Annotated in this window: 60 protein-coding genes (2 of these 60 only partly in view); 24 read left to right on the top strand and 36 right to left on the bottom strand. The window is 60.4% G+C overall.

Going from position 1 to position 54764, the window contains the following annotated elements; all coding sequences use genetic code 11:
* The 3 genes from J4E42_RS06930 to J4E42_RS06920 all read left to right on the top strand — a co-directional run.
* A protein-coding gene (locus tag J4E42_RS06930) for a TIGR03364 family FAD-dependent oxidoreductase (RefSeq protein WP_207284889.1) crosses the window boundary here: on the top strand, positions 1–509 show its final stretch. 625 nt of this gene lie to the left of the window's left edge; 509 of the gene's 1134 nt are visible here — the last part of the coding sequence; its start codon lies off the left edge, out of view; it ends in the stop codon at positions 507–509.
* Positions 509–1072, top strand: coding sequence for a phosphonate degradation HD-domain oxygenase (locus J4E42_RS06925; RefSeq protein WP_207284888.1), 564 nt, complete (start codon positions 509–511; stop codon positions 1070–1072). Before J4E42_RS06930 ends, J4E42_RS06925 begins: the two co-directional genes overlap by 1 nt.
* A 108-nt stretch (positions 1073–1180) precedes the next feature.
* Positions 1181–1711: a hypothetical protein gene (locus J4E42_RS06920; RefSeq protein WP_207284887.1), complete on the top strand. Its 531-nt coding sequence runs from the start codon at positions 1181–1183 to the stop codon at positions 1709–1711.
* A gap of 9 nt (positions 1712–1720) precedes the next feature.
* Here J4E42_RS06920 and J4E42_RS06915 read toward each other — a convergent pair whose 3' ends face one another.
* Complete coding sequence (locus J4E42_RS06915) at positions 1721–3097, bottom strand: GTPase/DUF3482 domain-containing protein (RefSeq protein ID WP_192227532.1); 1377 nt, start codon at positions 3095–3097, stop codon at positions 1721–1723.
* On the bottom strand, positions 3090–4460 hold the full coding sequence (locus tag J4E42_RS06910; protein ID WP_207284886.1) for a DUF2868 domain-containing protein: 1371 nt from the start codon (positions 4458–4460) through the stop codon (positions 3090–3092). Before J4E42_RS06910 ends, J4E42_RS06915 begins: the two co-directional genes overlap by 8 nt.
* Before the next feature lie 99 nt (positions 4461–4559).
* On the opposite strand from J4E42_RS06910, the gene J4E42_RS06905 reads away from it, so the two are divergent.
* Positions 4560–5072, top strand: coding sequence for a dihydrofolate reductase (locus J4E42_RS06905; RefSeq protein ID WP_207284885.1), 513 nt, complete (start codon positions 4560–4562; stop codon positions 5070–5072).
* A 122-nt stretch (positions 5073–5194) separates the two neighbouring features.
* On the opposite strand, the gene J4E42_RS06900 is transcribed toward J4E42_RS06905, so the two are convergent.
* Positions 5195–6586: an L-cystine transporter gene (locus J4E42_RS06900; protein ID WP_008040781.1), complete on the bottom strand. Its 1392-nt coding sequence runs from the start codon at positions 6584–6586 to the stop codon at positions 5195–5197.
* 240 nt (positions 6587–6826) lie between these two features.
* On the opposite strand from J4E42_RS06900, the gene J4E42_RS06895 reads away from it, so the two are divergent.
* Entirely contained in the window at positions 6827–7882 is a 1056-nt protein-coding gene (locus J4E42_RS06895) for a hypothetical protein (protein WP_008026105.1), read from the top strand.
* Between the two features lie 205 nt (positions 7883–8087).
* On the opposite strand, the gene ilvD is transcribed toward J4E42_RS06895, so the two are convergent.
* From ilvD to J4E42_RS06880, 3 genes are all read right to left on the bottom strand, one after another.
* Positions 8088–9929 (bottom strand): dihydroxy-acid dehydratase, encoded by a 1842-nt coding sequence (ilvD, locus tag J4E42_RS06890; RefSeq protein WP_008040782.1) that lies wholly within the window; start codon positions 9927–9929, stop codon positions 8088–8090.
* A gap of 258 nt (positions 9930–10187) precedes the next feature.
* A complete protein-coding gene (locus J4E42_RS06885) occupies positions 10188–11387 on the bottom strand; it encodes an MFS transporter (protein ID WP_207284884.1) in 1200 nt (399 codons plus the stop codon).
* Positions 11388–11594: 207 nt separating this feature from the next.
* Complete coding sequence (locus J4E42_RS06880; protein ID WP_008026111.1) at positions 11595–12791, bottom strand: class I SAM-dependent rRNA methyltransferase; 1197 nt, start codon at positions 12789–12791, stop codon at positions 11595–11597.
* 316 nt (positions 12792–13107) lie between these two features.
* Here J4E42_RS06880 and J4E42_RS06875 point away from each other — a divergent pair, with 316 nt between their 5' ends.
* Genes J4E42_RS06875 through J4E42_RS06865 form a run of 3 tightly spaced genes read left to right on the top strand, consistent with a single transcriptional unit; the run spans position 13108 to position 15142 of the window.
* Complete coding sequence (locus J4E42_RS06875; protein ID WP_207284943.1) at positions 13108–13923, top strand: HDOD domain-containing protein; 816 nt, start codon at positions 13108–13110, stop codon at positions 13921–13923.
* Positions 13924–13952: 29 nt separating this feature from the next.
* Complete coding sequence (gene mutM, locus J4E42_RS06870; protein ID WP_008026119.1) at positions 13953–14765, top strand: bifunctional DNA-formamidopyrimidine glycosylase/DNA-(apurinic or apyrimidinic site) lyase; 813 nt, start codon at positions 13953–13955, stop codon at positions 14763–14765.
* Between the two features lie 53 nt (positions 14766–14818).
* Positions 14819–15142, top strand: coding sequence for a hypothetical protein (locus tag J4E42_RS06865; protein WP_008026125.1), 324 nt, complete (start codon positions 14819–14821; stop codon positions 15140–15142).
* A gap of 102 nt (positions 15143–15244) precedes the next feature.
* Here the strand turns inward: J4E42_RS06865 and J4E42_RS06860 are convergent, their stop codons facing one another.
* The 5 genes from J4E42_RS06860 to J4E42_RS06840 all read right to left on the bottom strand — a co-directional run bounded on the left by J4E42_RS06860 (position 15245) and on the right by J4E42_RS06840 (position 20013).
* Entirely contained in the window at positions 15245–15496 is a 252-nt protein-coding gene (locus J4E42_RS06860; RefSeq protein WP_003195146.1) for a YfhL family 4Fe-4S dicluster ferredoxin, read from the bottom strand.
* A 187-nt stretch (positions 15497–15683) separates the two neighbouring features.
* Positions 15684–16163 carry a pantetheine-phosphate adenylyltransferase gene (gene coaD, locus J4E42_RS06855; protein WP_003177462.1) on the bottom strand — a complete coding sequence of 160 codons (480 nt, stop codon included), beginning with the start codon at positions 16161–16163 and terminating at the stop codon, positions 15684–15686.
* 115 nt (positions 16164–16278) lie between these two features.
* Entirely contained in the window at positions 16279–17874 is a 1596-nt protein-coding gene (locus tag J4E42_RS06850; protein ID WP_207284883.1) for a GMC family oxidoreductase, read from the bottom strand.
* A gap of 134 nt (positions 17875–18008) precedes the next feature.
* Positions 18009–18554, bottom strand: a complete 546-nt coding sequence (locus tag J4E42_RS06845) for a twin-arginine translocation pathway signal protein (RefSeq protein ID WP_192227538.1) — start codon at positions 18552–18554, stop codon at positions 18009–18011.
* A 28-nt stretch (positions 18555–18582) separates the two neighbouring features.
* The gene (locus J4E42_RS06840; protein WP_207284882.1) at positions 18583–20013 is read right to left on the bottom strand and encodes a coniferyl aldehyde dehydrogenase; all 1431 of its coding nucleotides are present in this window, start codon (positions 20011–20013) and stop codon (positions 18583–18585) included.
* Positions 20014–20159: 146 nt separating this feature from the next.
* Here J4E42_RS06840 and J4E42_RS06835 point away from each other — a divergent pair, with 146 nt between their 5' ends.
* Together J4E42_RS06835 and J4E42_RS06830 are read left to right on the top strand one after the other, a co-directional pair.
* A complete protein-coding gene (locus J4E42_RS06835; RefSeq protein WP_008026133.1) occupies positions 20160–20831 on the top strand; it encodes a TetR/AcrR family transcriptional regulator in 672 nt (223 codons plus the stop codon).
* A 33-nt stretch (positions 20832–20864) separates the two neighbouring features.
* Positions 20865–21719: a sulfurtransferase gene (locus J4E42_RS06830; RefSeq protein ID WP_008026135.1), complete on the top strand. Its 855-nt coding sequence runs from the start codon at positions 20865–20867 to the stop codon at positions 21717–21719.
* 93 nt (positions 21720–21812) lie between these two features.
* On the opposite strand, the gene J4E42_RS06825 is transcribed toward J4E42_RS06830, so the two are convergent.
* The 6 genes from J4E42_RS06825 to J4E42_RS06800 form a co-directional block, all read right to left on the bottom strand.
* Positions 21813–22640: an AraC family transcriptional regulator gene (locus tag J4E42_RS06825; protein ID WP_192416707.1), complete on the bottom strand. Its 828-nt coding sequence runs from the start codon at positions 22638–22640 to the stop codon at positions 21813–21815.
* 4 nt (positions 22641–22644) lie between these two features.
* The gene (locus tag J4E42_RS06820; RefSeq protein ID WP_207284881.1) at positions 22645–23643 is read right to left on the bottom strand and encodes a hydrolase; all 999 of its coding nucleotides are present in this window, start codon (positions 23641–23643) and stop codon (positions 22645–22647) included.
* Between the two features lie 186 nt (positions 23644–23829).
* Positions 23830–25062, bottom strand: a complete 1233-nt coding sequence (locus J4E42_RS06815) for a pitrilysin family protein (RefSeq protein WP_207284880.1) — start codon at positions 25060–25062, stop codon at positions 23830–23832.
* 148 nt (positions 25063–25210) lie between these two features.
* Positions 25211–25825, bottom strand: a complete 615-nt coding sequence (gene rsmD, locus J4E42_RS06810; RefSeq protein ID WP_008040791.1) for a 16S rRNA (guanine(966)-N(2))-methyltransferase RsmD — start codon at positions 25823–25825, stop codon at positions 25211–25213.
* Positions 25825–27315: a pitrilysin family protein gene (locus tag J4E42_RS06805; RefSeq protein WP_207284879.1), complete on the bottom strand. Its 1491-nt coding sequence runs from the start codon at positions 27313–27315 to the stop codon at positions 25825–25827. Before J4E42_RS06805 ends, rsmD begins: the two co-directional genes overlap by 1 nt.
* Positions 27308–28663, bottom strand: a complete 1356-nt coding sequence (locus J4E42_RS06800) for a pitrilysin family protein (RefSeq protein WP_008040793.1) — start codon at positions 28661–28663, stop codon at positions 27308–27310. The genes J4E42_RS06805 and J4E42_RS06800 overlap by 8 nt, the downstream gene beginning before the upstream one ends.
* A gap of 343 nt (positions 28664–29006) precedes the next feature.
* Between J4E42_RS06800 and ftsY the strand changes: the two genes are divergently transcribed.
* The 4 genes from ftsY (at position 29007) to rpoH (ending at position 33157) form a co-directional block, all read left to right on the top strand.
* Positions 29007–30503: a signal recognition particle-docking protein FtsY gene (gene ftsY / locus J4E42_RS06795; RefSeq protein WP_207284878.1), complete on the top strand. Its 1497-nt coding sequence runs from the start codon at positions 29007–29009 to the stop codon at positions 30501–30503.
* Positions 30500–31171 carry a cell division ATP-binding protein FtsE gene (ftsE, locus tag J4E42_RS06790; RefSeq protein WP_008026149.1) on the top strand — a complete coding sequence of 224 codons (672 nt, stop codon included), beginning with the start codon at positions 30500–30502 and terminating at the stop codon, positions 31169–31171. The genes ftsY and ftsE overlap by 4 nt, the downstream gene beginning before the upstream one ends.
* A complete protein-coding gene (ftsX, locus tag J4E42_RS06785; RefSeq protein ID WP_008026150.1) occupies positions 31168–32190 on the top strand; it encodes a permease-like cell division protein FtsX in 1023 nt (340 codons plus the stop codon). Before ftsE ends, ftsX begins: the two co-directional genes overlap by 4 nt.
* Before the next feature lie 112 nt (positions 32191–32302).
* Positions 32303–33157, top strand: a complete 855-nt coding sequence (rpoH, locus tag J4E42_RS06780; RefSeq protein ID WP_007897890.1) for an RNA polymerase sigma factor RpoH — start codon at positions 32303–32305, stop codon at positions 33155–33157.
* 204 nt (positions 33158–33361) lie between these two features.
* Here rpoH and mtgA read toward each other — a convergent pair whose 3' ends face one another.
* Positions 33362–34084, bottom strand: coding sequence for a monofunctional biosynthetic peptidoglycan transglycosylase (gene mtgA / locus J4E42_RS06775; protein ID WP_008026152.1), 723 nt, complete (start codon positions 34082–34084; stop codon positions 33362–33364).
* Between the two features lie 74 nt (positions 34085–34158).
* Here mtgA and J4E42_RS06770 point away from each other — a divergent pair, with 74 nt between their 5' ends.
* From J4E42_RS06770 to trmB, 4 genes are all read left to right on the top strand, one after another.
* Positions 34159–34527: a DUF423 domain-containing protein gene (locus J4E42_RS06770; protein WP_207284877.1), complete on the top strand. Its 369-nt coding sequence runs from the start codon at positions 34159–34161 to the stop codon at positions 34525–34527.
* 172 nt (positions 34528–34699) lie between these two features.
* The gene (gene thiS / locus J4E42_RS06765; RefSeq protein ID WP_008026157.1) at positions 34700–34900 is read left to right on the top strand and encodes a sulfur carrier protein ThiS; all 201 of its coding nucleotides are present in this window, start codon (positions 34700–34702) and stop codon (positions 34898–34900) included.
* 60 nt (positions 34901–34960) lie between these two features.
* Positions 34961–35755, top strand: coding sequence for a thiazole synthase (locus tag J4E42_RS06760; protein WP_008036703.1), 795 nt, complete (start codon positions 34961–34963; stop codon positions 35753–35755).
* Positions 35756–35764: 9 nt separating this feature from the next.
* Complete coding sequence (gene trmB, locus J4E42_RS06755) at positions 35765–36490, top strand: tRNA (guanosine(46)-N7)-methyltransferase TrmB (protein ID WP_008026161.1); 726 nt, start codon at positions 35765–35767, stop codon at positions 36488–36490.
* 129 nt (positions 36491–36619) lie between these two features.
* Here trmB and J4E42_RS06750 read toward each other — a convergent pair whose 3' ends face one another.
* The 9 genes from J4E42_RS06750 to J4E42_RS06710 form a co-directional block, all read right to left on the bottom strand.
* The gene (locus J4E42_RS06750) at positions 36620–36943 is read right to left on the bottom strand and encodes a DUF3392 domain-containing protein (protein ID WP_008026163.1); all 324 of its coding nucleotides are present in this window, start codon (positions 36941–36943) and stop codon (positions 36620–36622) included.
* A 22-nt stretch (positions 36944–36965) separates the two neighbouring features.
* Positions 36966–38171, bottom strand: coding sequence for a radical SAM family heme chaperone HemW (gene hemW, locus J4E42_RS06745; protein ID WP_259331665.1), 1206 nt, complete (start codon positions 38169–38171; stop codon positions 36966–36968).
* Positions 38168–38764 (bottom strand): RdgB/HAM1 family non-canonical purine NTP pyrophosphatase, encoded by a 597-nt coding sequence (rdgB, locus tag J4E42_RS06740; RefSeq protein WP_008036695.1) that lies wholly within the window; start codon positions 38762–38764, stop codon positions 38168–38170. The genes hemW and rdgB overlap by 4 nt, the downstream gene beginning before the upstream one ends.
* A complete protein-coding gene (locus J4E42_RS06735) occupies positions 38761–39195 on the bottom strand; it encodes a DUF4426 domain-containing protein (RefSeq protein ID WP_207284876.1) in 435 nt (144 codons plus the stop codon). Before J4E42_RS06735 ends, rdgB begins: the two co-directional genes overlap by 4 nt.
* A 26-nt stretch (positions 39196–39221) precedes the next feature.
* Positions 39222–39842, bottom strand: coding sequence for a methionine biosynthesis protein MetW (gene metW / locus J4E42_RS06730; RefSeq protein ID WP_008036692.1), 621 nt, complete (start codon positions 39840–39842; stop codon positions 39222–39224).
* Between the two features lie 7 nt (positions 39843–39849).
* Positions 39850–40989 (bottom strand): homoserine O-acetyltransferase, encoded by a 1140-nt coding sequence (locus J4E42_RS06725; RefSeq protein WP_008036684.1) that lies wholly within the window; start codon positions 40987–40989, stop codon positions 39850–39852.
* Between the two features lie 210 nt (positions 40990–41199).
* A complete protein-coding gene (locus J4E42_RS06720; protein ID WP_192227547.1) occupies positions 41200–41787 on the bottom strand; it encodes a YggT family protein in 588 nt (195 codons plus the stop codon).
* A 24-nt stretch (positions 41788–41811) separates the two neighbouring features.
* A complete protein-coding gene (proC, locus tag J4E42_RS06715; RefSeq protein ID WP_207284875.1) occupies positions 41812–42630 on the bottom strand; it encodes a pyrroline-5-carboxylate reductase in 819 nt (272 codons plus the stop codon).
* A 36-nt stretch (positions 42631–42666) separates the two neighbouring features.
* Positions 42667–43353, bottom strand: a complete 687-nt coding sequence (locus J4E42_RS06710) for a YggS family pyridoxal phosphate-dependent enzyme (RefSeq protein WP_008036679.1) — start codon at positions 43351–43353, stop codon at positions 42667–42669.
* A gap of 57 nt (positions 43354–43410) precedes the next feature.
* Between J4E42_RS06710 and J4E42_RS06705 the strand changes: the two genes are divergently transcribed.
* A complete protein-coding gene (locus tag J4E42_RS06705; protein ID WP_008036678.1) occupies positions 43411–44445 on the top strand; it encodes a type IV pilus twitching motility protein PilT in 1035 nt (344 codons plus the stop codon).
* Positions 44446–44576: 131 nt separating this feature from the next.
* Here the strand turns inward: J4E42_RS06705 and J4E42_RS06700 are convergent, their stop codons facing one another.
* On the bottom strand, positions 44577–45197 hold the full coding sequence (locus J4E42_RS06700) for a C40 family peptidase (RefSeq protein ID WP_008036675.1): 621 nt from the start codon (positions 45195–45197) through the stop codon (positions 44577–44579).
* A 250-nt stretch (positions 45198–45447) separates the two neighbouring features.
* Between J4E42_RS06700 and J4E42_RS06695 the strand changes: the two genes are divergently transcribed.
* Entirely contained in the window at positions 45448–45879 is a 432-nt protein-coding gene (locus J4E42_RS06695) for a TM2 domain-containing protein (RefSeq protein WP_008026184.1), read from the top strand.
* A 94-nt stretch (positions 45880–45973) separates the two neighbouring features.
* Here the strand turns inward: J4E42_RS06695 and J4E42_RS06690 are convergent, their stop codons facing one another.
* The 8 genes from J4E42_RS06690 to J4E42_RS06655 form a co-directional block, all read right to left on the bottom strand.
* Positions 45974–47245, bottom strand: a complete 1272-nt coding sequence (locus tag J4E42_RS06690) for a dihydroorotase (protein WP_008026186.1) — start codon at positions 47243–47245, stop codon at positions 45974–45976.
* Complete coding sequence (locus J4E42_RS06685) at positions 47242–48246, bottom strand: aspartate carbamoyltransferase catalytic subunit (RefSeq protein ID WP_008026189.1); 1005 nt, start codon at positions 48244–48246, stop codon at positions 47242–47244. The genes J4E42_RS06690 and J4E42_RS06685 overlap by 4 nt, the downstream gene beginning before the upstream one ends.
* Positions 48247–48273: 27 nt before the next feature.
* Positions 48274–48777 carry a bifunctional pyr operon transcriptional regulator/uracil phosphoribosyltransferase PyrR gene (gene pyrR / locus J4E42_RS06680; RefSeq protein WP_008026190.1) on the bottom strand — a complete coding sequence of 168 codons (504 nt, stop codon included), beginning with the start codon at positions 48775–48777 and terminating at the stop codon, positions 48274–48276.
* A gap of 82 nt (positions 48778–48859) precedes the next feature.
* A complete protein-coding gene (gene ruvX / locus J4E42_RS06675) occupies positions 48860–49297 on the bottom strand; it encodes a Holliday junction resolvase RuvX (RefSeq protein ID WP_007945492.1) in 438 nt (145 codons plus the stop codon).
* Positions 49297–49869 carry a YqgE/AlgH family protein gene (locus tag J4E42_RS06670; protein WP_032832312.1) on the bottom strand — a complete coding sequence of 191 codons (573 nt, stop codon included), beginning with the start codon at positions 49867–49869 and terminating at the stop codon, positions 49297–49299. The genes ruvX and J4E42_RS06670 overlap by 1 nt, the downstream gene beginning before the upstream one ends.
* A gap of 180 nt (positions 49870–50049) precedes the next feature.
* Positions 50050–50949 carry an energy transducer TonB gene (locus tag J4E42_RS06665; RefSeq protein WP_008026197.1) on the bottom strand — a complete coding sequence of 300 codons (900 nt, stop codon included), beginning with the start codon at positions 50947–50949 and terminating at the stop codon, positions 50050–50052.
* A gap of 77 nt (positions 50950–51026) precedes the next feature.
* On the bottom strand, positions 51027–51980 hold the full coding sequence (gene gshB, locus J4E42_RS06660; RefSeq protein WP_008026199.1) for a glutathione synthase: 954 nt from the start codon (positions 51978–51980) through the stop codon (positions 51027–51029).
* A 201-nt stretch (positions 51981–52181) separates the two neighbouring features.
* Positions 52182–52352, bottom strand: coding sequence for a hypothetical protein (locus tag J4E42_RS06655; protein ID WP_157214348.1), 171 nt, complete (start codon positions 52350–52352; stop codon positions 52182–52184).
* On the opposite strand from J4E42_RS06655, the gene pilG reads away from it, so the two are divergent.
* The 4 genes from pilG to J4E42_RS06635 all read left to right on the top strand — a co-directional run.
* A complete protein-coding gene (gene pilG, locus J4E42_RS06650) occupies positions 52341–52745 on the top strand; it encodes a twitching motility response regulator PilG (RefSeq protein ID WP_008026200.1) in 405 nt (134 codons plus the stop codon). The genes J4E42_RS06655 and pilG overlap by 12 nt on opposite strands.
* Before the next feature lie 57 nt (positions 52746–52802).
* Complete coding sequence (pilH, locus tag J4E42_RS06645) at positions 52803–53168, top strand: twitching motility response regulator PilH (RefSeq protein ID WP_007897961.1); 366 nt, start codon at positions 52803–52805, stop codon at positions 53166–53168.
* Positions 53169–53178: 10 nt separating this feature from the next.
* The gene (locus J4E42_RS06640; protein WP_008026202.1) at positions 53179–53712 is read left to right on the top strand and encodes a chemotaxis protein CheW; all 534 of its coding nucleotides are present in this window, start codon (positions 53179–53181) and stop codon (positions 53710–53712) included.
* Positions 53713–53860: 148 nt separating this feature from the next.
* A protein-coding gene (locus tag J4E42_RS06635; RefSeq protein ID WP_008026203.1) for a methyl-accepting chemotaxis protein crosses the window boundary here: on the top strand, positions 53861–54764 show its start. 1154 nt of this gene lie beyond the right edge of the window; the window shows 904 of its 2058 coding nt (coding positions 1–904); its start codon is at positions 53861–53863; its stop codon lies off the right edge, out of view.

The following is a 54764-nucleotide window of genomic DNA, read 5'->3' as shown; positions in this document are numbered from 1 at the left end:
TTGCCGCGCTCAACCCGCAAATCTGCCGCCTGCAAATGCTCCGCGCCCGCCCGCAGATCAACCTCAACCTGCAACACGCGCTGCTCACCGGTTTGAGTTGCGTGCATTACGGCGCCTTCGCCGATCTGCCGGAAGCGGCGGCGGTGCAGGCGCAAATCCTGCGCGAAGAACCGCACCTGCACGAAAACGGCATTCACCTGCTGATCAGTCCGACACCTCACGGCGAGCTGATCATCGGCGATTCCCACCACTACGGCAGTGATCCGTCACCGTTCAATGCCGAGCAGGTGGATGACTGGATGATCGAACTGGCCGAGCAGACGCTGGGCTGCAAAGTGCAAGTGGTCGAGCGCTGGCAGGGGGTCTATGGTTCCCGAGGGCCAGGGCCGTTTTCGTTCCTGCGGCCGATGCCGGGCGTGAGCGTGGCACTGATGCACACCGGCGTCGGCATGAGTGTCGGGCCGGCAATGGCCGAACGTAATGTCGCGACGTTATTGGGAGAGCGTTGATGGACCGCAAGGCGCAAGTGATCGACGAGGTGTTTGGGCTGTATGAGCGCTTCGGCGACAGCGATTACATCGGCGAGCCGGTGTCGCAGATCGAGCACATGTCCCAGGCCGCACAACTGGCCATGGCGGAAGGCTTCGATGATGAAGTGGTGCTGGCGGCATTCTTCCACGACATCGGGCACATCTGTGCTGACAGCGCGCCGAACATGGGCGGCTTCGGCGTGGTCAGCCACGAGCGGCTGGGCGCCGATTACCTGCGTCGCGCAGGTTTCAGTGAACGCATGGCGCGGTTGGTGGAATACCACGTTCAGGCCAAGCGCTACCTGACACTCAAGGAGCCCGGGTATTACGAACGATTGAGCGAGGCCAGCCGTCGGACCCTGGAGTATCAGGGCGGGGTGATGACCCCGGCCGAGGCTGAAGCCTTCGAGCAGGACCCGTTGTGCGCGGTGAGTTTGCGCATGCGCCAGTGGGATGAGTTGGCGAAGGAGATGAACGTGCCTCTTCTGGATCTCGACGTTCTGAAGCGCAAGGCTTTGGGCCTTCTGCCCAGGGCGGCTTGAACCACAACTACTGGTGAGACCTCCTACAGGATGAAGAGATTGTTCGCGCAGAGCGTTTTACGAGGATGGGATAGCTTGATCGACCCTAAATTGATTTGAGCTAGCCACATGCGTTATTTGAAAGTTACAGCCCAGGACCGAAGTGCTTACGGCAGGGCTGACAACCTGATCCTGCATTTTTTCGAAGAGATTGACGGTGCCGAAGATCGGCTCGTTCACGAAGCCTATGCACTGGATAACACTGCCGATGGCAAAGTTGATTTTCAGTATGGCGACGTGAACAACGACGGTAAGGAAAACATTAAGGATGAGGAGCTAATCAACTTGTTTGCAGAAGCGTTCCTGCAGCTTAGCTGGTTCAATAATGGAGATACTTGGGATCGCTATGTCAAGATATATGTAGAGGATTTTGCTTACGACGGTAGTCTAGACCCCGTGGAACTGCACTTTCATGATAGTTCCCGCAGACCTTCAGGCCGAAGCCTCGTTTCCACCGCCACTGTTTTAGACTCCCTTGAGGGCTACATGGTTGACATGGTGTTCGGTCTCGATATGGATGGTGATGGCGATTTGGATAAAGTGGACAAACAGCTTGCCTGGACATTGAGATCCACGTTTCTGAGGTTCAACTGGCGCTGATCAACCGTATCAAAGCTGCTGCGCCAACACCTCGATCTGCTCCTGCCGTTCCGCCTGATTCAACTTCGCATGGGGATTCAGCGACGACCACTGCGGATGCGCCCGAGCCTTGTTCAGGGCTTCGGGCAGTTTGCCTTCGCGCCAGCTCTTGTCCTGTGGCGTGGCGACCTGGATGCTGTCCATCGCCGCATGCCCACGCGCATTCAGCGCTTGCAGCAACTGCCGCTGCCGCAATGCCAACAACCGCAACACGCTGTCATCGACCGTCAATTCACGCTGACCTTTGATCTTGCCCAGCAACCGGCTGCCGTAGCTGCGCGCGGTTTGCAGGGCACCGCCGGCAATCGCGCCGGCCAGTGCTGCCGCGCCGAGGGTCAAGCCGCCGACCAGCAGATCCACCCCGGCCCCGGCGGCCGCACCCGCGGCGATGCCGCCGCCGACGCGCACGCCCAGTTGCTTGAGGGTTTCCGGGTTGAACAGGTCATCGCCCCAGCGGCCGTCGAGCAACGGCAGATCACTGGCCGCCGCGTCTTGCGGGCGGAAGGCGTAGAGCGTGAGCAGTGCCTCGACACAACGTTGTTCCCGTTGGCGAACGGCTTTGCGCAGTTCGCTGATCGCCTGTTGTTCCTGCTCGGCGTCGCTGACCACGCTGCGCCGACACGCCGCACAGTCGATCAACAATTCGGCAATCAACCGCGCCGCGCTTTGTTGCCGGGCCAGACGCTGGGCCTGCTGATCGGCGATCAAACGTTCCAGTTGCTCGCGAGAATTTTCCAGCAGCAGCGCGAGGCTTTCATACAGCCGCCGCTCGCCATCTTCCGGCGGCGCCACGCTGTCGAAACGCACCAAGGCATGCAAGCCCAGACGCGCCAACGCTTCACGCCAATCCGGTTCGCGGTGGTTGGCGCTGCTGACGAAATTCAGCACCGGCAGCAGCGGTTTGCCGCAACTGGCCAGCACTTCCAGTTCGTCGCGGTACTTGGAAAGCACCGGTTCGCGGGCGTCGATCACATAGAGGCCGGCGTCGCAGGTGAGCAATTGCCGCAGCACCTTGGCTTCCTGTTCGAACCGCTGCCGCGCCTCGCTGCCTTCAAGAAAGCGCGCCAGTCGCGCCGGACCGTCGAGGCGTTCGCCGGGGCGTTCCAGGCGTTCGAGGTAGTCGAGCAGGGCGATGGCGTCTTCCAGGCCCGGCGTGTCGAACAGGTCGAGCAAGGGCTCGCCGTCCACCGACAACCGCGCACCTTCGACGTGCCGCGTGGTGCTGGGGCGATGGGAGACTTCGCCGAAACCGACATCACGGGTCAACGTGCGCAGCAACGAGGTTTTGCCGACGTTGGTGTGACCGACCACGGCGAGCTTCAGCGGCGCTTTCCACGGATTAGTCATGACCGGTCTCCAGCCAGTTCAGCGGTGCGCAATCGGCGAAGGGCAGTTCCAACTGTTGCAGCGCCACGTGCCAGTCGCCGAGGCGCTCGGCATCCAGCGCTTCGCCGGGCGGTGCTTGCAGCAACCAGACGCGGGTGGCGCTGGCGTTGCGGGCCAGTTCGGCGATCAGCGCGAGGCTGCCGCGGTCCGGCGAACGCCGTGGATCGCAGGCGATGGCCAGGCGGGCCGGGGGGAAACGGCTGAGTTGTTCCAAGAGTTTGTGGCGCGATTCGCGACTGTCGAGGATGCCTGCGTCGTTCACGGTTTTCGGCAGCGGTGGTGGCCATGGCCGTTGATCGTCCAGCTCGATGGCCACCAGCAGCGCGCCGTCGCTTTGCAGTTCGCTGACGCCGCTTTCCACGTGATGAAGCTGCGCAGGTGCCGCATCGCTGATGCCCAGGCGTTCGCTGGTCGGCATCAGGCGTTCGCGCAGTTGCGCGTAGCCGGGCAGGTTCAGGTCCAGACGTAATCTTGCGCGACCCCTTTTCCAGCGCCACAGGCACAACAGCGCCAACAACAACCTCGGCAAAACCCCGTAGACCAGCAACACGCCCACCAGCCACGCGGCCCAGGCCTGACGAGCGCTTTCAATGTTCAGTGCGGCATCGCCGCTGGCGCGGATCATTTCCACGGTGGGCACGCTGAAACCCAACAGAGCCGGCAGGGCGCCCAGAGCCTGAGTCATGACCACGAACGTGTCGCCGCCAAGGATGGTGGTTTCCCAGACGAAGCCGTAGCGCCGGGTCGCCATCAGCATCAGCAGAATCACCAACGCACTGAGCATCGCCAGCAACCACAAACCATTGACCAGCACACCGAGCGCCCAGCGATTGAGTTTCTGTCGTTGCAGCAGCAACAGCAGGGCGGGCGCCAGTTGCGCGGCTTTGGCGTCGCGGGCGAGTTTTTCACTGAGCCACAACCACAAGCGTCCCAGCGTCGCGCCGTGCTCACCGGCAAACACCAGGCCCAGCGCCCAGCTCAGCAGCAGAATCAGGTTCAGCCCGAGCAAGCTGCCCAAGGCCCAGAACACATTGACCGGCGTTTGTCCGTCGCCCAGCGCGGCAAACGCCAGGCCGGCGCCGCTGACCACGGCCAGCACGGCCAACACCAACAGCGCCAGTCGTGCGCCTTGCAGCCAATGCCTGAGGGCTTCGGTCAGTCCATCGCGTTGGGCCAGCCATAAGGCGCGGCGCGAAATCCGTGTCGGCAGATCGCCGCCCGCCGTGCGAGCCACTCGGTTGGCTTCCAGATCATCCAGAGGGCCGGCGTGTTCTTCGCGCAGGCGAATGGTTTCCGTCAGCCAGAGGGTATTCAGTTCAGTCACGCGGCATCCCGTCGCTCAATTGAGTTGTGAGCATAACCGCTGTGGCGCTTGTCGGGGGGCTACGTTGCGAGAAGCCGAGCCTCTGGTATCCTCGCCGGCATGACTAAATCACTCCCCTTCAGCCTGATCGCAGCCCTCGGTGAAAACCGTGTGATCGGCGTCGACAACAGCATGCCCTGGCACTTGCCGGGGGACTTCAAATACTTCAAGGCCACCACCCTGGGCAAGCCGATCATCATGGGTCGAAAGACCTGGGATTCCCTCGGTCGCCCGCTGCCGGGCCGGTTGAACATCGTGGTCAGCCGTCAGGCGGATCTGGTGCTGGAAGGCGCGGAGGTTTATCCGTCGCTGGAGGCTGCCGTGGTTCGCGCAGAGGAATGGGCGAAAGAGCAGGGCGTCGATGAGTTGATGCTGATTGGCGGGGCGCAGTTGTATGCGCAGGGGTTGGCGCAGGCTGATCGGTTGTATTTGACGCGCGTGGCGCTGAGCCCGGAAGGGGATGCGTGGTTTCCGGAGTTTGATTTGAAGCAGTGGAAGCTGGTGTCGAATGTGCCGAATCCGGCTGAAGGCGACAAACCGGCGTACAACTTCGAGGTTTGGGAAAAAATCTAAAAGCATCGCCAGCAGGCTGGCTCCCACAGTGGGTTTGAGGTGAAACACAGATTGTGTGAACACCCAAAATCCCTGTGGGAGCCAGCCTGCTGGCGATGAGGCCAGATCAGGCGCTAAAGAACTTAAGCGTGAGCCAACTCCGCATGCTCATCCGCATCCAGCAAATCTTTATCGGTCTGCTGCATGATCTGGCTGGTAATCGCCCCGGCCGTGATCGAACCACTCACGTTCAACGCCGTACGCCCCATATCAATCAGCGGCTCAACCGAAATCAGCAACGCCACCAGTGACACCGGCAAACCCATCGCCGGCAGCACGATCAGCGCCGCAAACGTCGCACCACCGCCCACGCCGGCCACACCGGCCGAACTCAAGGTCACAATCGCCACCAGCGTTGCGATCCACAGCGGGTCGAGCGGGTTGATGCCCACGGTCGGCGCAACCATCACTGCCAACATCGCCGGATACAAACCCGCACAGCCGTTCTGGCCAATGGTCGCGCCGAACGAAGCGGCGAAGCTGGCGATGGATTGCGGAATGCCCAGACGGCTGGTCTGCGCTTCGATGCTCAGCGGAATCGTCGCCGCACTGGAGCGGCTGGTGAAAGCAAACGTCAGCACCGGCCAGATTTTGCGGAAGAACCGCAGCGGGTTGATCCCGGCCACCGACACCAGCACGCCATGGACTACAAACATCAGGCCCAGGCCGATGTAGGACACCACGACAAAACTGCCGAGCTTAATGATGTCTTGCAGGTTGGAACCGGCGACCACTTTGGTCATCAGCGCCAGTACGCCGTACGGAGTCAGCTTCATCACCAGACGCACCAGACGCATCACCCAGGCTTGCAGGGTGTCGATGGCGTTGATCACTTTCTGACCTTTTTCGACGTCATCCTTCAGCAGTTGCAGCGCGGCGACCCCGAGGAACGCGGCGAATATCACCACGCTGATGATCGATGTCGGCTTGGCGCGCGCCAGGTCAGCGAACGGATTTTGCGGGATGAACGACAGCAGCAGTTGCGGCACATTCAGGTCCGCAACCTTGCCTGCGTAGTCGGTCTGAATGGTTTGCAGGCGGGCCATTTCCTGTGTGCCGGCGACCAGGCCTTCAGCGGTCAGGCCGAACAGGTTGGTCAAACCGATACCGATCAGCGCCGCGATGGCGGTGGTGAACAGCAGCGTGCCGATGGTCAGGAAACTGATTTTGCCCAGCGATGAAGCGTTGTGCAGACGGGCCACGGCGCTGAGGATCGAGGCGAACACCAGCGGGATCACGATCATTTGCAGTAGCTGCACGTAACCGTTGCCCACCAGATCGAACCAGCCGATCGAGGCTTTCAGCACCGGGTTTCCGGCACCGTAAACGGTGTGCAAGGCGACACCGAACACCACGCCCAACACCAGGGCGAGCAGGACTTTTTTCGCCAGACTAAATGTGGTGTGGCGGGTTTGCGCCAGTGCGACGAGCAGGGCGAGGAACACCAGCAGATTGAGAATCAGCGGCAGATTCATTGGAACTCCCATTAGACATGTGCCAACTGCCTTCCGGGGCAGCTGCGAACCGGCAAGCCTAACAGCTTGATTTTCAATGAATTAATATCAAAAAAGTCTGATGACTGTCGTTTTTGGAATAAGCGGGTGTCGCTTACAGGAATGCAGCTGGCGCGATAGGTGCGTTGGCCGTCGCTGACAGACGGGGACTGTCACACTTATTTGTTAGCGTCGATGTCTTTAAATCAGGGAGATCTATCGATGAAGTTCGCACCGAAATTTCTGCTCGCTGCACTGTGCATTGGCCTCGCCGGCCAGGCTTTCGCTACGGATTTGAAGCACTGGCCAGCCGATCAGGCCAAGGCACTGGATGCGATGATCGCGGCCAACGCCAACAAAGGTAACTACGCGGTGTTCGACATGGACAACACCAGTTACCGCTACGACCTCGAAGAATCGCTGCTGCCGTTCATGGAAAACAAGGGCCTGATTACCCGCGAGAAACTCGATCCCTCCCTGAAACTGATTCCGTTCAAGGACACCGCCGACCATAAGGAAAGCCTGTTCAGCTACTACTACCGCCTCTGCGAACTCGACGACATGGTTTGCTACCCATGGGTCGCCCAGGTGTTCTCCGGTTTCACCCTGCAAGAGCTCAAAGGTTATGTCGACGAGTTGATGGCGTCCGGCAAACCGGTGCCGGCCACCTATTACGAAGGCGACGTGGTCAAGAAGCTCGACGTCAACCCGCCGAAAGTCTTCACCGGCCAAACCGAGCTGTACAACAAGCTGATGGAGAACGGCATCGAGGTCTACGTGATGACCGCCGCTTCTGAAGAGTTGGTGCGCATGGTCGCCTCCGATCCGAAGTACGGCTACAACGTCAAACCGCAAAACGTGATCGGCGTGAGCCTGCTGCTCAAGGATCAAAAGTCCGGCGAGTTGACCACGGCCCGCAAGCAGATCACCGCTGGCAAGTATGACGAGAAGGCCAACCTCGGCCTCGAACTGACCCCGTACCTGTGGACCCCGGCGACCTGGATGGCCGGTAAACACGCGGCGATCCTGACCTACATCGATGAATGGAAAAAACCGGTACTGGTCGGCGGCGACACCCCGAGCAGCGACGGTTACATGCTGTTCCACGATGTTGACGTGGCCAAGGGCGGCATCCACTTGTGGGTCAACCGCAAGGACAAATACATGACCCAGATTAACGGCATGATGGCGAAACACGCTGCGGCCCAAGCCAAGGAAGGGTTGCCGGTGACGGCGGACAAGAACTGGGTGATCGTGACGCCGGCAGAAATCCAGTAACCGCAACACCGATCAACTGTAGGAGCCGGCTTGCTGCGGGCGGCGTTCCGACGATAGCGGACTTTCAGACGAAGAATTTGCCGGCTGACACACCGCTATCGCCAGCAAGCCGGCTCCTACAGGGGTTTGCGTATAACGCAGATCAAACGACCGGCAAAAAAATGCCCCGCACTTGGCGGGGCATTTTTATTTCTGCGACTGACGCTTACAGCCCGTCAAGCATCGCCTTGTTACGCACGGCACCCTTGTCGGCGCTGGTCGCCAGCAGGGCGTAGGCTTTCAGTGCGGTGGTCACTTTACGTGGACGTTTCTCCACCGGCTTCCAGCCTTTCTGATCCTGCTCGGCACGGCGGCCGGCCAGTTCTTCATCGCTGACCAACAGGTTGATCGAGCGGTTCGGAATGTCGATCAGCACTTTGTCGCCGTCCTGCACCAGACCAATCGCGCCACCGGCAGCGGCTTCCGGCGAAGCGTGGCCGATGGACAGGCCCGAAGTGCCGCCGGAGAAACGGCCGTCGGTGAGCAGGGCGCAGGCTTTGCCCAGGCCTTTGGATTTCAGGTACGACGTCGGGTACAGCATTTCCTGCATGCCCGGGCCGCCTTTCGGGCCTTCGTAACGGATGATCACGATGTCGCCGGCCTTCACTTCGTCAGCGAGGATGCCGCGTACGGCGCTGTCCTGGCTTTCGAAGATTTTTGCGTTGCCTTCGAACACGTGGATCGACTCGTCGACGCCCGCGGTTTTCACCACACAGCCGTCCAGCGCGATGTTGCCGTAGAGAACGGCCAGGCCGCCTTCTTTCGAGTAAGCGTGTTCGACACTGCGGATGCAGCCGTTTTCACGGTCGTCGTCCAGAGTTTCCCAACGGGTCGACTGGCTGAATGCGGTTTGCGTCGGGATGCCCGCCGGGCCGGCCTTGAAGAAGTGATGCACCGCTTCGTCGTCGGTCTGGGTGATGTCCCACTTGGCGATGCCTTCGGCCAGGGTCTTGCTGTGCACGGTCGGCAGGTCGGTGTGCAGCAGGCCGCCACGGGCCAGCGAACCGAGGATGCTGAAGATCCCGCCGGCGCGGTGCACGTCTTCCATGTGGTACTTCTGGATGTTCGGCGCGACTTTGCACAGTTGCGGCACGTGGCGGGAAAGACGGTCGATGTCGCGCAGGTCGAAATCGATCTCGGCTTCCTGGGCGGCGGCCAGCAAGTGCAGGATAGTGTTGGTGGAACCGCCCATGGCGATGTCCAGGGTCATGGCGTTTTCGAACGCCTTGAAGTTGGCGATGTTGCGCGGCAATACCGACTCGTCGTTCTCGCCGTAGTAACGCTTGCACAGCTCGACGATGGTGCGGCCGGCCTGCAGGAACAGTTGCTCGCGGTCGCTGTGGGTGGCCAGGGTCGAACCGTTGCCCGGCAAGGCCAGGCCCAGGGCTTCAACCAGGCAGTTCATCGAGTTGGCGGTGAACATGCCGGAGCACGAACCGCAAGTCGGGCAGGCGCTACGCTCGTACTCGGCAACCTTCTCGTCAGAAGCGCTGGAGTCGGCGGCGATCACCATGGCGTCGACGAGGTCGAGACCGTGGCTGGCCAGTTTGGTCTTGCCGGCTTCCATCGGGCCGCCGGACACGAAGATCACCGGGATGTTCAGGCGCAGGGCGGCCATCAGCATGCCTGGGGTGATCTTGTCGCAGTTGGAGATGCAGACGATGGCGTCGGCGCAGTGGGCGTTGACCATGTACTCGACGGAGTCGGCGATGATCTCGCGGCTCGGCAGCGAATACAGCATGCCGTCGTGGCCCATGGCGATGCCGTCATCCACGGCGATGGTGTTGAATTCTTTCGCTACACCGCCAGCGCGTTCGATTTCGCGGGCGACCAGTTGGCCCAGGTCCTTGAGGTGGACGTGGCCCGGTACGAACTGGGTGAACGAGTTGGCAATGGCGATGATCGGCTTTTTGAAGTCGTCATCTTTCATCCCCGTGGCGCGCCACAATGCGCGGGCACCGGCCATGTTGCGGCCGTGGGTGGATGTTTTCGAGCGGTAATCAGGCATGAAGCACTCCGGGCGGCTAATCAGGTATCAAAAGGGAAGTGAGCTTCTATTGACGTCTGGAACACTCAGAAATGGCCGTGTGTCCGGAAGTTGCCGATAACTTTGCGGGATCGCCGCGCGCTTCAGCTTGAGCTCATAAACCCGCCGGGGGATGACTGGCGATGAATGTCGCGATTCTACACGGCTGGCGGCTGGAGGGAATGCCGGGAAGCGCTGATCCGGCGCCGGTGGCGTGCGCCGGATGACGACCGGCGTAAATCAACTCGCGTTCAGTGCCAGATTGCGCTGCATGATCAGCGCGTTCAAACCCAGGCCCGCGACGCTAAGGATCAGGAAACACAAGGCGAGCGCCGTGGTGAGGTCTTCGGACGCGAGATTGATCATCACGCTGATCACGCCGCCGCACATGAAGATCATCACGCCGCCGACCGAGGAGGACGTACCGGCATCCTGTGGATAGAGGGTCATGGCTTTGGAATTGGCGATAGGCCGGGCAATGGTGGTGCCGGCCGTGCAGATGAGCATGGGGATCAGCACCGCAGCGGCCGTCAGCCCGAACTGATTTGCCAGCCACAGCATGACCAACCCCGACAATGCGATCAGGCCGAGGCCGATCACTATCTGTGAATTGGCCGGCAGACGCCGATGCAAGGCGCTGGCGACTATCCCGCCGAACACATACGCCACGCCATACAGCAACAATGTCCAGGCGAATTCGTAGGGCGTGAGTGCCAGGCGCTCCATGAAAATGATCGGCGACATGACGATGAATGAAAAATGGCAGGCGAAGGCCAGGGCCGAAATCAACCAGTAACCCATGAAGCGAAAATCCGCGCATAGCCGCCAATAGGCACTGAAAAAGCGAGCGGGCGCCGCATTGCGACTGCGCGGGGTTTCCTTGAGGAGCACGCCAGCCCTTATCCAGACGAAGACCGCCAGTGCGATAAAGACATAGAAGCTGCCCTGCCAATCCAGATGCATCTGCAACCAGGTTCCAAGCAGCGGCGATATGGAAATGAACACGCCGCCGCCGGTGGTCATCCAGATCCTCATCCGTTCCTGTTCCTTACCGACGAACAGATCCTGAATCAGTGCCTGCGACAGTACGAAAGCGCCACAACCCACAGCCTGAATGACGCGAAACACCAGAAACCAGCCGTATTCGCTGGAAACCAGGCAACCCGTTGCACCGATGATCGAGATGGCGATGCCAGTCAGCAAAAGGGTTTTGCGCCCCCACAAGTCCGACAGCGGTCCGACCAGCACCACGGATAGCCCAAGGCCAATGGCGAACAGGCTGACGGATAACGCTATGTCGGAGGCTGAGGTCAGGAAGTAATCAGAGAGCGCGGGAAAGGACGGGAGCACGACGTCCAGCGGGAAAACACCCAGTAGCGTCATCGTCATCAATAGCAGGATGAGCGACGATTTTTTCGCGGTATGCAGGGAAGGGTTCATCAACAACGCTCTCGATCCGTGAGGGGTAGCCGAGAGTCGACTTGATGAATAGGGAAGTCAATGCAGGAGGTGTGGGACTGTTCTCAGACCGTTGTAGGAGCGAGCCTGCTCGCGAAAAACGAACAGGCTACGCGGGGTGTCAGGCAGCCAGCGTTATCGTTGACGACCATCGCGAGCAGGGCTCGCTCCTACATTCGTTCCGAGCGGTTAGCTGTTTGGCAGCAACCGGCAGGTGATGCTCTTGATGTAGCGGGTTTCAGCAATCGCCGGGTGTACCGGATGATCCGGACCCTGACCGCCACGTTCCAGCATCTGGATGTTGCGATCCAGGTGGCGGGCGCTGGTCAGCAGGATGTTCTGCAGGTCATCTTCCGGCAGGTGCATCGAGCACGAAGCGCTGACCAGGATGCCGTCCTTGCTGAGCAGGCGCATGGCTTGCTCGTTCAGGCGACGGTAAGCGCCTTCACCGTTTTTCATGTCTTTCTTGCGTTTGATGAACGCCGGCGGGTCGGCCACGATCACGTCGAAGCGTTCTTCGCTGGCTTTCAGTTCTTTCAGCGCTTCGAAGACGTCGCCTTCGAGGCAGGTTATTTTTTCAGCGAAACCGTTCAGCGCGGCGTTGCGCTCGACGCCGTCGAGGGCGAAGGCGGAAGCATCGACGCAGAACACTTCACTGGCGCCGAATGCTGCGGCTTGCACGCCCCAACCGCCGATGTAGCTGTACAGGTCGAGGACGCGTTTGCCTTTGGCGTACGGGGCCAGGCGTGCGCGGTTCATGCGGTGGTCGTAGAACCAGCCGGTTTTCTGGCCCTGAATGACCGGCGCTTCGAATTTCACGCCGTTCTCTTCCAGCGCGACCCACTCCGGCACCAGGCCGAACACGGTTTCGACGTAGCGGTTGAGGCCTTCGGCGTCGCGGGCGGCGGAGTCGTTCTTGAACAGAATGCCGCTTGGCTTGAGCACTTGGGTCAGCGCCGCGATCACGTCGTCTTTATGCGCTTCCATGGTCGCCGAAGCGATCTGCACCACGAGGATGTCGCCGAAACGGTCGACCACCAGGCCTGGCAGCAGGTCGGAATCGCCGTAGACCAGGCGATAGAACGGCTTGTCGAACAGGCGATCGCGCAGGGACAGGGCGACGTTCAAGCGATGCACCAGCAGCGATTTGTCCAGCGGCAACTTGACGTCGCGCGATAGCAGACGGGCGCAGATCAGGTTGTTCGGGCTCATGGCAACGATGCCCAGCAGCTTGCCGCCGGCAGCTTCGAGGATCGCCTGATCGCCGGCCTTGAAGCCGTGCAACGGGGTGGCGGCCACGTCGATTTCGTTGCTGTAGACCCACAAGTGGCCGTTTCGCAGGCGACGGTCGGCGTTGGCTTTGAGGCGCAGGCTAGGCAGGGACATGACGTCGCTCCGGAAAAAAGAGCGGGAGTATAGCGTGTTGAGGGTCGTGACGGGCCGGGTGGGCGATGAAACGCTGATGACGCCTTCGTGGGCAAGCCTCGCTCCTACAGGGGGACGCATTCCAAATGTAGGAGCGAGGCTTGCCCGCGAAGGCAATTTCAAATGCTCCACGGAAATGAAACTTTGGCCGATGTTGCCCGCCGACCTGTCGGATCCAACTTTATAAAGGTTAGAATCGGCGCCTGTCCCAGAGTGTGTACTTATGTCCCAAGAGCTGACCACCGAACAGATCCAACAGTCCCTGCAAGGCATCAGCGTGCCGGCCCAGCCGCAGATCATGGTGGATCTGCAGATGGAGCAGTACATGCCCGACCCGGATCTGGAAGTGATCGCCAAGCTGATCTCCCAGGACCCGGGCCTCTCTGGTTCCCTGCTGAAAATCGTCAACTCACCGTATTACGGCTTGAGCAACAAGATCGCCTCGATCCAGCGTGCGGTGAATCTGCTGGGCAGCCGTTCGATCATCAACCTGATCAACGCGCAGTCGATCAAGGGTGAAATGAACGATGACACCATCGTCACCCTGAACCGTTTCTGGGACACCGCTCAAGATGTGGCGATGACCTGCCTGACCCTGGCCAAGCGCATTGGCGTCCAGGCCGGCGATGAGGCATACGCCCTGGGCCTGTTCCACGACTGCGGCGTGCCGCTGATGCTGCAACGCTTCCCGGACTACATGACCACGCTGGAAGAAGCCTACGCCAGCGCCAGTGCCGAATGCCGTGTGGTGGACACGGAAAATCGGGTGTTCAATACCAACCATGCGGTGGTGGGTTATTACACGGCCAAATCCTGGCGCCTGCCGGAGCATGTGAGCACGGCGATCGCCAATCACCACAATGCGCTGGCGATTTTCAGCGATGAGTCTTCGCGCAACAGCCAGCTGAAAAACCTGTTGGCGATCCTGAAAATGGCCGAGCACATTTGTGCGTCTTACCGGGTACTGGGCAACCAGAACGAGGACCATGAATGGAACACCATCGCGCCGCTGGTACTCGATTACGTGGGCCTCTCGGACTACGACTTCGAAACCCTCAAACAAACGATTCGCGACCTCGGCACTCACCGCTGAGTGCCGTCAGAGCCTGATTCGAGAGCACCATGCCTGAACTGCCGGAAGTCGAAACCACCCGCCGCGGTATTGCTCCGTACCTGGAAGGCCAACGCGTCAGCCGGGTGATCGTGCGTGACCGTCGCCTGCGCTGGCCGATCCCTGAAGACCTGGATGTGCGGCTCTCCGGTCAGCGTATCGTGCTGGTGGAGCGGCGCGCCAAGTACCTGCTGATCAACGCCGAAGTCGGCACGCTGATCAGCCACTTGGGCATGTCGGGCAATCTGCGCCTGGTGGAAGTCGGCCTGCCGGCCGCCAAGCATGAGCATGTGGATATCGAGCTGGAATCGGGCCTGGCCCTGCGTTACACGGACCCGCGACGGTTCGGCGCGATGCTCTGGAGCCTCGATCCGCTCAACCATGAATTGCTGATTCGCCTGGGGCCGGAACCGTTGACCGACCTGTTCGACGGCGAGCGCTTGTTCCAGCAGTCTCGCGGGCGTTCGATGGCGGTCAAACCGTTCATCATGGACAACGCAGTGGTGGTCGGCGTGGGCAATATCTATGCGACCGAAGCGCTGTTTGCGGCCGGTATCGACCCGCGTCGCGAGGCCAAGAGCATTTCCCGGGCGCGCTATTTGAAATTGGCGATCGAGATCAAACGCATCCTGGCCGCTGCCATCGAGCGCGGTGGTACGACGTTGCGCGACTTTATCGGCGGCGACGGTCAGCCCGGTTATTTCCAGCAGGAATTGTTCGTGTACGGCCGTGGCAGTCAGCCGTGCAAGGTCTGCGGAACAGAGCTGCGGGAAGTCAAACTCGGGCAGCGCGCCAGCGTCTTTTGCCCGCGCTGCCAGAGCTGATATTCCTGCGGTCTATAGTCAGTGTTCTCACTGCCTAGTCGAAGGACCGTGCCATGAACCTGTTCCGAACCCTTGCCGTCGTATGGCTGCTGAGTGCCGGTGCACCAGCGCTGGCAGCCAATACCGGCAGCGGCGACCCGCGCTACACCATCCAGAATCCCCCGGCGTACGCCATGCTCGGCGACTTGCTGATTGCCCGACCCTTGCTGGTCGTGGCAACGGTGATTGGCGCGGGGGCGTTTGTGGTGTCGTTGCCGTTTACCGCGCTGGGCGGCAATGTCGGCGACGCGGGACAGGCGTTGGTGGTCGACCCGGCGAAAGCGGCGTTCGTGCGGTGTCTGGGATGTATCGGGGAGGGGTTTGAGCAGCGGGAGTGAAGTCTAAAAGCTTCGCGGGCAAGCCTCGCTCCTACAGGATCTACACGACCCCTGTAGGAGCGAGGCTTGCCCGCGAAGGCGTCCTCACAGACGCCTCATGGCTCACGCCTTACCGGTAATCTTCCGGTACTTCTCCATCAACTGCTCTTCAGTCTCCGGATGCGCTTCGTCCAGTGGAATGCAATCCACCGGGCACACTTGCTGGCACTGAGGTTCGTCGTAGTGGCCGACACACTGGGTGCACAGGTTCGGGTCGATCACGTAGATCTCTTCGCCTTGGGAAATGGCGGCGTTCGGGCACTCGGGTTCGCAGACGTCGCAGTTGATGCAATCGTCGGTGATGATCAGGGACATGCTAACTCCAGCCGGGGCGGCAGGCCCGGGCGCTAAAAACCAATGCGCAATTGTGCCGCATTGGAGAGCGCAGTGCACGCGGGCGCGACGTTCTGTAGGAGCCGGCTTGCTGGCGATAGCAACACCGCGGTCAGTCTGAGACATCGCAGCGGTCCTATCGCCAGCAAGCCGGCTCCTACAGTCGGTGTTATTTTTTAAATCGAAGTGTCAGGGCATCCGCCACCGCAGGGTGGACGAATTTGGTGATATCGCCGCCCAACGCCGCGATTTCACGGACCAGCGTCGAGGAAATGAACGAATAGCGCTCGGACGGTGTAAGAAACAGGCTTTCCACATCCGGCGCCAACTGACGGTTCATGTTGGCCAGCTGAAATTCGTATTCGAAGTCCGAGACCGCGCGCAAACCACGCAGGAACACGTTGGCATTCTTCTCTTTGGCGAAATGCGCCAACAGCGTCGAAAAGCCGACGACTTCTACGTTCGGCAGATGTTTAGTGACCTCGCGGGCCAGCTCCACACGCTGTTCCAGGGGAAACAACGGGTTTTTCTTCGGGCTGGCGGCGACGGCGATGATCACATGATCGAACAGGCGCGCGGCGCGTTCGACCAGATCGCCATGGCCCTTGGTAATAGGGTCGAAGGTACCTGGGTACAACACTCGGTTCATCGCGTCGTCCTGGCGGGAGTCCGTTGGGGAGTCGGATGGTATCGCAGCCTTCCCGGTCGGCCAAGTCGCCTGTTGGGTAAGAAAGCACTATAGACGATAGGAATATTCGCTCTTTTCATGGGTTTTTCAAACGTTCGGCCAACGAAGTCGCCAGTTGCGCCGTCAGCCCGTAGACCGACAATTGCGGGTTTGCGCCAATGCTGGTGGGGAACAGCGAGCCGTCGTGGATCGACAGGTTGCTGAGCTGATGATGCCGGCCGAGGCTGTCGGTCACGGCGTTTTTCGGGTCTTCGCCCATGGCGCAACCGCCCATCACATGGGCACTGCCCAAGCGTGTGCGATACAACTCAAGGCTCAGGCCGTCGATCAGCGTGCGCGCCTCGGCCAGGGTTTTCACATAGCGCGCATCGGCGTGCATCGGCATCACGGCGTTGGCGCCGCCGGCGAACTGGATCTCGGCCATGCTGTGGAAGGCGCGGCGCAAACCGTCCCAGGCGTAGGGTGAAACCTGATAATCGAGCACGGGCGTGTTGTCGCTGCGCAATTCGACGCTGCCACCGGGGCTGTCCGGGTGAAAGCCATCGCGCAGCAACGCCAGCATGGCGTGGGTATGCGGCAGGTTTTCCATGTGTCGGGCGCTTTCCTGGCCAAAACCGCCGAGCAATGTGGCCGCCAGCGCCGGGTGCAGAGGCGGCACTTCGAGTTTGTAGGCCATCGGACCGGTGGTGCCGTCCTTCCATTGGAAATGGTCGGAATAGATCGACTGCGGCGCCCCGTAGAATGGGTTGATCACCTCGTCGAACAGCCCGGCGGACATGTTCACTAAATGCAAGAAGGTGCGCTTGCCCAGACGTTTGTGCGGATCGGGCGCGTCGGAACGCAACAGCAACGCGGGACTGTTGATGCCGCCGCCGGCCAGCACGTAATGCCGCGCCTTGACCGTAATCGTCTTGCCCGTGGGCGCAACGCAACGATCATCCATCGCCACGCATTGCAGGCCGGTGACCTTGCCGTCCTTGATCATCAGTTTCTCGGCGCGGGCCAGGTAAAGCAGCTCGCCACCCTTTTCCAGGGTCGCCGGGATCGTCGTGACCATCATCGATTGCTTGGCGTTGGTCGGGCAGCCCATGCCGCAGTAGCCAAGGTTCCAGCAACCGCGCACGTTGCGCGGGATCACGTGCCAGCTGTAGCCGAGCTGCTCGCAGCCTTTGCGAATTACATCGTTGTTGGCATTCGGCGGGACCATCCAGGGTGCGACGCCCAGACGTTGCTCCATTTTCTCGAACCATGGCGCCATCTCGGCCGGGCTGTGGCCTTTGACGTTGTGCTCCCGGGCCCAGTGTTCGAGTGTCGGCTCCGGCGTGCGGAAACTCGAGGTCCAGTTGATCAGCGTGGTGCCGCCCACCGCGCGACCCTGAAGGATGGTGATCGCGCCGTCCTTGCTCATGCGGCCGATGCCTTCCTGATAGAGGCTGGTGTAGGCCTGGTCTTCAAGCATCTTGAAATCGCTGCTGGTCTTGAGCGGGCCTTCTTCGATCAACAGCACCTTGTAGCCGGCGGCGCTGAGGATTTCAGCGGTGGTGCCGCCGCCCGCGCCGCTGCCGATGATCGCCACGTCCGCTTCGAGGGTCAGGTCCTGGGTCAGTTGCGAGCCGTTGCGGGTTTTCCAGCCACGGGCCATGCCTTCGCGGAACGGATCGGGTACGGGCATATTCGGGTTCTCTTATTATTTTTTCGATTCTGTGGTGAAGCGGCTGACGTCTTCGCGGGCAAGCCTCGCTCCTACAGGGGGGGCGCGCGATCCCTGTAGGAGCGAGGCTTGCCCGCGAAGGGGCCAACTCGGTCTTAAACCGTAGGCGGCCCGGGATACCCACAATGCGCCCATGACTCAGCCCGGCTGTACCACGCCATCATCACCAGTTGCAGCAACGAGCTATGCCCCATGCGCAACAGACTCAACGAGCTGTTTTCCCAGCGATCAAGAAAGTGCCGGATCTCATCGGCGCTGGCGTTTTCCCAACTGCCCCAGATCCCGGTCAGCGGCCCGCGAGTCACGGCCATCCCCAGCACGTCGAACAATTGCTGAGTGAGCTTGAGCATTTCCGGCGACAGGTGATTCAGGCCGTTATCCAGGCAGTGCAAGGTCTGGTCGAGTGCCATCGGCATTTTCCCGGCGACCACGGCGCCATCGAGCATCACCGGAATCAGCGCCCGCAAAAACAACAGATCGCCGCTGCGCAGGATCGCGAAACCGCTGGCCGGGATGCTCGACGAACACCCGCTGAGGCTCGCGCCGAGTCCGGCGGTGGCAAGAAACGCGCTCGCGCCAAGGCTGAATTTAAGCAGGCCGCGCCGTGACAGCGCGGGTGTATCGGACAGGCTTGGGCTCATTATTGTTATTACCCGGCGGTGAAGATCGTTAGCGGATAAACAGCTTTTGGATCAGTTTCTGAATGGTTTTTCCGTACGGCGGGTAGATCAGTTTCGCCGCGTTGAAACGCTGTTTGATCAGCACACCTTTGGCCTTGCTGAACGTCAGGAAACCTTCGTGGCCGTGGTAATGGCCCATGCCCGAGGGGCCGATGCCACCGAAGGGCATGTCGTCCTGCGCGACGTGCAGCAACGTGTCGTTCAGGCACACGCCTCCGGAATGGGTCTCGTGCAGGACGCGGTTTTGTTCGCGCTTGTCGTAGCCGAAGTAATACAGCGCCAGCGGACGAGGTCGCTGGTTAATGTAGGCAAACGCTTCATCCAGATCCTTGTACGGAACGATCGGCAGCAGCGGACCGAAGATTTCGTCCTGCATCACCATCATCTCGTCGGTGACGTTCAGCAGCAGGCTGTGGCTCATGCGCCGGCCCTGGCCCTGATCGAACAGCGGAATCAGCAGCGCGCCCTTGCTGGTGGCGTCGCTGATGTAGCCGTTGAGCCGGGCCAGTTGTCGGTCATTGATGATCGCGGTGTAGTCAGGGTTGTCAGCCAGTGTCGGATAAAACCCGCGAACCGCCTGACGGTAGGCTTCGACGAAAGAACCCACGCGGTCTTCCGGGACCATTACGTAGTCCGGGGCGACGCAGGTTTGCCCGGCGTTGAGCGTCTTGCCGAACGCAATGCGTTCAGCGGCGTCCTTCAACGGCACATCACGAGAGACAATGGCCGGGGACTTGCCGCCCAGTTCCAGCGTTACCGGCGTCAGGTTCTCGGCCGCCGCGCGCATCACGTGTTTGCCGATGCTGGTGGCGCCGGTGAACAGCAGGTGATCGAAGCGCAGGCGGGAGAACGCCACGCCGATATCGGCCTCGCCGAGCACCACGCAAACCAGGTCTTCGGGGAAGATCCGGCCCAGCAATTCCTTGAGCAGCAGACCGGTGGCGGGGGTCGATTCGCTGAGTTTGAGCATCACCCGATTGCCCGCCGACAACGCGCCAACCAAAGGGCCGATGGCCAGAAACAGCGGGTAGTTCCACGGCACGATCACCCCGACCACGCCCAGCGGCTGGTAAACGACTTTCGCCGAGGCCGGCTGAAAGGCCACGCCGACCTTGCGTCGCGAGGGTTTCATCCAGCCTTTGAGGTGCTGACTGGCATAGTGAATGCCGTGCAGGCTGGGCATCAGTTCGGCGAGCAGGGTTTCATCGGCGCTGCGGTGGCTGAAGTCCTGGCTGATCGCATCGATCAGGGCCTGACGTTCATTGCTCAACAAATCGCGCAGGGCTTTGAGCCATTGAAGTCGCTGGGCGGCGGGCGGCATCGGGTTGGCGGCATAGGCTGCGCGCAGGTCGTCGAAGCGGTTTTGAAGTTCCTCCAGAGGCTGCTGCAGCTTCTGCAGGTAGGCGATGTCAGCAGTCATGGTCGGCTCCGGATTTATTGTAGTGAAGAACTTTTTAGAGTCTATGCTCTAGAAAGTCAAATGAGATCCTGACATCGCGTTGTTTTATCCGCTCGCGGTTAGGTCGTAAGATGCCCCTCAACGCACTCTGAATTAAAGCTCAAGCCATGGCCCCTCGGATCAAAACCAGCGAGCGCATCGTGCAGAACAGCCTGGAGCTGTTCAACCAGCAGGGTGAGCGCAGCATCAGCACCAACCACATTGCTGCCCACATGGACATTTCTCCGGGCAACCTCTACTACCACTTCCCCAACAAGCAGGCGATCATCGCCGTGCTGTTCAGTGAGTACGAAAGCCTGGTGGACAGCTTCCTGCGCCCGCCCCAGGGGCGCGCCGCGACGGTTGAAGACAAGCGCTTCTACCTTCAGGAGTTGCTGGCGGCGATGTGGCGCTACCGGTTTTTACATCGTGATCTCGAGCACTTGCTCGACAGCGATCCGGAACTCGCCGCCCGTTATCGGCGCTTTTCCCAGCGCTGCCTGATCTATGGCACGCACATCTACGCGGGATTCGTCGAGGCCGGCATCCTGTCCATGGATAAGGTGCAGATTGAATCCCTGACGCTCAATGCGTGGATCATCCTCACGTCCTGGGTGCGTTTCCTGTGCACCACGCGGGAAAATTCCAATCACCTGAGCGAGCAAGCGATCAAGCGCGGCGTGTATCAGGTGCTGGTGCTGGAGGCCGGTTTTGTCACCGATCAGTCTCGCGATGCGGTGAACGCGCTGTACGAGGAGTTTTACGTGCCGCTGGCCCAGGCGCTGGAAGAAGTGCAGTAGGATTCAAAATCGACCATCTCACAGGAGCCCGTTATGCCCATTGCGCAACTGATCAGCCCGCAAGCACTGGACCTGAAAAAGGACCAGCCGGGGTTGGTGATTCTTGATTGTCGTTTTGCCCTCGAAGACCCGGACTACGGCCAGCGCAGCTATGCCGAAGGGCATATCGCCGGGTCGAGCTTCGCCGATCTTGAGCGTGATTTGAGCGGAGCGGTGGTCAAGGGCGTGACCGGGCGTCATCCGTTACCGCAACCTGCGGACTTGATCGAACGCCTGCAAGCCTGGGGCATCAATGCCGACAGCGATGTGGTTTTGTACGACGACGGCCCCGGTGCCTACGCGGCGCGGGCGTGGTGGTTGCTGGCCTGGCTGGGCAAGCGTGACGGCGTGTTTATCCTCGATGGCGGGCTCAAGGCCTGGCACGCGGCGGGTTTGCCCTTGAGCCTTGATGCGCCCGGTATTGAACGTGGCACCTTCGCGGGAACGCCGGACAATACGCTGCTGTTGAACGCCGAACAGCTTCAGCACCGTCTCGGCCAGCCCGATTTGACCTTGCTCGATGCCCGCGCCTTGCCGCGTTTCAAGGGTGAAGTGGAGCCGATCGACCCGATTGCCGGGCACATTCCCGGCGCGCAATGTGCGGCATTCACCGACAACCTGGGCAGCGACGGGCGTTTTCTGCCGGCCGATCAGCTCAAGCAGCGCTTTGCCGCGAAACTCGGTCAACGTTCGCCGACCGATCTGGTGGCGTATTGCGGTTCCGGCGTGACGGCGTGCCATAACCTGTTCGCCTTGTGCCTCGCGGGATATCCCTTGGGTTCGTTGTATGCCGGTTCGTGGAGCGAATGGATCAACGACCCCGCGCGTGGAATCGCCACCGGCGAATAAACACAAATCCCTGTAGGAGCCGGCTTGCCGGCGATAAGGACGCCACGGTGTTTCAGACAGACCGCGTTGCCCCAATCGCCAGCAAGCTGGCTCCTACAGGAGTGCTCTGCGATACGCCCCCGGCCCCACCCCGTAAACCTGCTTGAACTGTCGACTCAGATGACTCTGGTCGGCAAACCCCAGTTGTGTCGCCACTTCCAACGGCAAACAGCCGCCCTGCAACAACGCCCGCGCCCGAGCGATGCGTTGCTGCATCAACCAGGTGTGCGGTGGCATGCCGGTGGCGCTGCGGAATACCCGGGCGAAATGAAAGGGCGACAGATTGACCGCTGCCGCGAGTTCTTCCAGCGACGGCGGCGCCGCTAATTGCGCTTGCAGCAGTTCCTTGGCCTGCGTCACTGCCCGGTGTTCCTTGCCGGGTTTGCCGGCATCCGGAACGGCGGCGTGACGTTGCAGCAGCGACAACATCATCTCTCGCCAGGCTGTCTGCTGTTGCAGGGCGGTGGAGGGCGTTTCAAGCAAACGATGCAGTTGGCAGAAGCCCTTCACCAGATCCGGATCGCGATACAGCGTGGCGCCAAATGCCGGCAGGTTATGGGTCGGCAGTTCCAGCTCATCGAGCAGCGACAGAATCTGCCCGCTGTCGGGATAAAACGCCCGGTACAACCAACCGTCTTCCGTGCCTTTGTGGCCGGTGTGCAACTCGTCGGGGTTGATCAAAACAAGCGTGCCGCTGCCCGCCAGGTGTTCGGCGCCGCGATAGCGGTAACGCTGGGCGCCGGCCATGATCATGCCGATCACGTAACCGTCATGCACGTGCGGGGCGAAACGGTGTTCGATGTAGCGTGCGGACAACAACTCGACCCCGGCCAAAGGCGCCGTTTGCCAGAAACGGATCGACTCGCCCTGATCGATGTCCATCGGTTTACCCGCGACCTGCAGCGGCCAGCCACTGCGGGATGCGCCGTTCCAGGTAGTAACCCGGCTGCCGGAACGAGCCATCGACGAAGCCGACATGCCCACCCTTGGCTTGCAGTTCGAATTGAGTGCTGGCGGACAGTTCCTCGGCCTGCGGCAGGCTGTGAGGAGATACGAACGGGTCGTCGGCGGCCTGAATGATCAGCGTCGGCGTGCGGATTTCGCCCAGAAAGTAGCGGCTAGAGGCGCGGCGATAGTAATCCTGCGCATCGGTGAAGCCGTGCAGCGGCGCGGTGACCCGGCCATCGAAATCCCAGAACGTGCGCATGTTTTCCAGCGAACCCAGCGCGGCCAATTCCGCCAGGCCATCCTCGCGCCCGTCATGCTGGAACTGCCGCTGCTTGTTCTTGATGTAGGCGACCATCTCGCGCATGAAGTGCGCCTGATACACCTTCGAAAAACCCTGGCCGATACGATCGGCGCACTGATCGAGCCGAAACGGCACCGACACCGCCACGGCACCGAGCACGCCGCTGTCGCTGCCGGTCTCGCCCAAGTGTTTGAGCAAAACATTGCCGCCGAGGGAATAACCGACCGCATACAGCGGCGCGAGTGGCCGCTTGGCCCGCAGGTGCTTGATGGTTTCGGCCAAATCTTCACTGGCGCCGGAATGGTAGCTGCGCGGCAACAGATTCGGTTCACCCGAGCAGCCGCGCCAGTTCAGCGCGACGCTGGCCCAGCCTTGGTCGCCCAAGGCTTTTTGCACGCCGGCCACGTAAGGCGAATTGGAAGAGCCGGTCAGGCCATGCAGCACCAGCACCAGCGGTGCATCGGCGCTGTGTGGGCCGTGCCAGTCCAGGTCAAGAAAGTCGCCATCTTCGAGCCACAAGCGTTCGCGTTCGCGCTCGATGTGCGTGGTTTTGCGCCAAAGCGGTCCCCACAAGGTCTGCAAGTGCGGGTTGCCCAGGCCGAAGGCAGGGGTGAAGCGTTCTGACGGAAAAGACACGATTGCTCTCGATGCAGCGGTGCGCAACCTGTGCGCACCTTTTCAGGCCGGTCGGTTAACCGGCGATCTCTGCCATACGTTGCCACAACGAGTAGTGCATCTGCCCGAATTTCTATCGGTGCTGCCTCATCTCAAGCAGGCAATGGCTAATCTATCCGATGATGTCGCCAACCGATCCGGAGCTTTTTACTGTTCCATGGGGAAAATATAACCAACTGTGGCACGCTCACGGATCAGGTAGGTCTGGGCGGCTTTCTGGATATCATCCGGGGTGACACTCTCCAGTTGCGCGATCTCAAGATCTATCAATTCCCACGGCAATCCGTTTGCAACTAAAAGTCCAATAATTTCCGACTGTCCAGAGAGTGTGTCGTTGATGTTTTTTTGTTCATTGCTGGCGTTTTCGATTGCTGCCACAAGTTCGGCCTGGGAGAACGGCGTGCGCTTAACGTCCTCCAACAACGCCCAGAAATGAGCTTCCGCTTCGCCTGGATCTCCCTCGAAATGAAAAGCAAGGCTTAGGCGGGTATCACCCCGATTGAATCGAGGCATGTTAGAGGCGGGTGGAGAAAGATGTGCCCCCGTGAACGCCGGGTCGAGGTGAGCGGAACTCAGTACTTGCAACGCCCTGAGGGAATGCGGTTCGGTTGTGGTCACTAAACTCGGTACGTTGAAGATGATCAACATCAGGGGGCGTTTAGTATCCAGGTGCTGTGTTATTTGGCGATATCCGGGTTCTGACGGCCCAAGGATAAAGGGACGGTCTGGTACATCGCTTTGGGCAATGTCCCCGAAATAGTGCTCGGCAAGGCGTTTGACCTCGTCTGGTTCGACGTCTCCCGCCACAACCAGAACTGCATTGTTTGGCCCATACCAGGTTTTTTGCCAATGCCGGATTTTTTCCAGGTTTAAACGTTCAAGGCTTGCGGTCATACCCTCGGGTGACTGGTAGTAGCTCGACCCTGTTTCTATTAATGCTTCCAGTTCCGGGCTGAATAAAGTGGCTGAAATGAACGAAGACTTTTCTTTGCTTTTGAGAATACTGTCATCCCAGTGACGACGGAATACTTCGTCTGATGGCTCTTTTTTCATCACCGTGGACTGGAGTACAAAAGCCGTTTCAAGTTGTCCACGCGGCATCTGTAGCTCAATGCAAGTGCTGTCTTGTGCAGCGTAGTTAAAGTAGTCGCCGCCCACTTCCTCCACAAGGCTATGGTCATAGTCATCGACGAGTGCATTCATAACGATAGAGCTAATATCTTGCTCATCAGGATGCTCATAGCTGGACCCGACTTTGTAGAGTAGCGTCGAGTAGAATTCGGCTTTGCGATGATCTTCGCGCACGATAACCCTCAAGCCATTATCAAGCGTGAAATCATGAGTCGGGCGGGATGGGGTTTCTTTGGTTGATGCATTCATCCGTCAACAATCCTTTGCGTCCATGCGAGTTATTTCGCACGTTCACAATGGGTTAACGCAGTAGAACCCTGCTACATGGAATGTGTTGCCGTTTGAAAAACAAGCGGAGTGGGTAACAGGATGGGCAACTTGCCCATCCCGGTGATTTTTAAGAAGGTGTTTCTATGCTTCGTTGCCACAACGAATAGTAGACGCGCCCGGATTTCTGCTCACGGTGCAGGCGCCAGTTGGCCGGCAGGCCAAGCGTCGAGGGGGCGGTTTCGCTTTCGGTGTACACCCACGCGTCGTCCGCCAGCCATTGGCGCTCTTCGAGCAGGGTGCATACGGTCGGCAACAGGTTCTGGTTGAACGGCGGGTCGAGGAACACCAGGTCGTAAGCCACTGCTGGCTGGGTTTCCAGATAGCGCAAGGCGTCGGCAGTCTGAACCTGGCCGGTGGTGCAACGCAGCGTGCCCAGATGTTCCTTCAGGCTGGACACCGCGATATTGCTCGCGTCCAGCGCCTGGCCCATGGCCGCGCCACGGGACAAGGCTTCAAGAAACAGCGCGCCGCTGCCGGCGAACGGGTCGAGCACCTTGGCCCCGGCCACATACGGCGCGAGCCAGTTGAACAGGGTTTCACGCACCCGGTCCGGGGTCGGGCGCAGGCCCGGCGCGTCAGGGAAGCTCAGCTTTCGGCTGCGCCATTCACCGCCGATGATGCGCAGTTGGTTCACGCCGTTGTGCACGTTATGAACAGGTTTTTTTGGACGGGAAGTGGCCATTAATGCTCCGGAACCCCGAGCGGCTGCTCGGCAGGTTTATCAGTAGGGGCCGGTAACGGCTTTTGCGGCACGGTCGGGCCAGCGCTGACGATGACCATTTTGTCCGTGCTCAAGTGTTTGTTCAGTGCGGCTTTGACTTGTTCGACTGTCAGGCTCTGGGACTGCTGCATGAAGTCCTCCAGATAGCTCAACGGCAGATTGTAGAAACCCATCGCACCGAGCTGGCCGACGATATCGGCGTTGCTGGCGGTGGACAGCGGGAAGCTGCCGGCCAGTTCACGCTTGGCATCGTCGAGTTCTTTTTCGGTCGGGCCGGTTTTAAGGTAGTCGGCGAGCACGTCCTGCACCAGTTTCAGCGTGCCTTCGCTCATCTCGGCGCGCGTTTGCAGGTTGATCATGAACGGGCCGCGCGCCTGCATCGGGGTGAAGCCCGAATATACGCCGTACGTCAGGCCGCGCTTCTCGCGCACTTCACTCATCAAGCGGGTGCCGAAGCCACCGCCGCCGAGGATCTGGTTGCCCATGGACAGCGCGGCGTAATCCGGATCGTCACGGTCGATGCCCAGTTGCGCGAGCATCAGGTTGGTCTGCTTGGACGGAAACTCGATGTGGCCGATGCTGGCTTTCGGTTCTTCAGGTTGCGGCAGTTTCGCCAGCGCCGGGCCTTTTGGCAGCGCACTGGAGACTTGCGCAGCAATCGTCTCGGCTTCGGCGCGGGACAGGTCGCCCACCAGCGCTATCACCACGTTACCGGCGGCGTAGGCTTTTTCATGGAACGCCTTCAACTGAGCCAGGGTGATGGCTGGTACGGTTTTCGCCGTGCCATCGCTGGAATGCGCGTACGGGTGATCGCCGTACAAGCGGTTCATCAGCTCGATACTGGCCAGTTTGCCGGGATTCTGTTTCTGGTATTCGAAGCCGGCGAGCATCTGGTTCTTGATGCGCGCAAACGAATCGGCGGGGAAGGTCGGTTTGCCGACAACTTCGGAGAACAGCTTCAACGCAGGCTCGCGTTTGTCGGTGGCACTGAGGCTGCGCAGCGACGCCAGCGCCATGTCCTTGAACGCACCGTTGCCAAAGTCAGCGCCCAGGCCTTCGAAGCCCTGAGCGATAGCGCCGACATCTTTGCCGGCCACACCTTCGTTGAGCATCGCATTGGTCAGTACCGCCAGGCCCGGCGCATCGCCGTCCTGGCTGCTGCCGGCGGCGAAGATCAGGCGCATGTCGAACATCGGCAACTCGCGGGCTTCAACGAACAGCACCTTGGCGCCTTCGGCGGTGTTCCAGGTTTGCACGTTGAGCGAGCGGCGGCTCGGTGCCTTGCCGTCGAGTTCGGCCAGCGATTGCAGTTTCTGGCTAGACTTGGCCTTGTCGAGGGCTTCGCTGGCGTTGGAGTGGTCGGTCTTCAGGAAATAGAAGGCAGCGGAGCCAATCAATGCGACAGCGACCAGGCCGATCAGGGCCAGACGTGGTTTTTTACGCTCACTCATGAGTCGTCTCCAGTGGCAGGACATGGGCGACGCTGAGACGTTCGCGGGTGAAATACAGCTTGGCGGCTTTCTGGATGTCTTCTGGCGTGACGCTTTCCAGTTCAGCCAGCTCGGTGTCCATCAGCTTCCAGGACAGGCCGACGGTTTCCAGTTGGCCGATAGCGGTGGCCTGGCTGGTGATCGAATCGCGCTCGTAAACCAGCCCGGCAATCACTTGAGCCCGCACGCGCTCCAGCTCTTCGGCGGACGGCGCGGTGGTTTTCAGCTGTTCGAGCAGCTTCCACAAACCGGCTTCGGCCTGGGCCATGGTTTTGTTTTTCTGGGTGTTCGGCGATGCCGACAGGGTGAACAGGCTGTCGCCGCGAGTGTAGGCGTCGTAGCTCGACGAACCGCCGGACACCAGCTCTTCGCCGCGCTCCAGTTGCGTCGGGATGCGCCCGCTGTAGCCGCCGTCGAGCAGGGCCGAGATCAGGCGCAAGGCGTTGACCGAACGCTTGTCTTCGGCGGTGGCGATGCTTGGCACGTTGAAGCCCAGCATCAGGCTCGGCAGTTGGGTCTGCACGTGCAGCGTAATCTGCCGCTCACCGGGCTCGGCCAGTTCGACCGGTTTTTTCGCCGGTGGCACGTCGCGTTTGGCGATCGGGCCGAAGTAGCGCTGGGCCAGGGTTTTCACTTCGTCCGGCGTCACGTCGCCGACCACCACCAGCGTGGCGTTGTTCGGCACGTACCAGGATTGGTACCAGTGGCGCAGCTCTTCGACTTTCATGCGGTCCAGGTCAGCCATCCAGCCGATGGTCGGCGTGTGGTAACCGCTGGCCGGGTAGGCCATGGCCTTGAAGCGTTCGTAGGCCTTGGACATCGGCTTGTCGTCGGTGCGCAAGCGACGTTCTTCTTTAATGACTTCGATCTCGCGGGCGAACTCGTCGGCCGGCAGGCGCAGGCTGGCCATGCGGTCAGCTTCGAGTTCGAAGGCCACGCCCAGGCGGTCGCGGGCCAGCACCTGGTAATAAGCGGTGAAGTCGTCGCTGGTGAACGCGTTCTCTTCGGCGCCGAGGTCACGCAGGATCAGCGAGGCTTCGCCGGGACCGACTTTCTCGCTGCCCTTGAACATCATGTGTTCCAGGGCGTGGGACAAACCGGTCTGCCCCGGCGTCTCGTAGCTGGACCCGACCTTGTACCAGACCTGGGAAACCACCACCGGCGCGCGATGGTCTTCGCGCACGATGACCTTCAGGCCATTGTCGAGGGTGAATTCGTGGGTGGGTTGCGGATCGGCAGCAAAGACTGAAAGTGGCAGACAAACTGTGCTGAGCAGCAGGCCTGCAGCGCGGCGGGCTAGAGCATTCATTCGTTTTTAAACCTGTTGAGCTGCCCGCTTGGTCTTAGCGTCGGCGGGCGAGAGGGTGCTAGGATACTGATCCGTTTTACTGGCGGCCACGCCTATCAGGCCTTTGCGTTTGATCAGGTTGTATGGGTTTGCGGCAGAAGGTTGGAATTTATCAACTAAACTCTGCTTTTTCGCCGATTTTGCCGCGTTAGTCCTTCGTGAAATCGTTTCTGTGAGGTGCCACTTGCACCTCTACAAAATGTTGCGCGTGAACAAGCTGGGTCAATCGCAGTCTGTTCTGCATCGAATATTTATTTGCCGAGGCGCCCTTTGGCGCGTCGCTACCGTGAGATAGCCGTCCTCCATGTTTGGTTCCAACGACGACAAGAAAGCCCCAGCTGCGGCTGGCGAGAAGAAAAGCCTGTTCGGATGGCTGCGCAAAAAGCCGCAGGAAACCGTCGTCGAACAGCCACAGCCCATTCCTGAGCCAGTACCTGCGCCGGTAATAGATGAAGCGCCAGCGCCGGTTGTCCTGCCGATCTCCGAGCCGGTGCTGCAAACGCTGGTTGAGGCCGCGCCTGACGTCGTGGCTGAACAGCCGCTGCCGCCTGCCGCCGAGCCGTGGCTGACCTTGCCGGTAGCGGAAGAGCCGGTATCGTTGGTCGAAGACGAGCTCGCGCCGCACATTACGCCGCCGATTCCTGCGCCGAGTGCGTTTTCTCCTGCGCCCGTTCAGGTGCCAGTGATAGAGCCAGTTGTTGTGGCCGAACCTGCGCCGGTTATTCCTGAGCCTGTGATTCCAGCCTTTGTTGCGCCGGCTGCTCCAGTTGTTCAAGCACCAGTGCCTGCGCCAGTCGCCGCCCCCGTTGCCGCCGCGCCCGTCGTGCCGGTCGAAACACCCGCCGAGCCTGTGCGTACCGAAGAAACCAAAGCCGGTTTCTTCGCCCGCCTCAAGCAAGGCCTGTCCAAGACCAGCGCCAGCATCGGCGAAGGCATGGCGAGCCTGTTCCTTGGCAAGAAAATCATCGATGACGAGCTGCTTGAAGACATCGAAACCCGTCTGCTGACCGCCGACGTGGGCGTTGAAGCGACTTCGGTGATCATCCAGCGCCTGACCCAAAAGGTTGCCCGCAAAGAGCTGGCCGATGCCGACGCGCTATACAAGTCCCTGCAGGCTGAACTGGCGGCGATGCTCAAGCCGGTCGAACAGCCGCTGAAAATCACCTCGCAGAACAAGCCGTTCGTGATCCTGGTCGTTGGCGTCAATGGCGCCGGCAAGACCACCACCATCGGCAAGCTGGCGAAAAAGCTGCAACTCGAAGGCAAGAAAGTCATGCTCGCAGCGGGCGACACCTTCCGCGCCGCCGCAGTCGAGCAATTGCAGGTCTGGGGCGAGCGCAACAAGATTCCGGTGATCGCCCAGCACACCGGCGCCGACTCGGCTTCGGTGATCTTCGACGCCGTGCAAGCCGCCAAGGCCCGTGGCATTGACGTGTTGATCGCCGACACCGCCGGTCGCCTGCACACCAAAGACAATTTGATGGAAGAGTTGAAGAAGGTTCGCCGGGTCATCGGCAAGCTCGACGCCGACGCGCCGCACGAAGTGCTGCTGGTGCTCGATGCCGGCACCGGGCAGAACGCCATCAACCAGGCCAAGCAATTCAACCAGACCGTCGAACTGACCGGCCTGGCGCTGACCAAGCTCGACGGCACCGCCAAGGGCGGGGTGATTTTCGCCCTGGCCAAGCAGTTCGGCCTGCCGATTCGTTACATCGGCGTCGGTGAAGGCATCGATGACTTGCGTACCTTTGAAGCAGAACCCTTTGTCCAGGCACTGTTTGCCGAGCGGGAGCGTTCATGATTCGTTTCGAACAGGTCGGTAAACGCTACCCGAACGGTCACGTCGGCTTGCATGAGCTGAGCTTTCGAGTCCGTCGGGGCGAATTCTTGTTTGTAACCGGCCATTCCGGCGCCGGTAAAAGCACCTTGTTGCGCCTGCTGCTGGCCATGGAGCGTCCGACCACCGGCAAATTGCTGCTGGCCGGTCAGGACCTCGGCACCATCAGCAACGCGCAGATTCCTTACCTGCGTCGGCAGATCGGCGTGGTGTTCCAGAATCACCAGTTGCTGTTCGATCGCACGGTGTTCAACAACGTGGCCCTGCCGTTGCAGATTCTTGGTTTGTCCAAGGCCGAAATCGCCAAGCGTGTGGATTCGGCACTGGAGCGCGTGGCGCTGTCGGACAAAACCGATCTGTACCCCGGCGACCTGTCCACCGGCCAGCAACAGCGCGTCGGTATCGCCCGCGCCATCGTTCACCGCCCGGCCTTGCTGCTGGCGGATGAGCCGACCGGTAACCTCGACCCGCGTCTAGCGGCCGAGATCATGGGTGTGTTCGAAGACATCAACCGTCTGGGCACCAGCGTGCTGATCGCCAGTCACGACCTGGCCCTGATCGCCCGCATGCGTCACCGCATGCTGACTCTGCAACGCGGCCGATTGATCGGTGACGGGGAGGCTGGGGAATGAGTGCGACACGCAGCCCTAAAGTCTCCGAACGCGTGGCGCCGAAAGCCGCCGATCCGCAACCGCAGAAGAAAAAACACGACGATGACGACGGTCCGGACTTCGCCACGCTGTTCCGCGCCTGGATTGAAAGCCATCGCGCCAGTCTGCTGGACAGCCTGCGGCGCCTGGGCAAGCACCCCATCGGCAGTTTTTTCACCTGCATGGTGATGGCGGTTGCCCTGAGTTTGCCGATGGGCCTGTCACTTTTGCTAAGTAACGTCGAACGTCTCGGCGGTTCCTGGCAGCGCGCGGCACAGATTTCCCTGTACCTGCAACTTGAGGTCAGCCCGGCTGAAGGCGAATCGTTGCGCGATCAGATCAAAGGCATTCGGGGCGTAGCTGATGCCGAATATGTCGGTCGTGATCAGGCGCTGGAAGAGTTTCAGCAGCAGTCCGGCCTGGGCGAAGCGTTGAAGGAACTGCCGGAAAACCCGCTGCCAGGTGTGGTGCTGGTGACCCCGAACGAAGTCGACAAGCCCGCGCTTGAAGCATTACGACAAAAACTTTCCGAGCTGCCGAAGGTACAACAGGCGCAACTTGATCTAGTCTGGGTCGAGCGTCTGGCAGCCATCCTCAAGCTGGGTGACCGTTTTGTCTTCGGTCTGACCGTGCTTCTGATTTCTGCATTACTTTTGGTGATAGGCAATACCATTCGTCTTCATATTGAAAACCGCCGCACAGAGATAGAAGTGATTAAACTCGTCGGCGGCACTGACAGCTATGTGCGCAGGCCCTTTCTATATATGGGCGCGTTGTATGGCTTCGGTGCGGGGATACTTTCCTGGGGCGTATTGGCGTTTGGCCTGAACTGGCTGAACGAGGCAGTGGTTGGACTGGCCGGTTTGTATGGCAGTAATTTTGCGCTGGCCGGAGTGCCAGTTGCCGACGGTCTGTCTCTCTTGCTTGGCGCGGTGCTGTTAGGGTATATCGGTGCATGGATTGCAGTCGCACGCCACCTGAGGGAGCTTGCGCCTAAGTAGTATCATTTTGCTCGTATTGACCTTTCAGCGTTTATGGGAACTTGTCTTTTGGTTTCCGGTCAATTTTCGCAGTGCTGAACTGCACGAGTTTGTAAGACGGAGGTTTTTTCGTATGACCAATTCTTTGCAACCTGCATATGCTCTGGTCCCGGGTGCGAACCTGGAGGCCTACGTGCACACCGTGAACAGCATTCCATTGCTGACGCCGGAGCAGGAGCGTGAACTGGCCGAGAGTCTCTACTATGAGCAGGATTTGGGGGCGGCTCGGCAGATGGTGCTCGCCCACCTGCGTTTTGTCGTACATATCGCCCGTAGCTATTCCGGCTACGGTCTGGCTCAGGCTGACCTGATCCAGGAAGGTAACGTCGGTCTGATGAAGGCCGTGAAGCGCTTCAACCCGGAAATGGGTGTGCGTCTGGTTTCGTTCGCTGTGCACTGGATCAAGGCGGAAATTCACGAGTTCATCCTGCGCAACTGGCGCATTGTGAAAGTCGCGACCACCAAGGCCCAGCGCAAGCTGTTCTTCAACCTGCGCAGCCAGAAGAAACGTCTGGCGTGGCTGAACAACGAGGAAGTCCATCGTGTGGCGGAAAGCCTCGGCGTAGAGCCGCGGGAAGTGCGCGAGATGGAAAGTCGACTGACCGGCCATGACATGGCCTTCGACCCGGCCGCAGAAGCGGACGACGACAGCGCTTTCCAGTCGCCGGCCAACTATCTGGAAGACCACCGGTACGACCCGGCCCGTCAACTGGAAGACGCTGACTGGAGCGACAACTCCAATCACAACCTGCACGAAGCGCTGGAAGTGCTGGACGACCGCAGCCGTGACATCCTTTATCAGCGCTGGTTGGCTGAAGAGAAAGCCACGCTGCACGACCTGGCGCAGAAGTACAACGTGTCGGCCGAGCGTATTCGTCAGCTCGAGAAGAGCGCGATGAACAAGCTCAAGCTGTCGATCGCCGCCTAAGCTGCGCGAAGGCAATAAAAAACGCCCCGATCATTGATCGGGGCGTTTTTGTTTGTGCTCACTATTCCCCTCCACACACCAAACCACTGTGGGAGCGAGCCTGCTCGCGATAGCGGTGTATCAGCCAACATCAATGTTGAATGACAAACCGCTATCGCGAGCAGGCTCGCTCCCACAGTGGATCTTCATGATTAAGGAGAGTGGCTATTGGGCCCAAGGCGCTCGGCGTGAATCGTTGAGCCCCAGCAGATAACTGTCGCCACCCAACTGGCTCATCTGCTGCCGAATCCACCCGGCGCGACGTGCGACGTAATTCGTCGGGTGACTCGCGCTCCACACCCGTGGGTTAGGCAATACAGCCGCCAGATAACTGGCCTGCTGCCGGGACAGCGACTTGGCGCTCACGCCAAAGTGATGGCGAGCCGCCGCTTCCGCGCCAAACACCCCGTCATCCCACTCGACGCTGTTCAGGTACACCTCAAGAATCCGCTGCTTGGGCCAGAACACTTCGATCAGCCCGGTAAACCAGGCTTCCAGACCTTTGCGCAGCCAGCTGCGGCCGGACCATAAAAACAGGTTTTTCGACACTTGCTGGCTCAAGGTGCTGGCGCCGCGAACCGAACCACCCAGCTCGTTGTGCGCCAGGGCTGCGCGGATCGCGCCGAGGTCAAAACCCCAGTGCTCCGGGAATTTCTGATCTTCACCGGCAATCACTGCGACTTTAAGGTCGTCGGAGATTTCATCCCAGGGTTTCCAGGTGCGTTGCAGGTCGATGGGCTCGCCGTCGAACCAGGATTCGATCTTGCGCTCGACCATCAGCGTCGTGCCCGGTGGCGGTACCACGCGGAAAATCAGCACCAGCAATACGCTGCCGCCCGCGAACCAGAGCACGGCCTTTGTAAATCGTCGTAAAAATAAACGCAGCATAGAGATGGCTTGGCCGAACCCATTGAGCGGGCCATTATACAGACCCTGTTGATCGAGTCTGACTGGAGTTCTTCATGCTGCGTGGCTTTCTGATGCTGGCCGCTTTCTTCGGCTTCACCGGCGTTGCCCTTGGCGCATTCGCCGCCCATGGCTTGAAAAGCCGGCTGACGCCTGAATACCTGGCGATTTTCCACACCGGTGTCACCTACCAATTGGTGCACACCTTGGCGTTGCTGGGTGTGGCGCTGCTTGCCACGCAGATTCCGGGTCGTTTGATCACGTGGGCCGGCGCCTCGTTTGCCATTGGCATCCTGCTGTTTTCCGGCAGTTTGTACCTGCTGACCATGACCGGTATCAGCAAGCTCGGAATCATCACGCCCTTCGGCGGCCTGGCATTCCTGATCGGTTGGCTCTGTCTGGGCCTTGCCGCCTGGCGGTTGTAGGAGCGAGGCTTGCCCGCGAAGGCGTACTGTCAGTCAAAGAAGATGGTGGCTGAGACGACGTCTTCGCGGGCAAGCCTCGCTCCTACAAGGCCCACGACATGACGAATGGCTTGGGTCGCCAAGACTGATCGGGCTAGAATGCCAGCCCCTAAAAATGATGGCGGCATCCGGCATGCGCATTCAGTTGAACGGCGAATCCCTTGAACTGCCCGACGGTGAAACCGTTGCGGCCCTGCTGACCCGTCTGGAATTGACCGGACGCCGGGTAGCGGTCGAACTCAATCTGGATATCGTCCCGCGCAGCCAGCATGCGGACACCACATTGAACGACGGCGATTCCGTCGAAGTGGTACACGCCATCGGCGGCGGCTAGTCGCCCGGCCCGCAAGGGCACAGAATTCTGCAAGAACCTCACCCCTACAGAGGATTTCCCATGAGCATCGTTCGTAGCGACAAGCCCTTCGTCCTGGCCGGTCGTACTTACCAGTCGCGTTTGCTGGTAGGCACCGGCAAGTACCGCGACATGGAAGAAACCCGCCTGGCCATCGAGGCCTCGGGAGCCGAGATCGTCACCTTCGCCGTGCGCCGCACCAACCTCGGTCAGACCCCGGGCGAACCGAACCTGCTCGAAGTCCTGTCGCCGGATCGCTACACCTTCCTGCCTAACACCGCCGGTTGCTTCGACGCTACCGAGGCTGTGCGCACCTGCCGCCTGGCCCGTGAGCTGCTCGGTGGCCACAACCTGGTGAAGCTGGAAGTGCTGGCGGACCAGAAAACCCTGTTCCCCAACGTGATCGAAACCCTCAAGGCCGCCGAAGTGCTGGTCAAGGAAGGCTTTGACGTGATGGTCTACACCAGCGATGACCCGATCATCGCCCGTCAACTGGCGGAAATCGGCTGCATTGCGGTCATGCCGCTGGCCGGTCTGATCGGCACGGGCCTGGGGATCTGCAACCCGTACAACCTGCAGATCATCCTCGAAGAGGCCAAGATTCCCGTGCTGGTGGATGCCGGTGTCGGTACCGCTTCCGACGCCACCATCGCCATGGAGCTGGGTTGCGAGGCGGTGCTGATGAACTCGGCCATCGCCCATGCCCAGCAGCCGATCATGATGGCTGAAGCCATGAAACACGCCATCGTTGCAGGCCGCCTGGCCTACCTCGCCGGCCGCATGCCGAAAAAACTCTATGCCAGCGCCTCTTCGCCGCTGGATGGTCTGATCAAGTAAGAGCCATTGATGACTGAATCAAACGACACGCCAATCCAGACGGAAGAAGGCGACGAGCGCCAACACCGCCGCATCAAGAGTTTCGTGATGCGCGCCGGGCGCATGACCGAAGGCCAGCAAAAAGGTCTGGAACAGGGCACGCCGCTGTTCGTGCTGCCATTGGCCGACGCGCCGGTGGACTTCGACCAGGTGTTCGGTCGCTCGGCACCGCGTTCGCTGGAAATCGGTTTCGGCATGGGCCATTCGCTGCTGGAAATGGCCGCCGCTTCGCCGGAACAGGATTTCATTGGCGTGGAAGTGCACCGTCCGGGTGTGGGCGCGCTGCTCAATGGCGTGCTGACTCAGGGCCTGACCAATCTGCGGGTCTACGATTGCGACGCGATCGAAGTGCTCAACCGTTGCGTGGCCGACAACAGCCTCGATCGCCTGATGCTGTTTTTCCCGGACCCATGGCACAAGAGCCGCCACCACAAGCGTCGTATCGTTCAGGCGTCGTTCGCTGAACTGGTGCGCAGCAAGTTGAAGGTCGGCGGTATTCTGCACATGGCCACCGACTGGGAACCGTACGCCGAGTACATGCTGGAAGTGATGAATGTCGCGCCGGGTTATCGCAACCTGGCCGAAGACGGCAAGTGCGTACCGCGCCCGGCCGAGCGCCCGATCACCAAGTTCGAACGCCGTGGCGAACGACTTGGGCATGGCGTGTGGGACCTGAAGTTCGAAAAGCAGTCCTAAGCCCTACGCAATAAACCTGTAGGAGCGAGGCTTGCCCGCGAAGGGGCCGTACCAATCACTATCATCATCGACTGACACACCGCCTTCGCGGGCAAGCCTCGCTCCTACAGGTTTTTTTGTATCCGGAAATCAGCGGCGGTCGGCGACTACGCCGATGAGCACCAACACCACCAACAATACCGGCGCCAGGCTGTAGTTGTTGAACTGGCTCAAACCACGAACGATCCACGGTGTGGCGTAGATCAGCGCGGCACCGCTGCCGATCATGCACACCAGCGCGAGCAACGGGACGCGCAAAGCGCCGGCGATGCTACCCAGGCGTTGATCGATCCAGGCTTTGATGTCCGCGCCGAACAGCACCAGCAAACAGCCCACCAGCGCCAGAGAGATTTCCGACAGGTTACTGCGGCTCCAGCGGGAGACGGTGGCGAGCAGGTCGAGTATCAAATCCATTCGTTTTCCCTTACGGCTGAAATCAGCTCAGAAATGTTTGCAGCAAGTCATTGAGGAACAATTGCCCGCGCTCGGTGGCCGCCAGACGTGACGGTTCGACCTGCAACAGGCCGCTTTGTTCGGCTTCGTGGCGGCCTTCGGCGAGGCTTTCCAGGCTCAGCCCGGTGCGCTCCGGATACAGCCGCGATTCGACCCCATCAGTCAGGCGCAAAGCGTTCATCAGGAAATCGAACGGCAATTCATCGTTGGTCAGCGCTTTCTCGCCAGCCTTGAAGCTTTTTGCCGGGTTCAGGTAATCCTTCGGCAAGCGCGTCTTCCAGGTGCGCACGATGCGCCCGTCCGGATGACTGAGCTTGCCGTGGGCGCCGGCGCCGATGCCGATGAAGTCGCCGAAGCTCCAGTAATTGAGGTTATGCCGCGCCGGACGACCGGGCAGGGCATACGCCGAGACTTCGTATTGTGCGTAGCCGTGTTCGGCGAGCAACGCCTGACCGGCTTCCTGAATATCCCACAGCGTGTCGTCTTCCGGCAGCAGAGGCGGCTGGTTCCAGAACACCGTGTTCGGCTCCAGCGTCAGCTGATACCAGGACAAGTGGGTCGGCTTCAGGGCGATGGCCTGGCGCAGATCGCTCAAGGCGTCGTCCAGCGACTGATCGGGCAAACCGTGCATCAAGTCCAGGTTGAAGTTATCGAACCCGGCCTGGCGCGCCATGCCGGCGGCTCGCACCGCTTCATCGCCGTTGTGAATCCGCCCCAGAGCCTTGAGTTTCTCTTCCTGAAAGCTCTGGATGCCGATCGATAGCCGATTGATGCCCAGCGCGCGGTAGGCCACGAACTTCTCTTGCTCGAACGTGCCTGGATTGGCCTCCAGGGTGATTTCAATGTCGCTGGCAAACGGAATCCGTTGCTCGACGCCTTTGAGCAAACGGCCCAAGGCTTCGGCGCTGAACAGGCTCGGCGTGCCACCACCAAAGAAGATCGAGCTCAACTCGCGGCCGTAAACCGCGTGCAAATCCTGATCGAGGTCCGCCAGCAAGGCGTCGACGTACTCTTCTTCCGGCAGCACCGGGCTTGCGGTGTGGGAGTTGAAGTCGCAATAAGGGCATTTGCGCACACACCACGGGATGTGGATGTACAGCGCCAGGGGCGGCAGCACGGGAAGCGCGGCCCGAGGCGATTGTGCGTCACCGCCGTAGATCAGCGGTGGCGCGGATGATTCACGGGTCATTTCAAGCCCAGACGCTGGCGCAGCAGATCCATTGCACGGGCGCGGTGGCTGATGAGGTTCTTGTCGCTCGGGCTCAGCTCGGCGCTGGAGCAATCGCGCTCGGGCACCCAGAACAGCGGATCGTAACCGAAACCGTGCTCGCCACTGGCTTGGGTCAGGATGCGCCCATGCCACAGCCCTTCGCAGAGGATCGGCAGCGGATCATCAGCGTGACGCACCAGCGCCAGCACGCAGACGAACTGCGCGCCGCGCTCGGCTTGCGGCACGTCTTTCAAGGCGTCGAGCAGTTTGGCGTTGTTCGCCGCATCGCCTTTGCCGTCAGCGTAACGAGCCGAGTAGATACCCGGTGCGCCGCCAAGGAAATCCACCGCCAACCCGGAGTCGTCGGCCAACGCCGGCAGGCCGGAAATGCGCGCGGCATTGCGGGCCTTGAGAATGGCGTTCTCGACGAACGACAGACCGGTTTCTTCAGGCTCGACGCTGCTGAACTCGCCGATCGAGCGCAGATGCACCGAGTCGCCGAGCATGGCCTGGAGTTCCTTGAGTTTGCCGGCGTTGTGGCTGGCCAGTACGAGTTGCGTGAAATTCATCATTGGCCGGGGAAAAGCTCTTGTTGGAAACTGATGGTGTTGGTTTTATCGCCGGTCTGCACTTTGATATCGAAGGTGCGGACTTCCTGTTGCTCCACAGGGTATTGCGCAATGTAGTAGATCGCGCCTTGTTCGGTGATCTGCTTGAATTTCAACGGCACACTTTGGCTGGTGAGGTCTTTGACCGTGCCGCTGACCTCAGAGATCAGCGGTTTGCCATCCTTGATCACTGAGACGTTGATCACGCCCTGGTTCTTGCTGCGGATCAGTTCGGCGGACTTGGCAATGTCCGGTGTCAGGAACGTGGAGTTGAAGGTGTTGTAATGCACCGTCACGTCACCGAAGGTTTCCTTGCGCTCGCCCTTGATGACGTCGGCGGCCATGGCGGTAACGCTCAGGCAGGCAGTGAGTAGAAATAACGCTAGACGACCCATGATCGTTCTCCTTGAAATAGGGTGGTTCAGACCGCGACCTTGTGATCCTGCAGCCCTGGACTGCTGACGCGGTAAATACCGATCTCACCTAACAGATTAGGCCATAGCTTACTGGCCCACCCGTGCCGATGCTGTTGATCCACGGCAAGCCGATCAATGACCTTGGCTTCACGTTCGCGGCAAAGTGCTTCAAAGTCTTCGAAAGTGCAAAAGTGGATGTTCGGCGTGTTGTACCAGGTGTACGGCAGAAACTCGGACACCGGCATCCGGCCCTTGCTCGCCAGGTACCAGCGGCAGCGCCAGTGACCGAAGTTGGGGAAGGTGATGATGCATTGGCGACCGACCCGCAGCATTTCGTCGAGGATCTTGTCCGGGTAGTGCACGGCTTGCAGCGCCTGGGTCATGACCACGACGTCGAAACTGTTGCTGGCAAAGTTGCCCAGGCCCTTGTCCAGGTCCTGCTCGATCACGTTGATGCCCTTGGCCACGCACTCGGCGATGTTGTCCGCGTCGTTTTCCAGGCCGTAGCCGGTGACTTGCTTGTTGTCGCGCAGCCACGTCAGCAGCTCGCCGTCACCGCAACCTAGGTCGAGCACGCGGCTGCCGGCGGGGATCCATTCCTGGATGATTTCCAGATCAGCTCTCATGGCTTTCTCACAACGTAATGCGGTTCATGTAATTGCCGAATGCCTGCAGATAGCGCGGGATCGGAATCAGGAAGGCGTCGTGGCCTTGCGGAGCGTCGATCTCGAGGTAGCAGACGTCTTTCTTGGCCGCCATCAGCGCGTCCACCAGTTCCCGCGAGCGGGCCGGGGAGAAACGCCAGTCGGTGGTGAAGGACATCACGCAGAACTTGGCCGAAGCGCCGGCGAAGGTTTTCGCCAGGTCATCGTCGAAGTTTGCCGCCGGGTCGAAGTAGTCCAGCGCCTTGGTCATCAGCAGGTAGGTGTTGGCATCGAAACGCCCGGAGAACTCTTCGCCCTGATAACGCAGGTAGCTTTCAACCTGGAACTCGACGCTGTGGAAGTCGTAGTTGAGCTTTTCGCTCTTCAGGCCGCGGCCGAATTTTTCGCCCATCGAGTCATCGGACAGATAAGTGATGTGCCCGACCATCCGCGCCAGCATCAAGCCGCGCTTGGGGATCACGCCCGCTTCCTGGAACGAACCACCGTGGAATTCGGGGTCGGTGAGGATTGCCTGGCGCGCCACTTCGTTGAAGGCGATGTTCTGTGCCGACAGCTTCGGTGCCGAGGCAATGGCCAGGCAGTGACGAATGCGATCCGGGTAGGTGATGCTCCATTGCATCGCCTGCATGCCGCCGAGGCTGCCACCAATCACGGCGGCCCATTGGCTGATGCCGATCCGGTCGGCCAGGCGCGCCTGGCTGTGCACCCAGTCTTCCACGGTCAGCACCGGGAAATCGGCGCCGAACGGCTTTCCGGTTTCCGGGTTGACGCTGCTCGGGCCCGTGGAGCCGTTGCAACCGCCGAGGTTGTTCAGGCTGACCACGAAGAACTTGTTGGTGTCGATTGGCTTGCCGGGGCCGATGCAGCTGTCCCACCAACCGGGTTTGCGGTCGTCGGGGCTGTGGAAGCCGGCGGCGTGATGGTGACCGGACAAGGCGTGACAGATCAGCACGGCGTTGCTCGCCGTGGCGTTCAGCGTGCCGTAGGTTTCGTAAATCAGGTCATACGCTGGGAGCGAACGGCCGCAGGCCAGGGCCAGGGGTTCACTGAAGTGCGCCACTTGCGGCGTCACCAGACCAACAGAATCGGCGGGAAAGGCAGTTGGCATCGACCCTGCTCTCGTTGAAATGAGGCGTAAGTCTAAAGACCGGTGGGGTTAGCGGCAAGCAAAGGCCGGGCCTGATTTCATTCAGTTGAACCGAGGCGCTACATTCGCGGGCAAGCCTCGCTCCTACAGGTAATGTGTCGTTCGCCAATATCGCGATCGACTCTAAATCTGTAGGAGCGAGGCTTGCCCGCGAAGAACGATGACGCGGTATCAGATCAAACCGAGCAGCCCTTGAGGCATCAGGGCAAAGTACGCCAGCCGCGGAATCAGCCAGCTTTGCAGCAACTGGATCACGATAAACGCGAAGATCGGCGAGATGTCGAGGCCGCCCAGGTTCGGAATGATCCGGCGGAACGGGGCCAGTACCGGTTCAGTAATCTGCGCGACCAGCTCGGCGCCCGGATTGTGGCTGCCCGGCGCGACCCAGGACAGAATCACGCTGATGATCATCGCCCAGAAAATAATATTCAAAAACAGCGAGAACAGCGCAATCAGCGCCCACGGCACCAGCAGCACCCAGTCGACCATGAAGCCTTTGAGCGACACGATGACCGCGATCAGCAGCATCTGCACGATCAGCGCCAGCACCAGTGACGACATATCCAGCCCGAACATGCTCGGGATGACCCGGCGCAGCGGCTTGAGCAGCGGCTGGGTAGCCTTGACGATGAACTGGCAGAGCGGGTTGTAGAAGTTCGCCCGGACCAGTTGCAGGATGAAACGCAACAGCACAATCAGCAGATACAGGCTGCCCAGGGTCTTGATGATGAAAATGGCAGCGTCGTTGAGTCCTAGCATCATTTATTCCTTTGTAAGGGCTGATTAGCGACCGAGCTGCTCAGCCATCTCGGCCGAGCGGTGCGCAGCGGCGCCGAGTGCTTTTTCTACCAGCGCTTCGAAGCCGCCAGCCTGGAACGATTTGATTGCAGCTTCTGTGGTGCCCGCCGGCGATGTCACACGGCGACGCAGTTCAGCCGCGTCGACATCGCTGGCAACCGCCATGTGTGCGGCGCCCAAGGCAGTTTGCAGGGTCAGTTGGGCAGCGATGTCCGCCGGCAGGCCGAGCTTCACGCCGGCGGCGGTCATGGCTTCGATCAACAGGAAGAAGTACGCCGGGCCCGAGCCGGAGACGGCGGTGACGGCGTCCAGTTGCTGCTCTTCATCCAGCCACAAGGCGATGCCCACGGCCGACAGCAGTTCTTGCGCTTGTTGGCGCTGTTCTGCGGTGACTTCGGCGGTGGCGAACAAACCGCTCACACCCTGACGCAGCAGCGCCGGGGTGTTGGGCATGCAGCGCACGATCGGTTGTGCTCCGAGCCAGTTGTTCATGCTGGCGCAGGTGATGCCGGCAGCGATGGATACCACCAGTTGATCCGGTTTCAAGCTCGGGCGAATCGCTTCGCACACGGCTTTCATCGCTTGCGGTTTGACCGCCAGAACGACCACGTCGGCGCCTTGAATGGCCTCGGCGTTGTCAGCGAATACTTCGATGCCGTGTTCGGCGTTCACTTTGGTGCGGGTTTCTGCGCCCGGGTCGCTGGCGCGGATCTGCGCGGCGTCCAGACCTTTGGCGCGCAGGCCGCCGATCAGGCTGGCGGCCATGTTGCCGGCACCGATAAAGGCAATACGAGTCTTGCTCATGTCAGGTCCTTATAAATAGAAGAGTCGGCCATGGGTTCAAGGCTGACCGTAGTCGCGGGCGCCGAACAGGGCCGTACCGATGCGGACCCAAGTGGCGCCTTGGGCGATGGCCGACTCAAGGTCGTGGCTCATGCCCATGGAAAGTGTGTCGAGCGGCAGGTTCAGGCTGGCTTGCAGGCTTTGCACGGCAGCAAAAGCGGCGTCCTGGGCGGCGCGATCTTCCGTCGGTTCGGGAATCGCCATCAGCCCGCGCAGCTTGATGCGCGGCAGTTCGCTGATGGCGTTGGCCAGGGCCGGCAGGTCGGCCGGGGTGCAACCGGATTTGCTGGCCTCACCGCTGACATTGACCTGGATGCAGATGTTCAGTGGCGGCAGATCGGCAGGGCGTTGTTCGGACAGGCGTTGTGCGATTTTCAAGCGATCCACGGAATGCACCCAAGCGAAGTGCTCGGCGATAGCGCGAGTCTTGTTCGATTGAATGGGGCCGATGAAGTGCCAGATCAAGGGCAGGTCGGCCAATTCGAGCTGTTTGCCCAGGGCTTCCTGCAGGTAGTTCTCGCCAAAGTCGCGCAGGCCGGCGGCATGTGCTTCGCGCAGGGCCTCGGCGGGCTTGGTCTTGCTCACGGCCAGGAGCTGAACGCTGTGTTCGTCACGGTGGGCGGCGAGGGCTGCAGCCCGGATGCGTGAACTAACCAGTTCAATGTTGTCTGCTATCGTGGACATTCAAGAGGCGCCAGCGGGTCTGAGGTTGGCGGCATTCTACTGGAATTGAGGAGTGCTATGGATATCACTGAGCTGCTGGCGTTCAGCGCCAAACAAGGAGCGTCCGACTTGCACCTGTCGGCAGGCCTGCCACCGATGATTCGCGTCGACGGCGATGTGCGGCGCATCAATCTGCCAGCCCTGGATCACAAGGAAGTTCAGGAGCTGGTCTACGACATCATGAACGACACCCAGCGTGTGGATTTCGAGAAACACCTGGAAACCGACTTTTCCTTTGAGGTACCCGGCGTTGCGCGTTTCCGGGTCAATGCGTTCAACCAGAGCCGTGGCGCCGGCGCGGTGTTCCGAACGATTCCGTCGAAGGTCCTGAGCATGGAAGACCTCGGGATGGGGGAAGTGTTTCGCAAGATTACCGACTCCCCCCGTGGCCTGGTGCTGGTCACCGGCCCGACCGGTTCCGGCAAGTCCACCACCCTGGCGGCGATGATCGACTACCTGAACAACCATCGTCATCACCACATCCTGACCATTGAAGACCCGATCGAATTCGTCCACGAATCACGCAAATGCCTGATCAATCAGCGCGAAGTCCATCGCGATACCCGCAGCTTCGCCACAGCCCTGCGTTCGGCGTTGCGGGAAGACCCGGACGTGATTCTGGTGGGCGAGATGCGTGATCTGGAGACTATTCGCCTGGCGCTGACGGCTGCCGAGACTGGCCATCTGGTGTTTGGCACGTTGCACACCACGTCGGCGGCGAAAACCATCGACCGGATCGTGGATGTGTTTCCGGGGGATGAGAAGTCGATGGTGCGTTCGATGCTGTCCGAGTCGCTGCTGGCGGTGGTGTCGCAGACGCTGGTGAAGAAGATCGGCGGCGGGCGGATCGCGGCGCACGAAATCATGCTGGGAACGTCGGCGATTCGTAACCTGATCCGCGAGGACAAGGTGGCGCAGATGTACTCGTCGATTCAGACCGGCGGGAATCTGGGGATGCAGACGCTGGATATGTGCTTGAAGGAGTTGGTGACCAAGGGCTTGATCAGTCGCGAGCATGCGCGGGATAAGGCGCGGTCACCGGATAACTTTTGACCAGTCCGGAAACGCCATCGCGAGCAGGCTCGCTCCCACAGGTGATCGCATTCACATGTGGGAGCGAGCCTGCTCGCGATGGGGGCATCAGGTTCAAAGCAAAATCCCGGGTTGGGCCCGGGATTTTCAAATCAACGCTGAACAACCTGCAGCGTGTTCTTCTCTTTAGGCAGAACCCGCTTGGCAACCACGTAGTGGCTTTCCCAGTACGGTTTCTTCAAGGTGTCGATGGTCACCGACTTGCCACGGCGTGGTGCGTGGATGAAGCGGTCGTTGCCCAGGTAGATGGCAACGTGATTGACCCGGCGGCTCTTGATGTTGAAGAAAATCAGGTCGCCCGGCTTCAGGTCGCCTCGTTCGACTTTCTCGCCATGACCGCTGGCCATGGCGTTCGAGGTGCGTGGCAGGTCAAATGTGGCGTCGTTGAACGCGTATTTCACCAGGCCGCTGCAATCGAACCCTTTACTTGGGCTGCTGCCGCCCCAACGGTAAGGTGTACCGAGGACGTTGACGGCACGGCTCAGCACATTGCTGCTTTCCTTGGTCGCCATCGGCGGGACAAGCTTGCTGTTGGCTTTGCTCAGCGAGGTCGGTTGCTTGGCAGTTTGTTTGTTTTTGCTCGAAGGAGCAGAAACATGGGATTTTGGGGTGTAACCATTAACGTTAGGAAGACGTTGCTCACGATTGGTGGCGTGGGCGGCCAGTGGCATCAAAAGGCAAATGGTTAGCCATGTCTTGAAAAATGGACGCATTAGGCAAGGCTCGTGTTGGTTAGCGCGAAACTTTATAACAGCTTTTTTTGTCATTCCGAGGCCGTTGGTCGATTCAACCTGGCGGTCAACGGAGCCCAATACGCGGCAAATAGACGCAATTGTCGGACAGAAGTCAGGTGCTATAAGGGTTTGACGGGAGACACGGTAGCATTTGCCATACGTCGGCCACCTGTAAAAAAGTCACAAAGAATTCAAGAATATTTATCTATCGTGTGATTCGAGGCCATTCATGAACACCTATCGACACCCCGTTCCACATCAAGATACCCACAGCAAAGTGATCGGTTACCTGCTGTGGATTTTCGGTTTTACCGGTGCTCACCGCTTTTATTACGGCAAACCGGTGACCGGGACGATCTGGTTTTTCACCCTGGGTTTACTGGGTATCGGCTGGCTGATCGACGTGTTCCTGATCCCGGCCATGGATCGTGAAGCGGACCTGCGTTTCACCGCCGGGCCTATCGAATACAACGTTGCGTGGATTCTGCTGACGTTTCTGGGCGTGTTCGGCGTGCACCGGATGTATCAGGGGAAGTGGATCAGCGGGTTGCTGTACCTGGTGACGGGCGGGTTGTTCTTTCTGGGGGTTTTGTATGACTTCTGGACGCTGAATGACCAAGTTTCCGTGCGTAACGCGCAGAATCGCGGCACTTTCCAGTAAGTCATCGCTAGCAGGCTAGCTCCCACAGGGGATTTGTGTAATTCACAGATCCTGTGTGGGAGCTAGCCCTGCTAGCGATTGGGACAACGCGGTCTTAAGCCTGGTGGCTAATCCGCCCATCCACCAGCGTGTAACGCACCACACCCGGCAAACTATGCCCAATGAACGGGCAGTTCTCACCCTTGGACAACCAGGTTTCACCGGCCACGGTCGAAGCCGCCGGATCGAACAGCACGATATCCGCCGCACCACCCACCGCCAGTTTCCCCGCCGGCAAGCGCAAGGCTTGCGCAGGCCCGGCACTCAGGCGTGCCAGCAACGTCGGCAGATCGAGCAAACCGTCTTCCACCAGCGTCATCGCCAGCGGCAGCAACAGTTCAACGCTGCTTATCCCCGGCTCAGTCGCACCAAACGGCGCCAGTTTGGCGTCCCGTTCATGGGGCTGGTGATGACTGGAAATTGCCGAAACCACGCCGGATTTCACCGCCTCACGCAAGCCATCGCGGTCGGCGCGGGTGCGCAGTGGCGGCTGGACGTGATAGAGGCTGCTGAAGTCGATCAGCGCTTCATCGGTCAGGATCAACTGGTACAGGGCGACATCCGCCGTCACCGGCAATCCACGCGCCTGGGCCTGAGCAATCAGGGCCACGCCGCGAGCGCTGGTCAGCTGGCTGAAGTGCGCGCGCACGCCACTTTGCTCGACCAGCAACAGATCACGGGCCAGCGCCACGGTTTCTGCGGTTTCCGGAATACCCGGCAAGCCGAGGAAACTGGCGGTCGGACCTTCATGCGCCAAGCCGCCTTCGGCCAGATCATGGTCCTGCGAGTTGAAAATCACCGTCAGGTCAAAAGTCGCCGCGTACTCCAGCGCCCGGCACAGGGTGCGGGTGTTGCGGAAGCTTTCCAGGCCGTTGCCGAAGGCCACGCAGCCGGCATCGCGCAACGCCACGAGCTCGGCCAGTTGCTCGCCGTCCAGGCCTTTGCTCAGGGCGCCAATCGGGAACACCTTGGTGTTGCCGGCCTCGCGGGCGCGGTCGAGGATCAGTTCGGCCACGGCCGAGGTGTCCAGCACCGGTTTGGTCTTCGGCGGGCAGCACAGGCTGGTCACGCCACCGGCAGCGGCGGCGCGGGTTTCGCTGACGATCGAGCCTTTACGGCTGTAGCCCGGCTCGCGCAGGGCGACGTTCAGGTCAACCAGCCCCGGTGCGGCCACCAAGCCTTGGGCGTCGATGGTATCGACGGCAACAAAACCGGCGGGTGCGGCGCCAAGGGCGACGATCTTGCAGGCTTCGATGTGGATATCAGTCACTTGATCCAGCCCGCTGACTGGATCGATCACGCGGGCGCCGAGAATGCTGAGCTTCACTGAACGTTCTCCTGCTCGAATTGGCGCTGGGCAGTCTGCCCGCTCATGGCCATGGACAGCACGGCCATACGAATCGCGATGCCGTAGGTTACCTGGTTGAGAATCACCGAATGCGGACCGTCGGCCACCGCCGACTCAATCTCAACGCCCCGGTTGATTGGCCCCGGGTGCATGACGATGCAGTCCGGTTTGGCCCCGGCCAGGCGCGCGGTGGTCAGGCCGAACAGGCGATAGAACTCGCCCTCGCTCGGCAGCAGGCCGCCGGTCATGCGTTCGCGTTGCAGGCGCAACATGATCACCACGTCGACGTCTTTCAGGCCTTCGGTCATGTCGGTGTAGACCTTCACGCCGTATTGCTCGATGCCGATCGGCAGCAGGGTTTTCGGTGCGATCACGCGGATGTCCGGGCAGCCGAGGGTTTTCAGCGCCAGCATGTTCGAGCGCGCCACCCGCGAGTGCAGGATGTCGCCGACGATGGCCACGGACAGGTTTTCGAAGCTGCCTTTGTGCCGACGGATCGTCAGCATGTCGAGCATGCCTTGGGTCGGGTGCGCATGACGGCCGTCGCCGCCGTTGATGATCGCCACTTGCGGGCACACGTGTTCGGCGATGAAGTGCGCGGCGCCGGAATCACCGTGGCGCACGACGAACATGTCGGCGGCCATGGCTTCCAGGTTGCGCAGGGTGTCGAGCAGGGTTTCGCCCTTGCTCGCCGACGATGTCGAGACGTTGAGGGTGATCACGTCCGCCGACAAGCGCTGGGCCGCCAGTTCGAAGGTGGTGCGGGTGCGGGTGGAGTTCTCGAAGAACACGTTGCACACGGTCTTGCCGCGCAGCAACGGGACTTTCTTCACTGCCCGGGCGCCAACTTCGAGGAACGAGTCGGCGGTGTCGAGGATTTCCGTCAGCAGCTCGCGGCGCAAGCCGTCGAGCGAGAGGAAGTGGCGCAGCTGGCCCTGATCATTGAGCTGCAGCGGGCGCTTGGTTTCTAGAGGCGTCATCGCGAGGGGGACTCTCAATAGGGCGAATTAAAGGGCGAGGTCTTGCAGTTCGAGCTTGAGTTCCGGACCGGACAGCTTCACGCGCTCGTGGGCGGCCAGCGATAACGTCGCGCCGACCACGTTCGGGCGGATCGGCAGCTCGCCGGCGTCCAGGTCCAACAGGCACACCAGCGTCACGCTGGCCGGGCGGCCGTAGTCGAAGAGTTCGTTCATCGCGGCGCGGATGGTGCGGCCGCTCATGAGTACGTCGTCGATCAGCACCAGGTCCTGGCCTTCGATCTCGAACGGCAGCGCCGAAGGGCGCACCTGCGGGTGCAGGCCGTTCTGGCTGAAATCGTCACGATAGAAAGACACGTCCAGGGTGCCGAGCGGCGCGTCGCTGCCCAGTTCTTCGAGCAACGCCTGGGCAACCCAGACGCCGCCGGTACGAATACCGATGTAGCGCGGTTCGCTGATGCCACGGTGTTCCAGATGTGCCTTGAGACGGATCGCCATCTGGCTGATCAGTTCGGCGGGATTGGGCAGGCTCATGGTTGCTCCTTCTTGGGCCCGGGCCGGGTGCTGCTGGCGGTGGCTCGGGTTGTCGCTATAGAGAGTCGCTTGTTACGGCTCTTCAGGATTCGAACAGTGCGCTGTTTTCATCGAGCCAGCCTTGCAGCAGCAGGGCGGCGGCGATGGCGTCGACCGGGTTGTCGCGGTAACTGCCCTTTTGCCCGCCGCGATCACGTCGTTCGCCCTTGGCTTCAAACGTGGTCAGACGTTCATCGTGGGTATAGAAGGGCAGGTTGTAGCGACCGTTGAGGCGGCGGGCGAACTTCTCGGCGCGCAGGCACATGTCGCTGGGCGTGCCGTCCATATTCAACGGCAGGCCGACCACCACGGCATCGGGCTTCCACTCTTTGATCAGCGCTTCGACCTGATTCCAGTCGGGCACCCCGTTTTGTGCCTTCAAGGTGCACAGCTCGCGGGCCTGGCCGGTAATCACCTGGCCGACCGCCACGCCGATCTGTTTGGTGCCGTAGTCGAAACCCAGAATCAGCCGCAGGGCCATCAGGCGTGTCCCGCCTGGCTGGTGAGCAGGCTGAGGTTGACGCCCAGGTGCTTGGCCGCTGCTTCGAGGCGCAATTCGCTGCTGGTGTTGAACAGGATGTCGGCATCGAACGGGCAGGTCAGCCAGGCGTTCTGCGCCAGTTCGGCCTCAAGTTGTCCGGCTTCCCAGCCTGCGTAACCGAGGGCGATCAGGCTTTTTGCCGGGCCGACGCCATCGGCGATGGCGAACAATACGTCCTGGGAGGTGGACAACGAGAGGTCGCCTTCCAGATCAACGGTCGCCTGAAACTGCTTGCCTGACGGGTGCAGGACAAAACCGCGATCGGTCTGCACCGGGCCGCCGATGAAGATCGGCACATGCTGGCAGAGCAGCGGCGGCTCGATATTGGGGCGCAATTGCTCGAGGATATCGGCCAGATTCAGGTCTTGCGGACGGTTGACCACCAGCCCCATCGCACCATTGGCCGTGTGCTCGACGATGTAGGTCAAGGTGTGGGCAAAGTTCGGGTCGGCCATGTGAGGCATGGCGATCAGGAAGTGATGCTTGAGGTAGCTTGGGCTGACGTTCTTCATGAGCGCTAGTGTGGCGTTGGAGGGGCGAACTGACAAGCTGGGGATGCCGCAATTTGGCTGTCGACACAGATCAAATGTGGGAGCGAGCCTGCTCGCGATGACGGCGGCACATTCAAAATTGAGGTGTCAGACAGACCGCCATCGCGAGCAGGCTCGCTCCCACAGGGTTGTACGCTGTGGTTAATTACTGGACAGTCGGTCCCCGCGCGCAAATTTCCAGGTGCGGATGATTTCCAGTCGGTCGATGTCCGACAAATCCCCGGTAAACGGCGAAAACGGCGCAGCCAGCCGCACAATTCGCTGCGCTGCCTGATCCAGCAGCGGTTGCCCGGACGACTCCAGTACCAATACTTCAAAAAGCGAGCCGTCGCGGTTGATCGAGACCATCAAGCGCAAATTGCCGTAAATCTGTTTGCGCCGCGCTTCATCCGGATAATTGAGGTTACCGATGCGCTCGACCTTTTTGCGCCACTCATCCTTATACCAGGCGCCTTTGTCGCGCATGGTCGAGGCCGCGCTCAGGCGGTGGATACGCGGGCGCTTGGCGTACAGCTGTTGTTCGTTGGCCAGTTCCGCTTCGAGGCTGGCGATGTCGCTGGACAGCTGTTCACTGTCGAACGTCGGCGCGGCGATGGCGGGTTTGGTGGCAGGTTTGGGCTCTTCGGTCTTGGCCGCGGCTTTCTTCGGCTTCGGCGCGACGGTGGTCACGGCAGCCTTGGGCGCTGCTTCCTGGACTTCAGGCTTGGCGGCCGGCGGTGGCGTGACTTTTTGCACCTTGTTGTCCTGGAACGGCGCGACCTCGGTGGTCTTGGGAATCGCCTTTTTATCCAGGGTGCCGCTGCCTTCCTGATTTTCCTGCGCGAGGAAGTCGGCCTTCGCCGGTTTCTTTTCGCTCTTGAAGGTGGCGAGGGTGATTTCCAGGGTTTTGCTGATTTGCTTGGGTTCGACCATCGTAAAGCCGACGCCCAACAGCAAGGCCAGGTGAATCAACGCCGCGAGAAACAGGGTAAATCCGAGGCGATCGGCCGGGCGCACGCCACGATGGGCGAGTTCAGCGGGCAGATCGGACGGAAGTGTCATGACAAGAAAACCAACATCGCGTTTTTCAGAGGCCGCGCATGATAGCGCAATGTTGGTTTCATCTTGGGTGTTCTATATCAACGGGCCTTGAGCTTCTGATCGATGGCATCCATCAACAGGCCGCCGATGTCGGTGCCGAACGCGTTATCAATCTCGCGAATGCAGGTCGGGCTGGTGACGTTGATCTCCGTCAGGTGCTCGCCGATCACGTCGAGACCCACGAACAGCAGGCCTTTCTCGCGCAAGGTCGGGCCGACCTGGGCAGCGATCCAGCGATCCTTGTCGCTCAGCGGACGGGCTTCGCCACGACCACCGGCGGCGAGGTTACCGCGGGTTTCGCCGGCCGCCGGAATCCGCGCCAGGCAATAATCCACCGGCTCGCCGTCGATCATCAGGATGCGTTTGTCGCCGTCCTTGATCGCCGGCAGGTACGCCTGGCCCATGATCTGCTGGGTGCCCAGCGCGGTCAGGGTTTCCAGGATCACCGACAGGTTCGGGTCACCTGCGCGGTGACGGAAGATCGAGGTGCCGCCCATGCCGTCCAGCGGCTTGAGGATCACATCGCCATGTTTGGCGGCGAACTCACGCAGCACGTCGGCGCGGCGGCTGACCACGGTCGGCGGCGTGCACTGCGGGAACAATGTGGCGAACAGTTTTTCATTGCAGTCACGCAGGCTCTGCGGCTTGTTGACCACCAGCACGCCCGCGCGCTCGGCTTGCTCGAGCAGATAAGTGGAGTAGACGAACTCCATGTCGAACGGCGGATCCTTGCGCATCAGGATCACGTCCAGATCGCTCAGCAGCGCGTCGGTCTCGTCTTCCAGCTCGAACCATTTTTCCGGGTTGGCGAAAACTTTCAGCGGCCGCATCCGCGCCCGGGCTTCACCTTCGCCTTGATACAAGTCGCGCTGTTCCATATAGAACAGTTCCCAGCCGCGCTTCTGTGCGGCCAGCAGCATGGCCAGCGAGCTATCCTTTTTATAGGAGATGCTGGCAATGGGATCCATGACAATCCCGACGCGAACGCTCATGGGTTTTTCCTCTGAAGTGGGGGAGGCCTATGTAAGTCCCTGTAGGAGCGAGCCTGCTCGCGATGGACTTCAGGACACCGCGCTTATCCTGCTGGCACGCGTCATCGTTGACGACCATCGCGAGCAGGCTCGCTCCCACAAAAGATCAATCCAAAGGACCGTATAAAAGTGGCGTCAGAGTGGCGCTGAGTGTGTTCCCGGTCAAGGAAAAACCACTTCAAAGGACGCCCGATAGATTGCATTTGGAGACTGTGCTAAAAAGGCTGCCATGTCGTGCTGGCCCTTGAGTATCAAGGGTTTCAAGCCGCCGGTAACCGGAAAACGGACAATTTGATTCGCAAAGGCGACGGTAGAGCATTTATGGGCCAGCATTCCAGCGCCTTGAAGGTCATGGTCATCGACGATTCGAAGACGATTCGTCGCACCGCCGAAACGCTGTTGAAGAATGTGGGTTGTGAAGTCATTACGGCCATCGATGGTTTCGATGCGCTGGCAAAGATTGCCGATCATCATCCCGGCATCATCTTTGTCGACATCATGATGCCGCGTCTGGATGGCTATCAGACCTGCGCTTTAATCAAGAACAACAGTGCGTTCAAGTCCACGCCAGTGATCATGCTGTCGTCCAAGGACGGGTTGTTCGACAAGGCCAAGGGGCGCATCGTCGGCTCCGACCAGTTTTTGACCAAGCCTTTCAGCAAGGAAGAACTGCTTAACGCGATCCAGGCCCATGTACCGGGCTTCGCCGCCGTTTTGCCGCAGTAGGACACGCACAGTGACGCTCGGCCAGCGGGCCCGGCGTCGACAAGAATGGGGAAAACCATGGCACGTATTCTGATCGTCGATGATTCGCCGACCGAAATGTACAAACTGACCGGCATGCTGGAAAAGCACGGTCATGAAGTGTTGAAAGCCGAAAACGGCGCCGACGGCGTGGCCCTGGCCCGTCAGGAAAAACCCGACGCCGTGCTGATGGACATCGTCATGCCCGGCCTCAACGGTTTCCAGGCGACCCGTCAGTTGACCAAAGACCCGGAAACCGGGCACATCCCGGTGATCATCATCACCACCAAGGATCAGGAAACCGACAAGGTCTGGGGCACGCGCCAGGGCGCCAAGGATTACCTGACCAAACCGGTCGACGAAGACACCCTGATCAAAACCCTGAACAACGTGCTGGCCGGTTGATCACCCGACCATGACCGAGTCGTTGACCGCCTTCGAACTGCTGCTGCAGATCGACCAGCGCTGTCGTCTGCTGGCGGCGGATCTGCCGTCGCAGCCAACCCGACAGGACAGTTGGAGCGGCATCGGTTTTCGTTTGGGCGAGGCGTGGTACGTCGCGCCGATGGGTGAAGTCAGCGAAGTCCTGCATGAACCGCGCTTCACCCAGTTGCCGGGGGTCAAGCCTTGGGTCAAGGGCGTGGCCAACCTGCGTGGGCGCTTGCTGCCGATGATGGATTTGAGTGCCTTTTTCGGGCACGAATTATCGGCGGTGCGCAAGCAGCGGCGAGTGCTGGTGGTGGAGCATAACGAGGTGTTTGCCGGGTTGATGGTCGATGAGGTTTTCGGCCTTCAGCACTTTGCCCAGGACAGCCTGGAGCCGGTGGATAACTTGAGTGGCCCGATTGCACCGTTCATCAAGGGCCGGTTTCAGCGTGAGCAGAATTGGCAGGTGTTCAGCCCGTTTGCGCTGGTGCGGTCGCAAAGCTTCATGCATGTAGCGCTGTAACCCCGGATCCCTTGTGGGAGCGAGCCTGCTCGCGATTGAACGATAACGCGGTGTTCCTGAGACACCGCGGCGCCTGAATCGCGAGCAGGCTCGCTCCCACAGGAGACCTTCGGTGTGCTTTAGGGTGTTGGTTAACAGGCGAGGACCGATGATAAAAGCTAAAACAGGCAAGCCAGAAGGATCGCGCAGCCGCTCGCAGATCATCGCGCTGTTCATCGCGCTGATTGTCTTCATCATGCTGCTGTTCGCCAACTTCGCTTACCTCAACACCCAGGCCTCGTACGATAAACAGTACATCGGCCACGCCGGTGAGCTGCGCGTGCTGTCCCAGCGCATCGCCAAAAACGCCACTGAAGCCGCCGCCGGCAAGGCCGCGGCGTTCAAGTTGCTCAGCGATGCGCGCAACGATTTTGCCCAGCGCTGGGGTTATCTGAAGAAGGGCGACCCTTCCACCGGGCTGCCGCCAGCACCGTCCGCCGTGCGCCCGGAAATGCGCGCCGTGCAGCTGGATTGGGAGCGCGTGCTGAAAAACACCGACGCGATCCTCTCCAGCGAACAGACGGTTTTGTCGCTGCATCAAGTCGCCGCCACCCTCGCTGAAACCGTGCCGCAGTTGCAGGTCGAGTACGAAAAAGTCGTCGAAATTCTCCTGCAACGCGGCGCGCCCGCCGCTCAGGTGGCGATGGCCCAGCGTCAGTCGTTGTTGGCCGAACGTATCCTCGGCGCGGTAAACACTGTGCTGTCCGGCGACGAAAATTCGCAACAGGCCGCCGACGCGTTCGGCCGCGACGCCGCGCGTTTCGGCCTGGTGCTCACGGGTATGCTCCAGGGCAATCCGGCACTGAAAGTCAGTCAGGTCGAAGACCACGATGCCCGTGCCCGCTTGATCGAGATTTCCGAGCTGTTCGAATTCGTCTCGGGTTCGGTGGATGAAATCCTCGAAACCTCGCCGGAGCTGTTCAAGGTCCGCGAATCGGCGACCAACATCTTCAGCCTGTCGCAAACCCTGCTCGACGAAGCCTCGCATCTGGCCTCAGGGTTCGAAAACCTCG

This window comes from Pseudomonas sp. FW300-N2A2, from assembly GCF_017351735.1.
Classification (GTDB): Bacteria; Pseudomonadota; Gammaproteobacteria; order Pseudomonadales; family Pseudomonadaceae; genus Aquipseudomonas; species Aquipseudomonas migulae.
The sequence above is the reverse complement of the archived record's forward strand: the minus strand, read 5'-3'. Positions and strand labels throughout refer to the sequence as shown.

Coding starts and splice junctions, on each gene's coding strand:
- J4E42_RS06925 (WP_207284888.1), top strand. CDS start 509: ATGGACCGCAAGGCGCAAGTGATCGACGAGGTGTTTGGGCTGTATGAG.
- J4E42_RS06920 (WP_207284887.1), top strand. CDS start 1,181: ATGCGTTATTTGAAAGTTACAGCCCAGGACCGAAGTGCTTACGGCAGG.
- J4E42_RS06915 (WP_192227532.1), bottom strand. CDS start 3,097: ATGACTAATCCGTGGAAAGCGCCGCTGAAGCTCGCCGTGGTCGGTCAC.
- J4E42_RS06905 (WP_207284885.1), top strand. CDS start 4,560: ATGACTAAATCACTCCCCTTCAGCCTGATCGCAGCCCTCGGTGAAAAC.
- J4E42_RS06900 (WP_008040781.1), bottom strand. CDS start 6,586: ATGAATCTGCCGCTGATTCTCAATCTGCTGGTGTTCCTCGCCCTGCTC.
- J4E42_RS06895 (WP_008026105.1), top strand. CDS start 6,827: ATGAAGTTCGCACCGAAATTTCTGCTCGCTGCACTGTGCATTGGCCTC.
- ilvD (WP_008040782.1), bottom strand. CDS start 9,929: ATGCCTGATTACCGCTCGAAAACATCCACCCACGGCCGCAACATGGCC.
- J4E42_RS06885 (WP_207284884.1), bottom strand. CDS start 11,387: ATGAACCCTTCCCTGCATACCGCGAAAAAATCGTCGCTCATCCTGCTA.
- J4E42_RS06880 (WP_008026111.1), bottom strand. CDS start 12,791: ATGTCCCTGCCTAGCCTGCGCCTCAAAGCCAACGCCGACCGTCGCCTG.
- mutM (WP_008026119.1), top strand. CDS start 13,953: ATGCCTGAACTGCCGGAAGTCGAAACCACCCGCCGCGGTATTGCTCCG.
- J4E42_RS06865 (WP_008026125.1), top strand. CDS start 14,819: ATGAACCTGTTCCGAACCCTTGCCGTCGTATGGCTGCTGAGTGCCGGT.
- J4E42_RS06860 (WP_003195146.1), bottom strand. CDS start 15,496: ATGTCCCTGATCATCACCGACGATTGCATCAACTGCGACGTCTGCGAA.
- coaD (WP_003177462.1), bottom strand. CDS start 16,163: ATGAACCGAGTGTTGTACCCAGGTACCTTCGACCCTATTACCAAGGGC.
- J4E42_RS06850 (WP_207284883.1), bottom strand. CDS start 17,874: ATGCCCGTACCCGATCCGTTCCGCGAAGGCATGGCCCGTGGCTGGAAA.
- J4E42_RS06845 (WP_192227538.1), bottom strand. CDS start 18,554: ATGAGCCCAAGCCTGTCCGATACACCCGCGCTGTCACGGCGCGGCCTG.
- J4E42_RS06840 (WP_207284882.1), bottom strand. CDS start 20,013: ATGACTGCTGACATCGCCTACCTGCAGAAGCTGCAGCAGCCTCTGGAG.
- J4E42_RS06835 (WP_008026133.1), top strand. CDS start 20,160: ATGGCCCCTCGGATCAAAACCAGCGAGCGCATCGTGCAGAACAGCCTG.
- J4E42_RS06830 (WP_008026135.1), top strand. CDS start 20,865: ATGCCCATTGCGCAACTGATCAGCCCGCAAGCACTGGACCTGAAAAAG.
- J4E42_RS06825 (WP_192416707.1), bottom strand. CDS start 22,640: ATGGACATCGATCAGGGCGAGTCGATCCGTTTCTGGCAAACGGCGCCT.
- J4E42_RS06815 (WP_207284880.1), bottom strand. CDS start 25,062: ATGAATGCATCAACCAAAGAAACCCCATCCCGCCCGACTCATGATTTC.
- rsmD (WP_008040791.1), bottom strand. CDS start 25,825: ATGGCCACTTCCCGTCCAAAAAAACCTGTTCATAACGTGCACAACGGC.
- J4E42_RS06805 (WP_207284879.1), bottom strand. CDS start 27,315: ATGAGTGAGCGTAAAAAACCACGTCTGGCCCTGATCGGCCTGGTCGCT.
- J4E42_RS06800 (WP_008040793.1), bottom strand. CDS start 28,663: ATGAATGCTCTAGCCCGCCGCGCTGCAGGCCTGCTGCTCAGCACAGTT.
- ftsY (WP_207284878.1), top strand. CDS start 29,007: ATGTTTGGTTCCAACGACGACAAGAAAGCCCCAGCTGCGGCTGGCGAG.
- ftsE (WP_008026149.1), top strand. CDS start 30,500: ATGATTCGTTTCGAACAGGTCGGTAAACGCTACCCGAACGGTCACGTC.
- ftsX (WP_008026150.1), top strand. CDS start 31,168: ATGAGTGCGACACGCAGCCCTAAAGTCTCCGAACGCGTGGCGCCGAAA.
- rpoH (WP_007897890.1), top strand. CDS start 32,303: ATGACCAATTCTTTGCAACCTGCATATGCTCTGGTCCCGGGTGCGAAC.
- mtgA (WP_008026152.1), bottom strand. CDS start 34,084: ATGCTGCGTTTATTTTTACGACGATTTACAAAGGCCGTGCTCTGGTTC.
- J4E42_RS06770 (WP_207284877.1), top strand. CDS start 34,159: ATGCTGCGTGGCTTTCTGATGCTGGCCGCTTTCTTCGGCTTCACCGGC.
- thiS (WP_008026157.1), top strand. CDS start 34,700: ATGCGCATTCAGTTGAACGGCGAATCCCTTGAACTGCCCGACGGTGAA.
- J4E42_RS06760 (WP_008036703.1), top strand. CDS start 34,961: ATGAGCATCGTTCGTAGCGACAAGCCCTTCGTCCTGGCCGGTCGTACT.
- trmB (WP_008026161.1), top strand. CDS start 35,765: ATGACTGAATCAAACGACACGCCAATCCAGACGGAAGAAGGCGACGAG.
- J4E42_RS06750 (WP_008026163.1), bottom strand. CDS start 36,943: ATGGATTTGATACTCGACCTGCTCGCCACCGTCTCCCGCTGGAGCCGC.
- hemW (WP_259331665.1), bottom strand. CDS start 38,171: ATGACCCGTGAATCATCCGCGCCACCGCTGATCTACGGCGGTGACGCA.
- rdgB (WP_008036695.1), bottom strand. CDS start 38,764: ATGATGAATTTCACGCAACTCGTACTGGCCAGCCACAACGCCGGCAAA.
- J4E42_RS06735 (WP_207284876.1), bottom strand. CDS start 39,195: ATGGGTCGTCTAGCGTTATTTCTACTCACTGCCTGCCTGAGCGTTACC.
- metW (WP_008036692.1), bottom strand. CDS start 39,842: ATGAGAGCTGATCTGGAAATCATCCAGGAATGGATCCCCGCCGGCAGC.
- J4E42_RS06725 (WP_008036684.1), bottom strand. CDS start 40,989: ATGCCAACTGCCTTTCCCGCCGATTCTGTTGGTCTGGTGACGCCGCAA.
- J4E42_RS06720 (WP_192227547.1), bottom strand. CDS start 41,787: ATGCTAGGACTCAACGACGCTGCCATTTTCATCATCAAGACCCTGGGC.
- proC (WP_207284875.1), bottom strand. CDS start 42,630: ATGAGCAAGACTCGTATTGCCTTTATCGGTGCCGGCAACATGGCCGCC.
- J4E42_RS06710 (WP_008036679.1), bottom strand. CDS start 43,353: ATGTCCACGATAGCAGACAACATTGAACTGGTTAGTTCACGCATCCGG.
- J4E42_RS06705 (WP_008036678.1), top strand. CDS start 43,411: ATGGATATCACTGAGCTGCTGGCGTTCAGCGCCAAACAAGGAGCGTCC.
- J4E42_RS06700 (WP_008036675.1), bottom strand. CDS start 45,197: ATGCGTCCATTTTTCAAGACATGGCTAACCATTTGCCTTTTGATGCCA.
- J4E42_RS06695 (WP_008026184.1), top strand. CDS start 45,448: ATGAACACCTATCGACACCCCGTTCCACATCAAGATACCCACAGCAAA.
- J4E42_RS06685 (WP_008026189.1), bottom strand. CDS start 48,246: ATGACGCCTCTAGAAACCAAGCGCCCGCTGCAGCTCAATGATCAGGGC.
- pyrR (WP_008026190.1), bottom strand. CDS start 48,777: ATGAGCCTGCCCAATCCCGCCGAACTGATCAGCCAGATGGCGATCCGT.
- ruvX (WP_007945492.1), bottom strand. CDS start 49,297: ATGGCCCTGCGGCTGATTCTGGGTTTCGACTACGGCACCAAACAGATC.
- J4E42_RS06670 (WP_032832312.1), bottom strand. CDS start 49,869: ATGAAGAACGTCAGCCCAAGCTACCTCAAGCATCACTTCCTGATCGCC.
- J4E42_RS06665 (WP_008026197.1), bottom strand. CDS start 50,949: ATGACACTTCCGTCCGATCTGCCCGCTGAACTCGCCCATCGTGGCGTG.
- gshB (WP_008026199.1), bottom strand. CDS start 51,980: ATGAGCGTTCGCGTCGGGATTGTCATGGATCCCATTGCCAGCATCTCC.
- pilG (WP_008026200.1), top strand. CDS start 52,341: ATGGGCCAGCATTCCAGCGCCTTGAAGGTCATGGTCATCGACGATTCG.
- J4E42_RS06655 (WP_157214348.1), bottom strand. CDS start 52,352: ATGCTGGCCCATAAATGCTCTACCGTCGCCTTTGCGAATCAAATTGTC.
- pilH (WP_007897961.1), top strand. CDS start 52,803: ATGGCACGTATTCTGATCGTCGATGATTCGCCGACCGAAATGTACAAA.
- J4E42_RS06640 (WP_008026202.1), top strand. CDS start 53,179: ATGACCGAGTCGTTGACCGCCTTCGAACTGCTGCTGCAGATCGACCAG.